This is a genomic window from Lysinibacillus sp. KU-BSD001 (genome assembly GCF_042920265.1).
Classification (GTDB): domain Bacteria; phylum Bacillota; class Bacilli; order Bacillales_A; family Planococcaceae; genus Lysinibacillus_B.
In genome coordinates this window covers 115,343-157,875 of sequence record NZ_JBDQZI010000010.1, presented here as the reverse complement: position 1 = coordinate 157,875, position 42,533 = coordinate 115,343, and the positions used below count along the sequence as shown (strand labels likewise).

Annotated in this window: 31 protein-coding genes, 2 pseudogenes and 1 riboswitch (1 of these 34 cut by a window edge); of the genes and pseudogenes, 21 read left to right on the top strand and 12 right to left on the bottom strand. The window is 37.2% G+C overall.

Annotated elements, in window-relative coordinates; all coding sequences use genetic code 11:
* Positions 1–479 precede the first annotated feature (479 nt).
* Together AAGS61_RS14855 and opuFB are read left to right on the top strand one after the other, a co-directional pair.
* Positions 480–1,193 (top strand): annotated as a pseudogene (locus AAGS61_RS14855) (ABC transporter ATP-binding protein); the annotation flags it as partial.
* Between the two features lie 62 nt (positions 1,194–1,255).
* Positions 1,256–2,770: an osmoprotectant update ABC transporter permease/substrate-binding subunit OpuFB gene (gene opuFB, locus AAGS61_RS14850; RefSeq protein WP_391373497.1), complete on the top strand. Its 1,515-nt coding sequence runs from the start codon at positions 1,256–1,258 to the stop codon at positions 2,768–2,770.
* A 224-nt stretch (positions 2,771–2,994) separates the two neighbouring features.
* Here the strand turns inward: opuFB and AAGS61_RS14845 are convergent, their stop codons facing one another.
* Positions 2,995–3,174 carry a hypothetical protein gene (locus tag AAGS61_RS14845; RefSeq protein WP_391373494.1) on the bottom strand — a complete coding sequence of 60 codons (180 nt, stop codon included), beginning with the start codon at positions 3,172–3,174 and terminating at the stop codon, positions 2,995–2,997.
* Between the two features lie 223 nt (positions 3,175–3,397).
* Positions 3,398–3,640: pseudogene (locus AAGS61_RS14840) on the bottom strand (transposase); the annotation flags it as partial.
* Positions 3,641–3,890: 250 nt separating this feature from the next.
* Here AAGS61_RS14840 and AAGS61_RS14835 point away from each other — a divergent pair.
* The 12 genes from AAGS61_RS14835 to AAGS61_RS14780 all read left to right on the top strand — a co-directional run bounded on the left by AAGS61_RS14835 (position 3,891) and on the right by AAGS61_RS14780 (position 15,110).
* Entirely contained in the window at positions 3,891–4,622 is a 732-nt protein-coding gene (locus AAGS61_RS14835; RefSeq protein ID WP_391373491.1) for an IclR family transcriptional regulator, read from the top strand.
* Between the two features lie 14 nt (positions 4,623–4,636).
* The gene (allB, locus tag AAGS61_RS14830) at positions 4,637–6,013 is read left to right on the top strand and encodes an allantoinase AllB (protein WP_391373488.1); all 1,377 of its coding nucleotides are present in this window, start codon (positions 4,637–4,639) and stop codon (positions 6,011–6,013) included.
* A 20-nt stretch (positions 6,014–6,033) separates the two neighbouring features.
* Positions 6,034–7,242 (top strand): Zn-dependent hydrolase, encoded by a 1,209-nt coding sequence (locus AAGS61_RS14825; protein WP_391373485.1) that lies wholly within the window; start codon positions 6,034–6,036, stop codon positions 7,240–7,242.
* Positions 7,243–8,070, top strand: coding sequence for a substrate-binding periplasmic protein (locus AAGS61_RS14820; protein WP_391373482.1), 828 nt, complete (start codon positions 7,243–7,245; stop codon positions 8,068–8,070).
* 15 nt (positions 8,071–8,085) lie between these two features.
* Entirely contained in the window at positions 8,086–8,742 is a 657-nt protein-coding gene (locus tag AAGS61_RS14815; protein WP_391373479.1) for an amino acid ABC transporter permease, read from the top strand.
* Positions 8,743–8,757: 15 nt separating this feature from the next.
* Positions 8,758–9,528 (top strand): amino acid ABC transporter ATP-binding protein, encoded by a 771-nt coding sequence (locus AAGS61_RS14810; RefSeq protein ID WP_391373476.1) that lies wholly within the window; start codon positions 8,758–8,760, stop codon positions 9,526–9,528.
* Positions 9,529–9,571: 43 nt separating this feature from the next.
* Positions 9,572–10,729 (top strand): M20/M25/M40 family metallo-hydrolase, encoded by a 1,158-nt coding sequence (locus AAGS61_RS14805; RefSeq protein ID WP_391373473.1) that lies wholly within the window; start codon positions 9,572–9,574, stop codon positions 10,727–10,729.
* A gap of 2 nt (positions 10,730–10,731) precedes the next feature.
* Positions 10,732–11,367, top strand: coding sequence for an AroM family protein (locus AAGS61_RS14800; protein ID WP_391373470.1), 636 nt, complete (start codon positions 10,732–10,734; stop codon positions 11,365–11,367).
* A 756-nt stretch (positions 11,368–12,123) separates the two neighbouring features.
* On the top strand, positions 12,124–12,471 hold the full coding sequence (locus AAGS61_RS14795; protein WP_391373467.1) for a DMT family transporter: 348 nt from the start codon (positions 12,124–12,126) through the stop codon (positions 12,469–12,471).
* Entirely contained in the window at positions 12,472–12,786 is a 315-nt protein-coding gene (locus AAGS61_RS14790; RefSeq protein WP_391373464.1) for a DMT family transporter, read from the top strand.
* Between the two features lie 150 nt (positions 12,787–12,936).
* Positions 12,937–13,503, top strand: a complete 567-nt coding sequence (locus tag AAGS61_RS14785) for a TetR family transcriptional regulator (RefSeq protein ID WP_391373461.1) — start codon at positions 12,937–12,939, stop codon at positions 13,501–13,503.
* A gap of 692 nt (positions 13,504–14,195) precedes the next feature.
* The gene (locus AAGS61_RS14780; RefSeq protein WP_391373458.1) at positions 14,196–15,110 is read left to right on the top strand and encodes a glycine betaine ABC transporter substrate-binding protein; all 915 of its coding nucleotides are present in this window, start codon (positions 14,196–14,198) and stop codon (positions 15,108–15,110) included.
* Between the two features lie 120 nt (positions 15,111–15,230).
* Here the strand turns inward: AAGS61_RS14780 and AAGS61_RS14775 are convergent, their stop codons facing one another.
* Both AAGS61_RS14775 and AAGS61_RS14770 read right to left on the bottom strand, forming a co-directional pair.
* Positions 15,231–16,880: a sensor domain-containing protein gene (locus AAGS61_RS14775; RefSeq protein ID WP_391373454.1), complete on the bottom strand. Its 1,650-nt coding sequence runs from the start codon at positions 16,878–16,880 to the stop codon at positions 15,231–15,233.
* 457 nt (positions 16,881–17,337) lie between these two features.
* Entirely contained in the window at positions 17,338–18,651 is a 1,314-nt protein-coding gene (locus AAGS61_RS14770; protein ID WP_391373451.1) for an anaerobic C4-dicarboxylate transporter family protein, read from the bottom strand.
* Positions 18,652–19,449: 798 nt separating this feature from the next.
* Here AAGS61_RS14770 and AAGS61_RS14765 point away from each other — a divergent pair.
* From AAGS61_RS14765 to AAGS61_RS14745, 5 genes are read left to right on the top strand one after another with little or no spacing between them, the layout of a single operon-like run.
* A complete protein-coding gene (locus AAGS61_RS14765) occupies positions 19,450–20,511 on the top strand; it encodes an iron-siderophore ABC transporter substrate-binding protein (RefSeq protein WP_391373448.1) in 1,062 nt (353 codons plus the stop codon).
* A 1-nt stretch (position 20,512) separates the two neighbouring features.
* Positions 20,513–21,547, top strand: a complete 1,035-nt coding sequence (locus AAGS61_RS14760; RefSeq protein ID WP_391373445.1) for a FecCD family ABC transporter permease — start codon at positions 20,513–20,515, stop codon at positions 21,545–21,547.
* Positions 21,544–22,575: a FecCD family ABC transporter permease gene (locus AAGS61_RS14755; RefSeq protein ID WP_391373442.1), complete on the top strand. Its 1,032-nt coding sequence runs from the start codon at positions 21,544–21,546 to the stop codon at positions 22,573–22,575. The genes AAGS61_RS14760 and AAGS61_RS14755 overlap by 4 nt, the downstream gene beginning before the upstream one ends.
* Entirely contained in the window at positions 22,575–23,387 is an 813-nt protein-coding gene (locus AAGS61_RS14750; protein WP_391373439.1) for an ABC transporter ATP-binding protein, read from the top strand. Before AAGS61_RS14755 ends, AAGS61_RS14750 begins: the two co-directional genes overlap by 1 nt.
* Before the next feature lie 54 nt (positions 23,388–23,441).
* Positions 23,442–24,494: an NAD(P)/FAD-dependent oxidoreductase gene (locus AAGS61_RS14745; protein ID WP_391373436.1), complete on the top strand. Its 1,053-nt coding sequence runs from the start codon at positions 23,442–23,444 to the stop codon at positions 24,492–24,494.
* 61 nt (positions 24,495–24,555) lie between these two features.
* On the opposite strand, the gene hmpA is transcribed toward AAGS61_RS14745, so the two are convergent.
* Positions 24,556–25,764: an NO-inducible flavohemoprotein gene (gene hmpA, locus AAGS61_RS14740; protein ID WP_391373433.1), complete on the bottom strand. Its 1,209-nt coding sequence runs from the start codon at positions 25,762–25,764 to the stop codon at positions 24,556–24,558.
* 400 nt (positions 25,765–26,164) lie between these two features.
* Here hmpA and AAGS61_RS14735 point away from each other — a divergent pair, with 400 nt between their 5' ends.
* On the top strand, positions 26,165–27,208 hold the full coding sequence (locus tag AAGS61_RS14735; protein ID WP_391373430.1) for a Fic family protein: 1,044 nt from the start codon (positions 26,165–26,167) through the stop codon (positions 27,206–27,208).
* A 77-nt stretch (positions 27,209–27,285) separates the two neighbouring features.
* On the opposite strand, the gene AAGS61_RS14730 is transcribed toward AAGS61_RS14735, so the two are convergent.
* From AAGS61_RS14730 to hutU (AAGS61_RS14720), 3 genes are all read right to left on the bottom strand, one after another.
* A complete protein-coding gene (locus AAGS61_RS14730; RefSeq protein ID WP_391373427.1) occupies positions 27,286–32,430 on the bottom strand; it encodes an NPCBM/NEW2 domain-containing protein in 5,145 nt (1,714 codons plus the stop codon).
* A 157-nt stretch (positions 32,431–32,587) separates the two neighbouring features.
* Positions 32,588–32,673: riboswitch (cyclic di-GMP riboswitch) on the bottom strand.
* A gap of 219 nt (positions 32,674–32,892) precedes the next feature.
* Positions 32,893–34,164, bottom strand: a complete 1,272-nt coding sequence (gene hutI / locus AAGS61_RS14725) for an imidazolonepropionase (RefSeq protein ID WP_391373424.1) — start codon at positions 34,162–34,164, stop codon at positions 32,893–32,895.
* Positions 34,165–34,171: 7 nt separating this feature from the next.
* On the bottom strand, positions 34,172–35,833 hold the full coding sequence (hutU, locus tag AAGS61_RS14720) for a urocanate hydratase (RefSeq protein ID WP_391373421.1): 1,662 nt from the start codon (positions 35,831–35,833) through the stop codon (positions 34,172–34,174).
* Between the two features lie 169 nt (positions 35,834–36,002).
* Between hutU (AAGS61_RS14720) and AAGS61_RS14715 the strand changes: the two genes are divergently transcribed.
* The gene (locus AAGS61_RS14715) at positions 36,003–37,445 is read left to right on the top strand and encodes a helix-turn-helix domain-containing protein (protein ID WP_391373418.1); all 1,443 of its coding nucleotides are present in this window, start codon (positions 36,003–36,005) and stop codon (positions 37,443–37,445) included.
* Between the two features lie 53 nt (positions 37,446–37,498).
* On the opposite strand, the gene AAGS61_RS14710 is transcribed toward AAGS61_RS14715, so the two are convergent.
* The 4 genes in view from AAGS61_RS14710 to AAGS61_RS14695 are tightly spaced (at most 19 nt apart) and all read right to left on the bottom strand, a layout consistent with a single transcriptional unit that may run on beyond the window.
* Positions 37,499–39,076 (bottom strand): AraC family transcriptional regulator, encoded by a 1,578-nt coding sequence (locus AAGS61_RS14710; RefSeq protein WP_391373415.1) that lies wholly within the window; start codon positions 39,074–39,076, stop codon positions 37,499–37,501.
* 18 nt (positions 39,077–39,094) lie between these two features.
* Complete coding sequence (hutU, locus tag AAGS61_RS14705; RefSeq protein WP_391373412.1) at positions 39,095–40,732, bottom strand: urocanate hydratase; 1,638 nt, start codon at positions 40,730–40,732, stop codon at positions 39,095–39,097.
* 11 nt (positions 40,733–40,743) lie between these two features.
* Positions 40,744–42,234 (bottom strand): hypothetical protein, encoded by a 1,491-nt coding sequence (locus AAGS61_RS14700; RefSeq protein ID WP_391373410.1) that lies wholly within the window; start codon positions 42,232–42,234, stop codon positions 40,744–40,746.
* A 19-nt stretch (positions 42,235–42,253) separates the two neighbouring features.
* Positions 42,254–42,533: the end of an acyl-CoA dehydrogenase family protein gene (locus tag AAGS61_RS14695; RefSeq protein WP_391373407.1), read on the bottom strand. It continues 860 nt past the right edge of the window; the window shows 280 of its 1,140 coding nt (coding positions 861–1,140); its start codon lies beyond the right edge, outside the window; its stop codon occupies positions 42,254–42,256.

Genomic DNA, 42,533 nt, shown 5'->3' with positions numbered 1-42,533 from the left:
TTTAATACGGATTCTTAAATGATCCCAGGGGCTGTTCGGCTTTCCTTCACTTCTACTATAAAAAAATAGTAGCACAAACCATGGCCGTGGTTTGTACTACTAATGTTAGTATGTTTTTTATGAAACAATAGTTGCTTGTAGTGGAGGTACGAGAGTGTAGCTGACGGCATGCGCCTTTCGCTACAGAGCAAAGCTTCCTACGGGAAAAGCGAGACAATCAAGACCCCGCAGGAGCGAAGCATGAGCGACGAGGAGGCTTGATCTCGCCCGTGGAAAGCGAGTGCCGCAGCGGAAAGCAACGGTTACTCAAATGGTAATATATGTTTGGGTATTTACTCATTATGAGTTAGTACTATTTTTTTGGATAACAGATAGGAGTAAATGATGGGGAGGGGATATAGTGCATATTTTATGTACAGGGTGCTATCAAGCGTTCACAATAAAAAATCTTGCAGACGCCAGTAAAAGGGGTTTTCATAATGATCGTATTTAAGAATGTCACTAAAAATTACGAGAATAACCAGATTGCAGTGAATAGCATTAATCTTGAAATTCATAAAGGGGAAATCTTAGTCATCATTGGTCCAAGTGGTTGTGGAAAAACGACCTTACTAAAAATGATCAATCGTTTAATTCCTTTGACTGAAGGAACGATACGAATTAACGGACAGAGAATAAGTGATTATAACATCCATGAATTACGCTGGAATATTGGCTATGTGCTGCAACAAATAGCACTATTTCCGCATATGACGATTGAAGAGAATATATCGATTGTGCCGGAGTTGAAAAAGTGGCGGCATGAAGATATCCAGCGTCGAGTTCGAGAGTTACTCGAGATGGTGGGGCTTGATGCCGATCAATATAGCCAACGGAAACCGAATGAACTTTCTGGTGGAGAGCAACAAAGAGTTGGGGTCATTCGTGCATTAGCAGCTGACCCGGAAATTGTTTTAATGGATGAGCCATTTAGTGCGCTAGATCCGATTAGTCGGACGAAATTACAAGATGACCTTCTTGAACTTCAACGTTCAATACAAAAAACCATTGTTTTTGTTTCCCATGATATGCAAGAGGCATTAAAATTAGCTGATCGGATTTGTGTGATGAAAGATGGGAGAATTGTGCAAATTGGTACGCCTCAAGAAATCATCCAACATCCAGTGAATGATTTTGTTCGAGAGTTTATAGGAGTGAACGAGCATACTTTCCATAACCAAAGTTCTACAGAATCCTTAGAAAGAGGAGGATTCGAATGACTAATTTTATGGATGTTTTTAATGAACGTAAAGGACAACTAGTAGGCTCTTTACTAGAACACGTGCAGATTTCATTTATTGCATTATTTTTTGCCGTTGCCATTGCAATTCCTCTAGGAATCTATTTAACGAAAAAGAAGAAAATTGCAGAAAGCATTATTGGCATTAGTGCTGTTTTACAAACCATTCCTTCGTTAGCGTTACTCGGTTTGTTAATACCGTTGTTTGGCATTGGGAAGGTGCCTGCTATCATTGCTTTAGTTGTCTATGCGCTTTTACCGATTTTACGAAATACATTCACTGGCATAAATGAAGTGGATGCTTCGCTTAAAGAAGCGGCTACAGCGATGGGGATGAACACATGGAAAAGGCTAGTGAAGGTTGAACTTCCACTTGCTATGCCCGTCATTATGGCGGGGATTAGGACAGCTATGGTCTTAATAGTAGGTACAGCAACACTAGCTGCGTTAATCGGTGCTGGTGGATTAGGGGATATCATTTTACTTGGAATTGATCGTAATAATCCTTCACTCATTATATTAGGGGCTGTGCCTGCTGCGTGTTTAGCATTAATGTTTGATGTTTTACTTAAAAAGCTCGAATCACTTTCCTTTAAAAAATCAGTCATCACATTAAGTGCAATTAGTGTTGCGGCAATACTGATGATTGTTGCACCACTAGTAAACGTCAATGAAAAAGACGAGATTGTGATTGCTGGTAAACTTGGATCAGAGCCCGAAATTCTGATTAATATGTATAAATTACTGATTGAAAATGAGACGGACTTAACCGTTCAATTAAAGCCTGGCCTTGGTAAAACTTCATTTGTATTTAACGCACTCAAATCAGGGAGTATCGATATTTACCCAGAATTTACGGGTACAGCCATTTCCGAGTTTTTAAAAGAGGAAGCTGTTAATAATAATGAAGCAGATGTGTATGAGCAGGCTAGAGCAGGGATGTTAGAGAAATTTGATATGGTGATGCTTAGCCCGATGAAGTATAACAACACCTATGCACTAGCTGTTTCAAAAGAAATGGCAGAAACCTATCAATTGAATACTATTTCGGATATTAAAGCTATTCAAAAATCCATCAAAGCAGGGTTTACACTCGAGTTTAATGATCGAGAAGATGGTTATTTAGGTATACAAAAGCGCTATGGCATTACAATCGGTCATATAAAAACAATGGAACCGAAGTTAAGATATCAAGCCATTGATACAGGCGATATTCAGTTATTAGATGCCTATTCAACAGACAGTGAAATTCGGCAATATAATTTAACTGTGTTAGCTGACGATCAACAGCTATTCCCACCATATCAAGGCGCACCATTAGTAAAAGCAGAAACACTAGAAAAGTATCCAGGACTAGAACTAGCGTTAAATAAACTAGCGGGTAAAATAACGGATGATGAAATGCGTGAAATGAATTATCAAGTTAACGTAGAAGGTAAAAATATAGAAAAGGTGGCACGTGAGTTTTTAGAGAAAGCGGGTCTATTGTAGCGGGATATTGCTTTAAAAGCAGCTGGAGAAATCGAATTGTATTTCTCCAGCTGTTTTATTAAAAGATAAGAAAGTATAAAATTTTTCTAGTTTAAAGAGTGTCTAGCGCAAGCGGACCAGCCCCTCGTGACGTTTCGAAAGTCTCTTCGTGTGGCAAGCACACTGTGAGCCTTTCTCCAACGTATGTCGGGGCTAGAGAGGGCGCTTGCGCTTTTCTTATGTTGTTAAGCTGCTTTTTTGTTGTTCTTTTTCTTTGATTTTTTGCTAGTGACTTTCTTGTCAGCCTTCTTCTCAGCTTTTTTCTTCTCTAACTTTTTCTCAATTTTCTTTTTGTCAGCTTTTTTCTTCGCTTTCTTTTCTAATACTGCTTCTTCAATTTTGTTTTTCTTGATTTTTTTTGCCATGTTTAATGCACCCCTTATATATAGTGACTTTCTTTGAAAATAGAATGTCTACATACTAGGGTATACCATACATAAATGGAATGCAAATATAGTTTATGTTATATTTTTACATTAATTATGTGTAGACACTATTAATGTTCAATCTTTAGTACCTTAATGTGCGTACAAATGCTAAAAGTAAATAAAGAACAAAGGTATAGATCATTACGCCATACATGGAGTAACCTGACTCCACACTTTCAAGACGATCCGCCCCATAGGTTTTGTCATTATTTTTCCTCGGCCCTAGCTGCACGTTTAAGAATTGACCACTCAGTAAATCGTATGCCCATTGGATCTTCACCTCTGCTGTATTACTACTTCCGCCTGAGCCTTGATCATCAATGACGAAGGAGTCAGGCAGTTGAAACACCGTTGCGTCTAAAATCCGAATACGTTTGAATGTAGAAATCATATGTGAAAAGAGTTCTAATTCTTCAGAAGGCAAGAAATTCATGGGAAACGTCATCCTTTCAAAGATTTTATTGAAAGAATAACGTTTTTTTGTTTTGAGGGAGATTTATTTCATTAGCTTCATGGGGATGTGACGCGACCTCTAAAATATTTAGAAAATTAAAAAGTTTTGTTGACTTAGTAATATTCAGAAATATATAATTTAAAAAACGAGAATTGATAATCAATTATCGATATTTGAGAATTAGGAGGGAGGAAAAGGTATGAGTGTTGAAAAAACACTTGATATTTTAGATTTATTTGATTTTAAAACTCGAGAATTAACTGTACAAGAGATTGGAATTAGATTAGAACAACCACAAAGTTCCGTTTATCGGCATTTAAAAGTCTTAAAAGATAGAGGCTTTATTACTGAAACAAACAAAGGGGCTTATCGATTAGGTTATCGATTTTTGGAAATGGCGAAAATTGTTAAGTCAGATATTAATCTATCATCAGTCGCTTTTCCTATCATGCAAGAACTTTGCAAGAAGTTAAATGAAACAGTGATTTTAACCATTGTTTCTGGTTTGAATGTTATTTGTTTAGAGGTTATTACGCCTGATCAACCAATAAAAGTATCATCAACACAAGGGAAGATATTACCCTTACATGCAGGGGCCTCTTCAAGAATTTTATTGGCACATTTAGATGACAAAATCATTCATGAACTCGATAAGAAAAATATGTTGGAAAAGTACTCCGACTATACTGTTACGGATGTGGAAGGGTTACTTGCTTTAAAGAAAGAGGTATTAGAAAAGGGATATGCTGTTTCAGATTCTGAAGTGGATATTGACGTATATGCCTTTGGTGTAGCAATAAAAGATATTGATAAAAAACTTGTAGCAGGCTTAAGTATTGCAGGGCCCAAAAACCGCCTAATAGCGATGGATGAAGGATATATTATTAATTCAATATTTGAAGCAAGAGATAAAATACAAGCATTTTTATAAAGGGGATCATAATAATGAACTTTGATGTTGTTATTAAAGGGAGAATTGTTTTACCGAATGAGGTAATTGATGGGGAAATCGGTATTTTAGGTGGGAAAATTAAAATTATTGAAAGAACGCAAGGAACTTTAAATGGGGTCCAAATGATCGATGCAAGCGAGCAAATTATTTTCCCTGGTGTTATTGATGGTCATGTCCACGCATTTAGTAATCCAGAAGAAGGTTTAATAGCAACGACATCAGCTGCAGCGGCTGGTGGTGTAACGACTATTATTGATATGCCTTATGATCTACCGAACCCTGTGAACAACATAGAAACTTTCTTAAAGAAAGTAGATTTAGTAGATAAAGAAGCAGTTGTTGATACTTGTCTTTGGGGAACAATTGCTAAAGAAAATGGAGCGGAAGCGATTGATGATTTAGCAGAAGCTGGCGCTTGTGCATTTAAAATGTCTACTTTTGAAACAGATAGCTATCGTTTCCCGAGAATTTCTGATGTAGATATTATGAAAGCGATGAGTAAGTTGAAAGAACACGATCTTGTTGCAGCCTTTCATGCAGAAAACGACGAAATGATTGTAGATTTAATTGATGAATTTCAAAAAAACGGCAAGGTTTATCCAAAAGCGCATATGGAATCAAGACCACCCGTTACTGAAACAACTGCTGTATTAAAGTTAATGGAGTTAAGTCACTGGGCAGATGCCAAGTTACATATAGTACACGTCAGTCATCCACGTACAATTTCGTTAATCCAACAGTTTAAAAAACAAGGGGTAAAAGTAACTGCGGAAACTTGTTATCCATATTTATTATTATCTGTTGAGGATTTAGAAAAGTTCGGTCCAAAAGCCAAAAATAACCCACCTTTACGTTATGAAGAAGATGTTCAAGGATTGTGGGAGCAATTATTAAATGAAGAAATTGATTTTATTACAACAGACCATGCGCCATGGAAAAATGAACAAAAAGAACGGGGTGCAGATAATATTTTCTTAGCAGCTTCAGGTATGCCTGGGTTAGATATTATTGTGCCGTTAATGTACGATGCTGCCGTGCAAAAACATGGGATGTCATTAGAACAGTTTGCAAAAATAATGTCACAAAACGTTGCAGACATTTATGGTATTCCAAATAAAGGGCGAATTGAAGTTGGATACGATGCCGATTTTACAATTATCGATCCTCTTAAGCCATATGTAATCGAAGAAAAAAATCTTCATTCCAATTCAAAATTAACACCATTTGATGGAGTTCAAGTGAATTGTTCGATTGCAAAAACAATTATTCGAGGTGTGACGGTATTTGATGGTAAAGAGATTTCGGTAGGACCTGGATTTGGTAAATTTGTTCCTGGTAAAGCATATAAAGGTAGCCGTTTAGAAATTTAAGCAACAGGGGATGGGGATTTATGAGTAACGTAGCTACACATAGTATTTGTATAGAACGAATACAAGCCGATTTAGAAGAAATGGCCCAGTTATTTAATTCAGATACAATCGGCTATAATCGTTTGGCTTTCTCAAAAGAGGAAGACGGAGCACTCGAATGGCTTCGTAAAAAACTTGAAGAATTAAACGTTACAGTTGCACAAGATGCTGTAGGAAATGTTTTTGGAAGAATAGGATCTCTAAACGAACCAGCCATTGCAATGGGGTCACATTTAGACACAGTTATTCATGGTGGTTTGTTTGATGGCGCATTAGGTGTAGTGACAGGTCTTGAAATATTAAGAGTAATTCAAGAGAAAAATATTCAACTAGAGTTTCCTGTAGAACTTATTGCCTTTCGAGCAGAAGAGGCCAACCCTCTTGGTGGTACGTTTGGAAGCCGTTCATTAGTAGGTCAGCTAAACGTTAATGCTGAAATAGAAGAGAAACTTAACCTTGTCGGGTTAACAAAAGAAGATTGTGTTTCCACTTTACACAATAGACATTTATACAAACAGTTTATCGAGTTGCATATTGAACAAGGGGCTGTGTTAGAAGAAAATCAAGAAAAAATAGGAATTGCTACTGGCATTGCCGGGATATTAAGAGTCGAAGCAATTTTTAAAGGACAGGCTCGGCATGCAGGTACAACCCCTATGAACCAACGGAAAGATGCTCTTGTACATGCAGCAAAATTTATTTTACATGCTGAAAATACAGTGGCAAATTATGATCCACAAATGGTTGTTACAATTGGCGAATTAGAATTACAGCCTAATTTAGCAAGTATAGTTCCTGATTTTGTAAAGTTAACGATTGAAATTCGTGCTATGGATTGGGAAAAGATGAGCGAGTTTCAACAGGCATTACAACAATATGCTAGTTTTAATAATTTTGATGTTTCGTTTAAGAAAACAGTTGAAAAAAAGCCAAATAATTTGGATACACAAATTCAAGAACAAATAGAAAAAGTATGTATTGAGAATCAAATTCCTTATCGTTATATGATGAGTGGGGCCAACCACGATTGTAAATCTATGGCATCTATTGTTCCATCAGCACTTCTATTTATCCCAAGTAAAGATGGTATTAGCCATCATCCAGATGAATTTTCTAGTTGGGAAGATATTGAAATAGGCGCTCAAGTGTATTTAGAAACAGTTCTACAACTATCAAAGGGGTGTATTTAAATGAAAAAATTATTATTAGGGGTATTAGTATCTAGCATTTTATTATTATTAGCGGCTTGTGGTGGAGAATCGGATGGAAGTGCAAAGGCGGTAGAGGATTCAAAAGAAACAAATTCAACGAGTGCGTTAGAAGCTGTTAAAGAAAAAGGCAAGCTAGTCATTGGTACGGCTGGGAATTATCGTCCTTTTTCTTATATGGACTCTTCGAATAATTTAATTGGTTATGATATTGAATGGGGGAATATCATAGCAGAGGAACTAGGGGTTGAAGCTGAGTATGTTACGGGTCAATTTGCGGGTCTGATCCCTGGTTTAGTAGCAAACAAATTCGATGTCTTATTGTCTGGAGTTAATGTGACAGAAGAACGACTGAAATCTGTTATTTTCACTGAAAATTATGCAGTAGATGGACTAGTCGCTGTAGTTCAAAAAGATAATAAAGATATTTTCGGTATTGAGGATCTTGAAGGACATGTTGTGGGTGTAAATGCAGGTTCTGCTTTTGAAGAAGTTGTAAAAAAGATTGGAACATATAAAGATTTAAAAACATATCCAGGTGCTGCAGAAAGCTTTTTGGATTTAACAGCAGGACGTGTAGATTTAGTAGCTATAGGTTTACCAGCTGCTGCTGAGTATATTAATAATTCTGTTAGTGGCGATGATCTTAAAATTGTCGGTGATACTTACGATAAAAAAGACATTGCAGTTGCAGCGAAACCAGGAAGTGAGGATTTAGTAGAAGCTATTACTAAAATTATTCAAAAGAAAAAAGAAGATGGCACTTATGACGAATTAGCTATGAAATACTTTGGAATGACATTCGATTAAGAAAGGAGCATGAGTATGAATTTAGAAGTAATATCTAATGCTCTCCCTTTCTTAATTGAAGGGGCATGGGTTACATTAAAAGTTTCAATTCTAGCTATTGTAATTGGTACAATATTAGGATTCATTCTTTGTTTATTTAAAATGTCACACAATCCAATTTTAAAAACCTTTTCTTCCATTTATATTTGGTTATTTAGAGGATTACCATTATTAATTATTCTGTTCTTAGCGTATTATGCAACACCGTTTAACATTACTCTAACAGCTTTTGTAGCAGCATTATTTGCAATGTCATTAAATGCAGCAGCTTATAAAGCGGAAATTATCCGATCTGGTATGATGGCGATTCCAAAAGGACAAATAGAAGCAGCGGAAGCTATTGGTATGACGCCTGTGCAAATTATGTTCCGTATTAAAATACCTCAAATGGTTCGTTTAATTATACCGCCATACATTAATAATGCAGTGGTTCTTTTAAAAGAATCTGCACAAATTTCTGTAATAACTGTACCTGACTTAATGTTAAATGCCCAAATGCAATATAGTAGTACGTACCTTCCATACGAAACATTAGGTGTGGCGGCTATCTTATATTTAGTTCTGACTAGTGGGCTAATGTTATTACAATCATACACGGAAAAGAAACTGAATGTTTCGAATAATAATTTATAAGGGTGGTGGATTTATATGGGAGTAATCAAAATCGAAAACTTAAATAAATATTATGGTGATAAAAAGGCTTTATCCGATATTAATTTAACTGTTAATAAAGGTGAAGTAGTTACACTAATTGGTCCCAGTGGATCTGGTAAAAGTACCCTTTTGAGATGTATTAATTTGCTTGAAGTTCCATCAGACGGGAACATTTCAATTAATAATAAACAAGTCAGTTTTAAACTAAATAGAGTAAATCAACTAACCTATGGATCGAAAAAGAAGATTAGTAAAGTACGAGAAGAAGTTGGGATGGTTTTTCAACATTTTAATTTATGGAAGCACCGTTCAGTATTGGAGAACATAACTGAAGGCCCTATTCAAGTTAAAAAGTGGCATAAATCAAAGGCAATTGCTAAAGCTGAAGAACTATTAAATAAAGTAGGATTAATCGATAAAATCAATGCACACCCAAGCAATTTATCTGGGGGACAACAACAACGAATTGCTATTGCTAGGGCATTGGCAATGGAGCCGCAAGTCATGTTGTTTGACGAAGCTACGTCAGCTTTAGATCCTGAAATGGTTAATGAAGTACTACAAATTATGAACGACTTAGCACATTCAGGGATGACAATGATCATTGTTACACATGAAATGGAATTTGCTCGAAAAGTATCAGACAGGGTAATTTTTATGGAAAATGGATCTATTGTTGAGCAAGGAGCACCTGATTATATCTTTGGTAAGACAACAAATCCTCGTGTTACTAAGTTTTTAAATAGTATGTCGGCTCATGTGTAGGTAGAATTCGTATTCACATTCGCAGTATTTAATAGGAGAGTTAATGGATATTTATTCGAGGTTAATGGAATCTAACGGTAATCAACCTATTCATCATAGTATTGCACAATCTATTCATGAATTAGCTCAAATCGGATTAACTGATGAAGGTGGAAGTAATCGTATTGCTGGCTCAGAAAGTGAAATTTTTTCTAGAGAATGGTTAAAAAATAAGATGCTTGCAGTAGGAATGGAAGTAATTGAACATAGCCAATCCATCTATGGTTATTACCCAGGAGAAGATGATAATCTGCCAGCGATAATGCTAGGATCCCATCTTGATACTGTTAAAAATGGTGGTCATTTTGATGGAACAATTGGTGTTTTATTGCCATTAATTTACGTTGAACAATTGAATTCACAAAAGAAAAAAATAAAACATCCGATAATAATCTGTTCTTTCTACGATGAAGAGGGTGTGATAACGGGTGTTGGTTTAGAAGGAAGTAGGAAATTTCAGAAGGATTATAACAAAAAATGTAAGCCCTTTCAAAAATCAATAGAGACTTTTATCGAAATTCATATTGAACAAGGTCCTGTTCTTGAATTATACCAAAAGCCACTTGGACTTGTTTCTTCGATTGTAGGTTCGTTTGCCTTGGAAGTTACATTTGACGGTATCAGTGGACATGCTGGTACTGTACCGATGGCGTTACGTAAAGATCCTTTAATTTGTTTTTGCGAGTGGGCAAGTAAAATAAAGCAATTTATTCTTCCTTTTGGTGAAGAAGCAAAGGTAACAATTGGTCGAATTGAAATGCTTCCCAATGTAACGAATGTCATTCCCAATCAAGTAAAAGCCCAACTTGATATTCGTCATGTGAAACTAGAACAACTGAAAGAAATGGTTGCAACTTTAATTGCGGAAGCGAAAGTCACAGCTGCAAGACATGGTATTAAGATAGCTTCTAATGCTCAAATTGTTCAGACTCCTCAATTTTTAGACCGAGAAATTTTACGTAAAGTCAACTCTGATAATCAGTTACCGATACTAGTAAGTGGTGCGTTGCATGACAGTGCGATTATCAGTGAAATAATTCCGACATTACTGATTTTTGTTCGAAGTCGAGGTGGAATCAGTCATACACCAGAGGAATGGACTACCCTTAATGATCTGGTAGAAGCATATGAATTCATGAAAAATTTTTTAAAGGATTGGTGAAAATGAGTATTGGCTTTGTTACATTAGGTACGACCCCTAGAGTAGATTTAGAACAGGTCATTGTGAACAATGGTTATGAAAAATTTGAAATAATCGGTGCCTTAGACAATTTGACGCAACCTGAAATTGAAGAGATTAGTAGTATTTCAGGTAATACGCCATTATTTGTTCGTACGAATTTTGGATCGTATGAAATTGAAAGAGATATATTAATTCCTTATATTGAAAAAGCTACAAATGAACTACATCAAAAAGGTTATAACACGGCAATCTTACTTTGTTCAGCAGCATTTCCTGTTTTTTCAGCGAATATCCCTGTCGTTTTACCAACAGATATTATTGAAAAAATGGTTAAAAGTACTAAACAACAACCCGTACTTGTTTGTGTTCCTATTGAAAATCAAATTTCCTTTGCTCAACGAAAATGGAGTGAAGCAGGGATAGAAGCGATAGTTCATACATTTAACCCTTTAGAAACAACAGCTAAGGAAATTCAGTATCATATAGAAAAAACTGGAGCGAAACAAGTTGTGTTAGATTGTATAAGTTATAGTTCAGAATTGCATTTAGAATTACAACAATTATCAGATACACCAATATGGAACCCACTTAAACAAACCTTAAAGCATTTTAAATAATATAGAAGGTATATAGAGCATGTTTTAAAAACATGCTCTCAGACTGTAGACAAAGTCGATTTTTTCGATTTTGTCTACTATTTTTATATTTAGGGTGCTTTCTTATCGTCATTTGGATTTATAAAGAATCCTGTAATAGCAATGTTTCTGAAAGCCTGTGAATTTTAAAAATCTGCATTAATCAATAAAAGAGCGTCCGACCGTGCTAATTTTCTGCTCAGAAATTAGTTTGTCGACGCTCTGAGAGCATGTTTTAAAAACATGCTCTATATTTTTGCTTAAATATTAAACAAATTAATGGATGCTGATAGCTCTTATACTAACCTGCTCCGTTAGTTGAATAAAAAAGCACCCAAAGCGTCGATGAAGTAACAATTCTTTCTTTAACGTTGTAACTCCGCATTTTTCTGACGCTACCCTTACTAGATTTAAGTAATTAATTACCTTTTATTGAGATCCTAAAAATCTTCATTTTCCTACTGAGAAAATGGGGATTTTTTTGTGACAAAAAGAATACGTAGTAAAATGTATTTTGCGATTCGCGTTATGCTGGTGCGGTCAAAGTGAACGGCAGCGACGAAGACGGATCCATCATCATAAACTCCTATACAATCAACTAAATCTAAACTATAAATTTGATTTTCATAACTATATATGATAAATTATGAATGAACGTCATTCATTTTATGAATTGTTATCCTAACTTAATCGAATAACAATTTTTCAACAATAAATAGTAATACGAGGAGGTAAAAGATGAATAAGTCGTGGATGTATGTTGGATTGACAAGCTTATGCGAATTATTATGGATTTTCGGTTTTAATGTTGCGAGTACATGGTGGCATTGGGCAATTATAATACCAATCATTGCTGTAGATTTTTGGTTTCTTTCTAAAGCTTGTGAAGGTTTACCAACTGGTACGGTATATGCCGTATTTGCAGCTGCAGGCACAGTAGGTACCGCATTGATGGATATTTTTATATTCAATGAGGGTTTTACTGCTAGTAAAATTGTATTTATATGTGTAATTGTCATTGGGGTCATGATGTTAAATATTGCGGATACGGTATCTGAGCGAAAACTTCAAAAGGAGGCGGCGTAATTGGGTTGGTTATTTGTATTTTTAGCAGCCATTTTAGAGACAGTCGGCGTAATTGGTTTAAAAAAATTTAGTACAACGAAAAATTTTATGAACGCCTTTATTTTAATCGCTGGATTCAGTGGAGCATTTTACTTTTTATATGCTTCGTTTGATTATTTACAAGTGAGTATTGCCTATGCAGTGTGGATTGGTATAGGGACGACAGCAGCTGTTCTAATTAATATGCTGTTTTTTGGAGAATCAAAAAGCATGGGACGAATTGTCGCTGTGATTGTGATTGTGATTGGTGTTTCAGGGTTAAAATATGTTTCGTAATAGATGAGAGAGCACAGAATATTTTCTTGCTCTTTTTCGTTTATCTATCGGGATGAAAAAGAACATGTTCATTGTTCTTTCCTTTAATATTCGTTAAGATGAAAGTAACTATGAATGAGAATCATTCAATGAATATGGGGTGGTATTGCATTGGATAAAAAACAAAAAATTATTGAAGCCACGATTGAACAGTTTATGACAAAAGGTGTAGAAAGCACTAAAATATCTGATATTGTCAAAGCGGCAGGCATAGCGCAAGGTACGTTTTATTTATACTTTCCATCTAAATTTTCGGTAATGCCAGAAATTGCAAAATTTGCTGTTGAAGAAATTATGAAAGGCATCCATTCAAGCGTCAATTTATCACATGATTTTGATGATAAAATTGAACAACTTGTAAAAGCTGTCTTTTTGATCACAGAGCAAAAAAAGGAATTATTTGCTGTTCTCTATGCAGGTTTAGCACAGAGTGAGCATTTAAAACAATGGGAGTCCATCTATGCTCCATTTTATGACTGGGTATATAATTTATTAGACGAGTCCGTCAGAAAAGGAGAAATTCGACAAAACATTGATTGTGCACGTACTTCCCGAATTTTAATAGGGCTAATCGAATCTACTGCAGAACAATTATATTTGTATGATACTCCGACGCAAGAAGAGATCGATGCTCAATACGCAGAATTAATCCTATTTACGAAAAGTGCATTCAAATAACTTCTGTCAGCAAACCTTTTTGTAGGTGTTCCAACAAATACTGGAAGAAGTTAAATCCGAATCTGGACTTATGTTACTGTTTTAGAAGTATATTTGTAGCTAGGGAAGGGTTAAATATTCTTTATATAACAAAAAATTCCCCAAAACGATAAATATTTACTGAAAATCAGCCCGTGCCAATTGACACAGGCTGATTTTTTATATGGATTCCTCATTCCCTATATAAACCATCTTAAAACTGTAGACATTGAACGGTCAAAACAAATCGGTGCGAGCAAACCCTTGCCATATCCAGGCAAAAGCGCGCGTTGAACGGTCAAAAAGCTAGGGTATCCGAAAAAAGTCGCTGCATCCGAGCAAAATACTACCGTATCTAGTCCCAATCCTACATCGAACCGTTCAAAAACATGTATTTTTAGCCGAAATGCAAGTAAATGAGACGGTAAGCTTGCAACATGGAGACTAATCTTTAAAGTCAATTTGTTTATCTGTTCCTTTTATTTTGAATTGCTTTGTCCCAGCCTAGACGTAATTGTTTAAATAAGCACAGTACTAATCATAAAATGGAGTTCATTGACAAAAGTAACAACCTGTTGTTAATATTGAGTTGTTGATTTTTGAGGCTGAGTAAAATTTTATGATGAAAGTCTTTCATCGAAAAGCCAATTTTTGTAATTAAGGGGGATATAAAAATGATAAAATTCAAGTCGGCAGGAGTCACTGTCGGGTTAGCGGTTTCATTACTATTAACCGGGTGTGGTGATGAAGAGGGCAATCTAAATAGCGAGAATGCAACAGGCGATTCTGTAAGCATAGGGGAACAAATAGATTATAGGATTACAGGTATTGAACCGGGAGCAGGGTTAACCGAACTTTCAAGAAATACGTTAGAGGAATATGAAAACTTAAACGGTTGGGAACTTGTTGAAAGTTCAACAGCGGGCATGTTAGGTTCATTGGAACAAGCGATTAAAAATGAAGAACCTATTATTATTACCGGATGGACACCGCACTGGAAGTTCTCCGCATATGATTTAAAGTTTTTGGAAGATCCTAAAGGGACATTAGGTGGAAAGGAAAATATTAATACGCTTGTGCGTAAAGGTTTTGAAACGGACTACCCTAATGCGTATACTGTTTTGGATCGATTTTATTGGGAGCCAGAAGATATGGAAGCGGTCATGTACGATGCACAAAATGTTTCCTTTGAGGAAGCGGCAATGAACTGGATAGAAGAAAACAAGGATCGAGTAAATGAATGGACAGAAGGGATCAACAAAGTAGATGGAAAAGAAATTGAAATCGTGTCAACTCCGTGGGATACAGAAAGAGCTTCAAGTAGTGTAGTGGAGGCAGTATTAGAACAATTAGGCTACGATGTCACCGTGACACCAGTTGATCCGGCCATTATGTTCCAAGCAATCGCTACTGGTGAAGCGGATGCTACTGTCGCTCCGTGGTTACCGTCAACACACCAGTCTTTTTATGAAAAACATAAGGAAGACGTAGTGGATTTAGGTGAGAACTTAAAAGGTACACAGACGGGCTTTGTTGTGCCGACATATATGGATATCGACTCGATTGAGGATTTGCAGCCAAAAGAGTAACGATTCGTTCACTGTTAGTAGAAAGGAGAATTTCCTCATGAAGGGGGAAGTTCTCCTTTTCCGTATTGAAAGTGCTTCAAGTAGATTTTTTAAATTAACGCAGTCTCTATTTTTAGGGATTTATTGCCCCTGTTGATAATAGCTTAACGGCTGTGGCTTCCCTAAAAAATAGCCTTGAAAACTATCGCATCCTTTATTTTTTAAATAATCGTATTGTTCTTTTGTTTCTACCCCTTCTGCCAAGACGGTAAAACCAAGCTCATGAGCCATTTGAATCGTACTATTAATAATAGCTTTGTTTGAAGGATGTATTAATAAATCTTTTACAAAACTTTGATCAATTTTAATACAATTAATTTGGAAATCTTTTAAGTATTGTAAACTAGAAAAGCCCGTACCGTAATCATCTAGTGCAACCTCCATGCCTAATGACCGAAGCTTAGAAATAATGTGAATCACATTTTCTATATTTGTTGCAGCGACACTCTCTGTGATTTCTAATTTAATGTCATGTGGATTGACCTTATACACTTCGCATAACGAAATAAGGTGATTCGTTAAGTTTGTATCAAAAAATTGCTTTAGCGAAAGGTTGAAAGCGACTTGTATTTTCTTCCCAGCAGCTAGTTGAAGTGAGTGAAATTCTTGCAACACAAGCTCAAATAGTAAGTAGCCTAAAGGGATGATTAAACCGGTGCGCTCCGCGATCGGGATAAATTCGCCAGGAGAAATAATCCCTTGTATTGGGTCATGCCATCGAACAAGTGCTTCAAAGCTAGTCAATTCCCCTTGATTGTTATATTGGGGTTGATAAGCCATCGTAAAGCGTTTCTGTTGTATCGCTTCATATAGTAAATTTTTTAACTTTAAACGTCGATTTGTATCTTCAATGATGTTGTCATTAAAGAACATAAATGTATTTTTCCCATTTAACTTTGCGAGTTGCAACGCACGATTTGCATGTTGAAATAGCTCTTCATAGCACGTTGCATAGGTAGGGTAATGAACAGCACCCATGGAAATCGTAATATAATAATCAATCTCTCCATATTTAATGGGTTTTTCGAATAGTTTAAATATCTTTTGAATGACTCCCCGCGCAGATGGAGCATCTCCTAAAACAACTAATGCAAATTCATCACCATACGTTTTGGCTAGTATATTTTGTTCGCCTTTTACGATTTCAGCCAATTTTTCGCCGATTGAACGTAAAATCTGATCAGCTTCACAATTGCCTAAACTCTCATTAAAGCTTTTAAAATCATCGACATTGATACAAAGTAAGGTCATTTCTTCATGCATGATCATTAGTTTTTCGACCGACGTTTTTAAATAATTTGTATTAGGTAAACCCGTGATTGAGTCGATAATAAGTTGCTGTTGAATTTTATGCTCTAGTAATTTTCGTTCTGTAATGTCATGACGAATGGAAACGTATTGATAAGGCTGTCCCTGATCATTGAGAAAAGGAATAATGTATGTATCCACCCAGTAAAGGGTCCCGTCTTTAGCTTTGTTTTGAATTTCGCCTCGCCATGTTTGCCCTTTGGAAATGGTTTGCCACAAATTTTTGAAAAATTGTGGTTCATGGTAACCGGAGTTTATAATTTTATGTGTTTTCCCAATCAATTCTTCTAAAGGATACTTTGAAATTTCACAAAATTTCTCGTTAGCAAAGATAATCTTACCTTTCGTATCTGTTATAGCTAATATGGTAGTAGCATTTAATGCAGCTTCAATATCATATAACTCTTTTAGCTTACTTGACAAAGGGAATCCTCCCAACTGTTTTTTATTGTACGTTTTTGAAATAGTAATGATATATGTTAGCGAATCGTATATTTATAACTGAAAAAGAAATGGTAAATTTATATTATTTTACTTAAACAATAAACACTCTTTACATCTTAACAAAAAATTTACATTTCGTGTTAAATTGTAATAAAACGCACATTTATTGTCCTATGCACAAAGAAATAAAACAATTTTTTCATCCTTTCTTAAATTGTCAACAGAGAGTGGCTGTATTAAAGTGGCTGAATCTGCATAAAGCGATTTATTTCTATAAAAATAGTATATTTTCTAAGTGTGTAGCTTATTTTACATGGCTACTTATGTTTGTGTAAGAGATACGGGAAGAAATAGAATAAAAATAAAACTAGCCTTTGCTTTTTGCAAGGGCTAGCTGTGTTTCATTGTAGTGCAGGCTCGTCTGCGAATATATCTTCTACAGCAAAACCATACTCAATAATATCCCAATTACAATAGCAGAAATTGTTGAAATTAAACCAGGCAGCATAAAGCTATGATTGAGAATGTATTTTCCGATGCGAGTTGTGCCGGTGCGGTCAAAGTTAATGGCGGCAACGACTGTTGGATAGTTTGGAATGAAGAAATAACCATTCACCGCAGGGAACATGGCAAGTAATAAGGCTGGACTAATCCCGAGCGTTATCCCAAGAGGCATGAGTGTTCGAACGGTCGCAGCTTGGCTATATAGCAAAATCGAAAGGACAAATAAGGCAATCGCAAATAACCATGGGGCTGCTGTGACGAGTCCTGAAATGGAGCCGTTGATCAGTTCAGCATTTCCATTGAAAAATGTATCTCCCATCCAAGCAATCCCAAAAATCGCTACAACCGCAGCAGCTCCCGCTTTAAATACACTCCCACCAACAATTTCGTCCACATTTGCCTTACAGGAGATAATGATTAAAGCGGCAATGGTCAACATAATGATTTGAATCGCCACGGGCATCGACATACGTGTGAATTCGCCGTCTATATTCCAACCTGGACGTAATTTTTCAAATGAACCAAGTATTACGACTAGTACGGCAGCAAGTAAGAACAATACAACGGAAAGTTTTGATGCATTCGTAGGGTGAAATACTTTTTTATCCTGTTTAATAGGCGCTAAGCCTTCCTCTAAGCGTTGTAAATAAAGTGGATCTTCCGGTAGCTCTTTTCCTTTTCGACTCACCGCAAAGGCCGCAATCATACAGCCAATAAAAGTAGAAGGAACGGCAATCATTAAAATATCGAGTAATGTAATTTGAAAATCAGCCAGTAAAGCTAATAAGGCGACAGTCGCTGCTGAAATCGGACTGGCGGTAATCGCTTGCTGTGATGCAATGACGGCGATGGACATCGGTCTTTCAGGGCGAATACCTGATTCCCTTGCCACTTCAGCAATTACTGGTAAAACAGAATAAGATACATGTCCAGTACCTGCACAAAAAGTAAAAACGTACGTTACGATAGGGGCGATGAATGTAATTCGTTTCGGATTTTTTCTTAATGCTTTCTCTGCAAGATGCACGAGATATTCCAGCCCTCCAGCTGCTTGAAGCGCTCCAGCAGCCGTAATGACAGCTAAAATCATCAGCATCACATCAATCGGCGCCGATGTCGGTTCAAGTCCGAACACGAATACAAAGATGGCTAATCCAACCCCACCCATTACGCCGAGTCCGAGTCCGCCTAACCTCGCACCGATGAAGATACAGAGTAATAAAATCAAAAATTGTAGCCAAAACACATGTATTTCCTCCAATTAATAATGATTATTTTCTTATGATAAACACGGGATATCTTTGTAGTTTGTTTATAAAATAGCTAGGGAAATTGTTCGCTTATAAGTAAGAGCAGTGTGCTAAAGGATTTAAAAAGAAAGGAAAACGTACTGTTAGGCAGTTCGCTTTCAATTGTTTGACGTTTTAAGATTAATCCGTTACCCATTCATTTGTATAAGGACCTTGGGACATCTCTTTTGCTAGCTTGAGTAAAATGGTATTAACTTATTCGTTCGGGAAAGTAGAAGGCAGGCTATTGGAATAGGCGTGATGCATTTTGAGGTGGATGATTTTAGGTGCCAAAGTAAATTAGCGTGCTACGTTATAAAAAGAGTTGTTACGAGGACATCATAACTGAAGCTCAAAAACAATTTCCAACTTGCTAAGGGGACACTTTTAATATAATCAATTAATTGCCTTTTCACTGTTAATCTTGGCATGGTAATTGAAATAACTTTCAACTCAATATCATAATGAATATGACAGCTACCCCAATTAAAAACTACTATCTTTTCCTCATTAAAATGATTCACTCCAACAATCACTCAGCAAAAATACATATGCAACTTGAAGTGTTATATACATTCAAAGGTTGAAAGCTGTTTTTTTATTTACCGGGAAATGAGTTCTAAATTAAATCACGAGCGCACACATACCATATATTGTATTTGAGAATTATGTATTGACAATCTATTTTATAGGATATATAGTAATTCTGGTAATGATAATCATTATCGATTAAATGATTGAGGAGTGAATTCCAAATGAATTCAAAACGATATTTTTCGTTTTTTGCAATGTTATTAATTTCAATTCTTTCTCTTGCACTTGTTGGTTGTGCAGATAAGGAATCTGGCTCAGAAGAAGCTGATACATCGAAATCTCAAAACACGGATTCAGAAGAAACAGCAACGGAGTATCCAATCGTCATTCAACACGCATTTGGTGAAACGGTAATTGAAGAAAAGCCTGAGCGTGTAGCAACAGTTGCTTGGGCAAACCATGATGTGGCACTTGCATTAGACGTTGTACCAGTAGGTTTTTCAGCGGCAAACTATGGTGTTCAAGACGATAGCGGCATGTTACCTTGGACTGCTGAAAAATTAAAAGAACTTGGTGAAGCAAATCCAAACATTTATCAAGATACGGACGGCTTAGATTTCGAAGCGATTGCAGATTCAAATCCAGATGTTATTCTTGCAGCATACTCAGGTATTACACAGGAAGAATACGATACGTTAAGTGAAATTGCTCCTGTTGTCGCATATCCAGAAATTCCATGGGTTATTACATGGCGTGACCAAATTTTATACAACGCGAAAGGTATGGGTATGGAAGAAGAAGGTAAAAAGCTAATTGCTAATACTGAAAAATTAATTCAAGACAAGGCAAATGAACACCCTGAAATTAAAGGGAAAAAAGCTGCATTTGCGATGTTCAATGTTACGGACTTATCGAAATTTTACATTTACACACCAGGGGATCCTCGTGGAGAATTTCTTGAAGAAGTAGGGATGGTTTATCCAGAAGGCATTAAAGCCCAAATTACAGATGAATCTAGCTTCTATATCGAATTAAGTGCTGAAAATGCGGATGCATTAAATGATACAGAGCTCTTCGTTGCCTATGGTGATGACAATACATTAAAAGCACTTCAAGCTGATCCTATTTTAGGGAAAGTACCAGCAATTCAAAATGGTTCTGTAGTGATTATTGAAGATAACACGCCACTAGCAGCAGCGGGCAATCCCAACCCATTATCAATTCAATATACAATTGATGAGTACTTATCATTAATCTCAGATGTTGCGAAAAAGATGAAATAACATGAACATATCATCCGTTTCAGAAAAAAAGCAGGTACTTGTTCCACGTAATTTTACGAAAGTTCTCATACTCCTAGTGATTTTACTCGGTATATGTATTTTAGCCTCGCTTGCATTTGGCTCTCGGATGGTCGGTTGGACGGATGTTCTGGATGGTTTATTCCATCCAGACGCCCAGTCTCATGAGGCCAATGTTGTTCGGCAAAGAATTGTGAGGACGATATTTAGTTTGATGTGTGGTGCTGCATTAGGCGTTTCAGGTGCACTCATGCAATCGGTTACGCGCAATCCTATTGCAGATCCAAGTATATTAGGTGTGAATACAGGGGCATCTCTTTTTGTCGTTTGCGGAATCGCCTTTTTCAATATTAGTTCGGCAAATCAATATATTTGGCTGGCAATAGCGGGGGCGATGATTACCGCTATTTTTGTATTTGGCATTGGTTCGATGGGAAGTGGCGGTGCGACACCTCTTAAACTCGTTTTAGCAGGTGCGGCGACAAGTGCCATCTTATCTTCACTCGTCGTTGCGGTGATGATTCCTCGTACGAATGTAATGGACCAATTCAGGTTTTGGCAAGTTGGAAGTGTTGGGGCAGGAAACTGGGATTCTATTTCTTTGTTTATTCCCTTTTTAATAGTAGGAATTATCATAGCCATCATCACAGCACCAGCATTAAATGCATTAGCATTAGGGGATGATGTCGCAACAGGGTTAGGCGTACGCACAGGTACGATTCGACTTGCTGGCGCATTTGGAGGCGTATTATTATGCGGTGCTGCAACGGCATTGGCAGGTCCAATTGGCTTTATTGGTTTACTCGCTACCCATCTCATTCGACTCGTTATTGGACCTGATTTACGTTATGTTATCCTACTATCAGCAATGTCCGGGGCGATTATTTTAACGATCTCGGATGTTTGTGGCAGGCTACTCGGTAGTCCCGGGGAGCTAGAGGTTGGCATCGTAACGGCGTTTGTTGGGGCACCGATATTAATTTTAATTACAATGAAAGCGAAAATGCGTGCATTATGATGAATGAAACAATGAATTCTATAATGAACTCGAGATTACGAAGACGGCGCCGTTTTCTATTCGTGACATCGATATTAGTGGTGATTGCGTTAGCACTTTGTAGCACCATGCTTATGCTCGGTAATACGATTTATCCTGTAAAAGATGTGATCAGCGTGTTGTTAGGTGAACAAATTAAGGGGGCATCATTTGCTGTTGGTACAATCCGTTTGCCGCGTATGATTGCAGGGGTATTTGCCGGATTTGCGTTTGGTGTTGGGGGCTATATATTTCAAACGATGCTACGTAATCCTTTAGCGAATCCCAATGTCATCGGTATAACAGCTGGCTCAAGTGCAGCGGCCGTTTTTTGCATCATTGTGTTGCAGGCAAGCAATACGACGGTTTCGATTGCTTCGGTTGTGGGTGGTCTTGCAACGGTGTTCATCATTTATGCACTGTCGAAAGGTTCATCGTTTTCAATTGGACGGCTCATTTTAATCGGTATCGGTATACAGGCAATGTTAAATGCGTTCATTTCATATTTAATGTTAATTGGTAAAACGCATGATATTCCAACTGCGATGCGGTGGCTTAGTGGCAGCTTAAATGGTGCAAAGATGGATACTCTTTATCCACTAATACTTACAGTTTGTATTTTTACACCGATTCTTATTGTCTTAGGAAAACGATTAGAAATGCTCGAGTTAGGCGAGCAAGCAGCGACATCACTTGGTGTAGATACAAATAAGACAAGGATCATACTGATCATCAGCTCAGTATTGATTATTGCACTAGCTACAGCGACAACAGGTCCGATTGCATTTGTTGCATTCCTTTCAGGGCCAATTGCAAAGAAATTAGTTGGTGTTGGATTTTCAAATATCATTCCAGCCGGTCTAATCGGGGTTATTTTAGTGCTGGCAGCGGATCTAATCGGTCAATTTGCCTTTGTTACTAGATATCCTGTAGGAGTGATTACCGGCATTCTCGGTGCACCTTACTTGATTTACTTATTAATTCGAATCAATCGAAAGGGAGATCTATAATGAAACCAACACACACATTTCAAGCTGAACATGTCACTGCTGGATATGATAATAAAACGATTTTATATGATATAGATGTAACCATTCCCAGCAATGAAATTAGCATTATTATTGGGGCGAATGGGTGTGGGAAATCGACACTGTTAAAAACGATGGCGCGGTTAATAAAACCTACGTCTGGACAAGTTTTACTGGATGGTAAACCAATTCATAAAATTCCACCGAAGCAATTAGCACGTGTGCTAGGGCTTTTACCTCAATCCCCGATAGTACCCGAGGGCATTACCGTTGCGGACTTAGTTGGACGAGGAAGGTTTCCACATCATACTTTTTTAAAGAGCTGGACGAAGAAAGATTATGAAGCAGTGGCAGAGGCAATGGAAATTATGAATATTACCGAATTCGCTGATTGCCATATTGATGAGCTTTCTGGTGGACAACGACAGCGTGTTTGGATTGCGATGGCACTGGCACAACAGACGGATATCTTATTTTTAGATGAGCCGACAACGTATTTAGATATTACATACCAAGTCGAAATACTCGATATGTTGACGGACTTAAATAAAAAACATGGTACAACGATTGTGATGGTTCTTCATGATATTAACCTATCCGGACGTTATGCAGACCATATTTTTGCGCTGCACAAAGGCAAACTCATAGCGGAAGGCCCACCAGCTGAAGTCATTACAAGTTCATTAATCAAAGATATTTTTGGTCTCGATTGTATGGTCATGCAAGATCCGGTATCACATTCGCCATCTGTAGTACCAATAGGACGACATCATAATAAACTTGGCATGTTGTAAAAATCATACCCTTATAGCTGAAGACTTTGGATAAATGAGATAGGAGTGTTTTGAATGGATGACATCTATGATATTACGATTATCGGTGGCGGACCAAGTGGACTCTATAGCGCATTTTACGCAGGGTTACGAGACTTAAAAACGAAAATTATTGAATATAAATCTACCTTAGGTGGGAAATTGCATGTCTATCCTGAAAAAATCATTTGGGATATTGGTGGTTTAACTGCTACACCTGCTCAAAAAGTGATTGAAAATCTAATAGAACAAGGCTTAACATTTAATCCAACTGTTTGCTTAAATACGAAGGTAGATTTAGTAACGAAGAAAGATGATTTATTTGTAATTGAGACAAGTACAGGTGAAAAGCATTTTTCAAAAAAGGTAGTTGTGGCAGTAGGCGGAGGCATTATTAGTCCTATTAAATTGCATGTCGAAGGTGCTGAAAAATATGAGGTATCCAATCTGCACTATACGATTCGAGGTATCCAAAGTTTTAAAAATAAATCGCTCTTAATTTCAGGCGGGGGAAATTCTGCCATTGATTGGGCTAAAGATCTAATCGGCATTGCTAAACACATTACTGTCATTTACCGCGGAGAAAACTTATCTGCTCATGAGGCACAGATTCGCTATTTACAAGAAAATGGCGTGCCGATTATGACAAATACACAAATCCAATCCCTTGTAGCAAACGAGGAAAAGACAAAAATTAAAGAAGTCATCTTGGAAAACGTGGCGACAAATGAAACATCAACAATCGTTGTAGATGATGTATTAGTTAATCATGGTTATGATCGTGATCACTCTTTTACATTTGATGCTCCTGTGAATCCAGAACGTGATGTCGAATACCAATATTATATAACGACAAATGGAAAAGGCTTAACAACTGTTGATGGAATATATGCTGTTGGTGATATTTCAAAACATGAGAATAAAGTTTACTTAATTACAGGTGCATTTCAAGATGCTATCAATGCCATCAATGATATTAAGCTAAGTCTAGAGCCCACTGCTGATAAAGTCGCAAAAGTTTCTTCACACAATGAAATTTTTGAAGCGCGAAATCGTGAAATTATAAATAAGACGTTAGTAAATAGATAGAATTCCATTCAGAACTAATAAATAAAACTAGCCCTTGTATTCAGCAAGGGCTAGTCCCATTTTACTTTGTAGTTAATTGTAATGCAGGGCCGAAAAATTCATAGTGAATTTGACTGTCTGAGATATTGCATTCATGTAAAGCGTTTACGGCTGCTTCCATAAATGGTATTGGCCCGCAAATGTACACTTGTGTATCTTGTGTGACGACCTGTCGTAGCACGTTCGTACTGATGTACTCATTTTTGTCAGAGTATAACACTTGATGATGTGGGTTACTGTCTTTTTTGAATGCACTGAATAGCTTACGTAAACCCGTTGGACCATTTAATGTGTTCATTTTATTTTGGATAGCCTCGTGGAAAGCAAGGACATTTTCGTTACGTGCACATTGAATGAATGTGACGTTTTCTTTATTTTCAATCGTTTGGAACATCGCATTTAACGGTGTGACCCCAATCCCACCACTAATGAATAATACAGGTGCTTTTGTCGGCTCATATGTGAATACACCAGCTGGAGCACTCACGTCAATGATTGTGCCAATCGCTGCCTCGTGTAAAAAGTTTGATACTTTTCCTTTTGGATTATGCTCGCTTTCACGTTTCACAGAAATGCGGAATTCCTGTGCATTGCTTGGTTGTGATAATGTATATTGACGATTTAACAAGTACTCTTCGCCTGGTGCTTTTACGCGAATTGATACGTATTGACCTGGTTGATATGCGGGTACTTTTGAGCCGTCTACTGGTGTTAAGTAGAAAGATGTCACATCATCACTTTCTTTGACAGTACGAGCAATTTGGAACTGTTTAAATGCACGCCAGCCCCCGTTTTGTTCCGCTGCTTTATATAAATCCTCTTCCACTGAAATAAAGATATCAGCAATCACGCCATATGCTTTAGCCCATGCATCGATGATTTCGTCTGTTGCAGCATCTCCCAGTACTTCTTTAATCGCCGCCAGTAAATATTGACCGACAATTGGATAATGCTCTGGTAAAACGCCAAGACTGACGTGTTTATGTGCAATTTGTACAACTACCGGTACGATTGGTTCTAAGTTGTCGATATGTTTCGCTGCTGCATAAACAGTATTGGCTAAAGCACCTTGCTGACGACCTTTTGTTTGATTTGTATGGTTAAAAATATTTAATAATGATGGATTATCTTTAAATAAGTTGTGATAAAAAGTTTTTGTAATGGCTACGCCGTGTACTTCTAAAACAGGAACAGTTGATTTAATAACGTTGATAGTATGTTGGTCTAACATGTTGAACACGTCCTTTCGTGATAAATATATGCCTATTCATCTTTTAAAGCAATATGTAAAATACATCTTTAACAAAATAGACACAAACATGTATGTAAAATACTTCTTTTATGTGAAATGCGTTTATAACTCTTGTAGAAGATAAAGATACAAGATTGGGTTAACGCTTTTGTAGAAGAAATGAATTTACGTAAGTTGAGGAGGCATAGGGTGAAGGTACACCGAAAAGTATTTGAACATCGAGTAGCTAAATAAACATAATCATTTTATTGTGAAATGAATATGTTTATTTTATTATGAATATATTCATAAACACTATCATATGAATTAAACATACTCACTTTTATTATAAATGAGTATGTTTGATTCTAAATGAATATATTCATAAACGAGGTAAATGATGAGAACGTATAATTATGAACAATTAAAGCAACTTATGATACCGATGGAAACGGTGAATCTGATTGCGAAAATTAATGAATACAAAGGCAAGCAGGAGTTGTATAAGCAGCAAGCTCCGCAAATATTAAACACTTTAAAAGATGTGGCAATTATTCAATCGACAAAGGCATCTAATGCAATTGAGGGAATTATTATCACAGATAGTCGTTTAAAAAGCATTATGGAAAACGATACAAACCTTCAGGATCGCTCAGAAGGGGAAATTGTGGGATATCGTGATGTATTGCAATTGATACACTCTTCTTTTGATGCCATACCGGTTAGAGAAAGTGTTATTTTACAATTGCATAAAGAGATGTATCGGTATATTGGGATTGAAGGTGGGCGATGGAAAAACGTTGATAATATCATTAGTGAAACATTTTCTGATGGCACAAAACGTATTCGCTTTGAGCCAGTTTCAGCTTTTGAAACACCAGCTGCTATACAAAGATTATGTGAAGAATTACGAGAAAGAATGTCAAAAGCAGATGTAGAGCCTCTGATTTTAATAAGTGTATTTATTTTAGATTTTTTATCGGTACACCTATTTAATGATGGAAACGGACGTATGGCTCGTTTGTTGACGCTATTACTGTTATATCAATTTGGATTTGAAGTAGGGCGCTATATCAGTCTTGAGAAAATTATAGAGGATTCGAAAGAGGATTATTATGAAACGCTAAGAAAATCATCCGTTCATTGGCATGACAATACCAATGATATTTTCCCATGGGTGAATTATTTGTTAGGTACATTTGTAGCCGCCTATAAAGACTTAGAGAGCCGAGTAGGCATACTAGAGTCACAAAAAGGAAGCAAGAGCCAACGTGTACATGCCTTCATTGAAAAGAAACTAGGGTATTTTACAAAAGGGGATATCCGCAATGCATGTCCAGATGTGAGTGAGGCAACCATTAATCGCGTGTTAAATGAATTGAAGGAACAAAAAGCCATTGTGCCTGAAGGGTTAGGACGTAATGCGAAGTGGAAGAAAATTTAGGGAATTAATAATAATTGTACCTGTTTATCAGCGAATCCCCCTAAAAAGCCGACAAGTGCTTTTTAGAGGGATATTAATTACGGATTCTCCACAAAATAAGTCAACTGGATTAGCATATCTTCTTTCAACTGATAAGCAATGACTAACATATAGAATCCTTTATCTTCTGCTGACAGGTCGATTGTAAACTGATCTGCATTTGGTGCAAGTAGAGTAGTATCTACATATATTTCTTTGTTCGTTTTCGTATGTCTAAGACCGATTTGATAAGGATTTACATAGTGACCGTCTAATCCTTTTACTAAGTTTTCCACTGTCGTTACGGGTCCCGTTAAGCTTTTTACTTCTACGATTTGCGGGTGGGCCATAACAGTTTCTAATTTACTTAGATCTTTTAATGGTGAGAAATCAGTAATCGCATTTCCCGAAATGTCTAGTGAAACTAAATGTTTAGCATATTGTAAGCCTTCTAAACTTGAGATTCGAGCAGATGGATTACTTAGGCTCGTGAGATTGTACATATCACGTAATGTAATTTCACCTGTAAGACCTAGTGTTTGCTGGATCGCCTTTTTCAGATGGTGATCTTGTATTGTTATTACTTGATCAAAGTCAATTGCTACTAATGCGGCTATTGCTTGTTTTAGCACTTCTACAGCTTGGTCAATCGCTATTTGCGTCGGTTGTGGATGAGCAAGTAGCGCTTCCGCTTGTACAATGCTAGCTCGTAACGCCTCCATACTTTCAGTTGTGTAGTTTTCAGTGTTAATGGTTTTTGCTTCTTCAATAGCTAGTGTCAAATCTTGTGTAAACACACGGTCTGGATTTGCGAAATGCAATTTAGCATCTCCCCATGATGCATGGTCAGAACCGTTGCCATTTCCTCCGTCAGTCACTACTAACTTTAGCTCTTTCGCACCGCTAATATTGACTTCAATGAACTTTTGCGGATCTCTCGAGGCCATTAAGCCACTGTCAAATTGTTTTTCCCCATCAACAAACACTTGGAATATCACCGAACCAATAGAGCCAAACATTTGACGGTCTACGCCAACAACCGCTGTGAAGTAATCTGCATCTTTATTTGTTAAATCATAGACGATGGTGGAGTTAGAATGGGTACCAATGCCTTTTTCGTAAACTTTTTCGTTACCATCTTCTCCTGTTAGTCTGATTTTCTTTTGACTAATAGCTAAATCTTTTACAGGTGCTGCATAACTGTATTGCATAGACTGCCAATCAAAATCGGACAGGTAATGATAGTCGTTCATATCGACAACAGAGATTGTTCGTGTTTTTGTCACTTCATTGCCATCACAATCTGTGACTGTATAAGTAATCTCATACTTCCCAGTGCGATTAAAGTTAACTTGATCGGCGCCAGTCACTTGTACAGCATTTGTTAAATTACCATCTTCAGCGTCTGTTGCAGAATAATTTCCGTTGATGTCAATCGGTGTTCCAACTTTCGTAGCAACATCTTTAGGAATCGAAAGCTGTGGCAGTCCATTTGAAATATAAAACTTGGCATCAGCAAAATTTGCATGGTCCGATGCATTACCATTACTTGAATCATTGGCAATAAGGGTTAATTCTTTTACACCTTTCAGTGGAACTCTTACTAATTTTGCCTCTGTGTTGTATTTCATCACGCCGCTATTATAAACTTCTTGACCATCTGCAACGATTTTGAACGTAACACTGGAGTTAGCATTTTCAGGGATGTTTTGGTCTACACCAACGAGTGCTTCAAAGTAGTCGTAGTTTTTGCCTGTAAGATCATACACAATGGTAGAGTTGGCATGTGTCCCGATGCCTTTAGTAAATGCTTTTTGCTCACCATTCACGCGTAGCTTAATCGGTCCACCTGAAGAAGCCTTGTCTTTGTTTACCGTGCTCCAAGCAGTTTGTGCAGACGTCCAATTGATATCGGATGCAAATTGCTCATCACTGTATACATAAATCGTTTTGGATTTCGTCGCAACGTTGTTATCGCTATCTGTTACAGCATACTCGATTGTGTAAGTACCTGTTTTTTTTGTAGTAAAGCCGTGATCTGTCACTTGAATCTGTTGTTTTAGATCGCCATCTTCTATATCTGATGCTGTCACATCTTTTAAAAGATCAACATCACTGTTTAACTTCACCATTGTGAAGTCTTCAGAAATCGTTAATGTCGGCATACTAGAGTCTTTCGTAAATTTCGCATCCGCCCATACAGTATGGTCAAATGAATTACCATTTTCATTTGCATCTGTTGTCACGAGCTTTACTTCTTTCGCGCCTTTAACAGGAACTTTGACAAATGCATGTTCAGTGTTTGATTTGAATACGTCACTAGCAAATTTCTTTTCACCGTCTACCCATACTTCAAAAGTGGCGGATGAGGCTTTTCCTTTTACGTTTTGGTCTATGCCGATATAGCTTTCAAAGAAATCAAAGCCTTTTCCTTCGATATCATATACAACTTCTGAATTCGCATGTGTTCCAAGTCCTTTTGCATAAGTAGCATCTAACCCTTGTCTTACAAGTGTAATCGGTGTGCCAGGCGTTGCTGTATCTTTTTTCAAATCGCCATATTGAATATTTGCCGATTTGGCATTCATATCGGAGACATAGGCATAATCGCTTGTTACGGACACTTTTGTTGTTTTAGTTGCTGTAATATTAGCATTCGTTACTTCGTAAACAATTTCATAGTTCCCTTTTTTAGCAACATGGACATTATTCGATTTGATCACGATATCTTCTGTTATATTATGTCCAGCATATGAGGCTGCTTTGACATAATCCATCGGGTCATACTGTTGATGTAATTTCAGCGTTACTTGCTCCTCGACAGATAAGGCAGGTTGTTGTGATTTCACTTCAACGGGTTTTAAACTATTTAATTTTTTGTCATAAGCTATAATTTCATACGTATGTGGAACTGTTACATCTACATTTTTATCGACAAATGACAGACTCGTTGTGTAGCCAACTACTTTGCCATCTCGAAGTATTTCATAACCCATAGCAGCATCTTTATTTGCCGCATCAATATCATATGTGATGGTCATCTCATTTTTTTCTTTATTTGCTTTTAGAGCGTGTATCGTAACACTCGCATTGTTTGAGAATCCAGCCCCTTCATAGCCTCGTCCTACACTATGCATGTATTGTAATTTCACACTTGGTTTAGGTAAATGAGCTACCTTTTCCTTCATCTTAACTGTAGCGGTTACATAGCCCCAATCTTCGAAAAATGCGGTTAAGTCTGTTTCTGTCGCTAAAGATAAACCTACAACTAATCTTTGCAAGTTGCTTCCTAAGCCATTCATCACGCCATTTGGATTTGTTCGAGCAATGCGAGAAGCCTTACCATAGCTGTCTTCTCCGTAATAATATTGCACTTGCTCAAGGATGCCTAAGTAAGTCCAGAAGCCATGGTTTACTGTTTCACCTGAAAATCTTTTGTATAATGTGTTCCAATCTACGCGGTCGTTATGACTGTTTTCGAATTTCTTTCTCATGATTACTGAATAAAGATTGTTCGTGATTTCACCGTGTTCCATCGTGGAGTTATTAATGTTATGGCCCCATTCATGGAAATAAACCCAACCATCATTACCAGAAACACCAAATGGTTTTACGATTTGTTTGAAGAAGCCATCATCTCTTCTAGGGGAGTTCCCACCGTTATATCCTGTGTATCCCCAGTCAGACCATCCATAAGGTCCTTTCGTAAACACCCTTGAAGTAAACTTTGCATTAAAGCGGCGATCGTTTTCTGTATAACCGCTAATTGTTTGGAACTCTTTCCACATGCTTTCCCAGTCATTCATTGTGTCTGCTACTGTTTTGCCTGTCGGTTTTAATTCCTGTATGCCTTTTAGTGCACCAGCAGCAGTTGTAGAAATTGTATTGTTTTCAGAAACAAGCTCTGCCACATTATAGATAACGTCTTTCGGGATGCCACTGGCAAAGTCATTGTCATTTGTACTAATGTTCGCCACATATGCTTCTAACTCTTTTTCAAACGCTGCAGGGTCCGTTTTGCCGTGATAGTAAACAGGGAAGGCTGTACCACCAACTAATCGTACTTTCGGTGCATAAGCTTGCTCATTTGGTAACGCGGGGTTTTCTACATAGACAACGGCAGGTTTCATATTGTCATAGGAAGGAGCTGTTATCGTATTTAACCCTGGTTTTAATGAATATCTTCTAATCCAGCCGTTTTTATCATCCGCTATTTGTCCTAAAATTAAGTTCGGCATGACGCCATTTTCATTGGCATCCACAAAAACTTGAATCGTCTCACCCGGCACGACATATCGGCCAAATGTATCTAAAGAGAAAGAGGTTCTGGCAATTTGATGCTCTCTTGCTTCTGTACTCGAGTTCCCTCGTTGTGATGCAGTGACGATTGCCTCGTTCGAAACATTGACATTATTGAGTATATCTTTTGCGATATGTAAGTTTACTTGTAACTGCTCCTTTAATGGGTGTGTAGCAGCCTCTGCCTCTAATTGATTGATAACACTTAATGAAGCAAATTCAGGCTTTAATTCATTCATTAAGCCGTTCGTAAATAGGCTGTTTATTTTTTCTGTTAAAGGATCTTCTTTATAAAATTGAAATTCTGCTGCACTTGCCCAGTCTTGATTTGCTTTTTTAAAGACAAATTTTACGCGCTTAAACGTAGTAGGGGCAAACTGAATTTCTACAATATCGCCAGTAGAACCTGTATATTCACCTGAAGATACGAGCGTAAAATTATCACCTGTGTCTGTCGGGGAGCTATAGATGTCAAACTGTTGGGCAAAACCTTTCCCTCGTACACTTTCTTGGCGAGCCGCGTAAACAATACGATTCAATGTCATCGTTTCATTAAAATTAATGACAACTTCATTTGTGAATGTGGCGCTATTTGGCTTACCTGTTTCCCAGTGTGTATTCATATCGCCATCGATTGCTTTATCAATCGTAGAGCTATAATATTTTCCACCATTGTTTGTAATCGATTTAATATTCGTGTTGGCTATTTTAAATACGTCATTGTAGGCACTTAAAATGTCTTTTCCGTATAAATCAAATTTCTTAATGGAAGCAGTCGCCATATTAGCTTGGGCTGTTGTCGTGACGGTGCTCCCATTCGGACTTTCACTCGCTAACACATTTATTGGGCCGCCGACTAAATTGAAGACCAAGGCCGCTACGGATGCCATCTTAATAACTTTCATACATAATTCCTCCTGATGATTTAATTCCTAAGAAGCACATAAAAAAGCTACTCAAAAAAGAGTAGCTTAATTTCACATAAGGGCATCTTTAAAAAACTCCACACAAAAATGCTTCGTTTTTAATCGTGCCTTACTAAACAAAAAGTAGAATGTACTCTTCGGCAACTGGCTGACATAGTTGTATAAACCTTAGTCCCTATAGCTTTGCGTCCCTAAATTTCTTTAGGTTTGCCTATTCAATTTTTCTACTTAAAGAATAGCATAGTGAGAATTATTTCCAAAGAACAATTAGCCCTAAATTTATTACTGCTCATTAGGTTAAATGGGCGAGGAGATTAAGTGAACAAAAAGTGAACTCACTAAATGATAGGTAATAGGGTAGGTAGAGAAGGGGGACATACCAGTTCGCCTAAACGTTGACGAATTGGTGTGTCCCCATTCTATTAATTATAACCAATATTCTTATCGAATAAATGCGCCTTCTTTTACTACGACTTTGCCTGCTTTAATAACTGTATTTGTATGGTTCATGCCGTAGAAATATTGCAATTGTTTATAGTTTGGTACATTGAGTAATAAGATATCAGCTTTTTTACCAACTTCTAAAGAGCCAATTTTCTCACCACGATTAATCGCATAGGCGGCGTTAATCGTTGTAGCAACAAGTACTTCTTCCATTGTCATCCCCATATTCATACAAGCTAAATTTTGGATGAATGGTAAAGAAATTGTCGGTGATGAGCCTGGATTGAAATCGCTAGAAATTGCAACAGGTACACCGCGATCAATCATGAGTCGTCCACGTGCAAAAGGGGCACGTAAGAAAAATGCTGTTCCCGGTAATAGTACGGCAATTGTGCCGGCTTTTGCCATTGCTTCAATACCTTCATCAGATGCTACTAATAAGTGTTCTGCAGAAATGGCACCAAGCTCCGCGGCAAGTTCAGCTCCTTCATACGGTTCGATTTCGTCCGCGTGAATTTTTGGTGTTAGACCGTAGTCCTTCCCAGCTAATAAAATTTTTCGAGATTGTTCGGGTGTGAAGACGCCTTTTTCACAGAAAACATCATTAAATTCTGCTAAACCTAGCTCCGCTACTTTCGGTAGCATTTCGTTAATGACTGCATCCACAAAATCATCTTCGCGTCCTTTATATTCACTTGGTACAGCATGGGCACCCATGAATGTAGAAACAAGGTCGATTTCATGTGTTTCTTGTAATTTTTTTACTACTTCCAGCTGCTTTTTTTCTGTTTCCCAATCTAGACCGTAGCCTGATTTTGCTTCAACTGTTGTGACACCGTATGTTAAAAACTGATTTAAAATTTTATAAGATTTTTCATATAATTCATCAAAAGAAGCTTCACGTGTTTTGGTTGTTGTATAGTGAATACCACCGCCCGCATTCATAATTTCCATGTAGGTAGCACCGCGTAAACGCATATTTAATTCGTGTTCACGTGTACCTCCATGGACAAGGTGCGTATGGCAATCGACAAGTCCTGGCATGACGACTTTGCCCGTTGCGTCCACAACGTCTGCCTGTGCCACTTGCTCGGCAAATTGTTTTTTGATTTCAGCGAGAGGACCAATCGCAATAATGCGATCGCCCTCTACTAAAATACTGCCATTTTCAATAATAGATAACTCACTCATGGCTTTGCCTGTACGTGGTCCATTTACGGTACTTTGCATCGTAATAATTTCATTTGCATTTTTGATTAATAATGGCATATCAGCATCATCCTTTTAACATTGGCATATTAACGCCCTTCTCTTTTGCCGTACGAATAGCAATCTCATAACCAGCATCCGCATGACGTACAACACCCATACCTGGGTCAGCTACTAATACGCGGTTAATTTTGTCTGCTGCTAGTTGAGAGCCATCTGCTACTAAAACTTGCCCTGCATGTTGTGAGTAACCCATACCTACGCCACCGCCGTGGTGAATACTTACCCAGCTAGCACCACCAGCTGTATTCACAAGTGCGTTCAGTAATGGCCAGTCAGATACAGCGTCTGTACCGTCACGCATACCTTCTGTTTCACGGTTTGGAGAAGCAACCGAACCAGAGTCTAAGTGATCACGACCAAATACGATCGGTGCTTTTAATTCACCATTCGCTACCATTTCGTTTACACGAAGCGCAAAGCGGTGACGGTCACCATAGCCTAGCCAGCAAATACGAGATGGTAGCCCTTGCCATTTAACCATTTTTTGTGCCATATCAATCCAGTTAACTAATCCTTCATCATCCGCAAACATTTCTTTTGCAAGTGCATCTGTTTTATAAATATCTTCTGGATCACCTGATAAAGCTGCCCAGCGGAATGGTCCTTTCCCTTCACAGAATAGCGGACGGATGTAAGCTGGTACGAAGCCAGGGAAATCAAAGGCATTTTCTACACCCATTTCTTGTGCGTACGCGCGGATGTTATTACCGTAGTCGAATGTTTCCGCACCTGCTGCTTGGAATTCTAGCATTGTACGAACATGCTCTGCCATTGTTTCTTTTGCTTTTTGTTCGTATGTTTTTGGATGGTTTTTGCGCAGTTCTAGCGCTTCCTCGTAGCTCATACCATTTGGCACATAGCCGTTGATTGGATCATGTGCGGATGTTTGGTCTGTTACAAAATCAGGAATGATGCCACGATTTAATAATTCACGGTTGACATCTGCACAGTTGCCAACTAAGCCAATAGATGCAGGTTCTTTTGCCGCTGTTAATTTGTTAACTAACTCGATTGCTTCATCTACTGTTTCAACGATATAGTCACAGTATCCTTCTTTAATTTTACGCTCAATGCGAGCACGTTCTACTTCGACTACCAGAATAACTGCACCAGCCATTTTCCCTGCTAATGGTTGAGCACCACTCATACCGCCCATACCACCAGTTAAAATAAACTTACCGCGAAGGTCTGGTGTACCGAATTTTTTCTTTCCAGCTTCTACAAAGCTTAAGTATGTTCCTTGTAAAATGCCTTGAGCACCGATGTAAATCCAGCTACCAGCTGTCATTTGTCCATACATCATTAAATTGCGTTCTTCCAGTTTATAGAAATGTTCCCAGTTCGCCCATCCTGGCACTAAGTTCGAGTTTGCAATTAACACTCGTGGTGCGTTTTCATGTGTTTTGAATACAGCAACTGGTTTCCCAGATTGCACAAGCATTGTTTCATCATTTTCTAGCTCTTTTAATGTTTCAATTATTTTATGGAAGCTTTCCCAGTCACGTGCTGCTTTCCCGATTCCTCCATATACAACTAACTCATCAGGATTTTCTGCTACTTCTGGGTCAAGGTTGTTCATTAACATACGCATTGCTGCTTCTTGTGTCCAACCTTTACATGTTAATTCATTGCCACGTGGTGCACGGATATTTGTTTTGATTACCATTTGTTTATCTCTCCCTTTGTTTAGAACTTACTCTTATTTTATGTTTCTGAAAAGTCTAAATAAATAGAACAATCCCATATTTTATAGTAAAATATTTATATAAAAGAGTTATCTTTTGTTTAAAATAAGATTTTTTTAAAAAATAGAAAAAATTTAAGAGGTGAAATGGATGCTGATTATCATAGCAGAATCAGATATAGAAGAGGCACAAGGGATTGAATGGTTCTTAAAGGCGTACATCCCACATCGGTTGTATATTAAAAAGGCAATAAACACGGAGCAGGTAATACGCTTTATCGAAGAAGAGCAACCACAGTTACTAATTATTGATATTACATTCATTAATATGACATTAAAATTATTTCTTCAAAATTATCCACACATGCACATTATTTCAACGACGATGCAGCCGATGTTTCAGTATGCAGCGACAGCGATTGAAATTCAAAGTAGAAAATTATTTGTTAAACCGATTCCACTAGAGGATTTAAAGAAAACGATATTATCTTTGCCATTAGCCAAACATGAGCCAGTGCAATCTATAGCTTTGCAAAGGAAAAATGTTTATGATGAAATTTTTTACCGTGAAGACGGGACCATTGTGTACGAAACGTTTTTCACGATTGAACTGAAAAATGTGGGGATGATGGGGGAGTTGGCCAAATGGTTAAGGACATTAACGATTTTTCAAAAGATTGATGTGTATCCTTTGAATAAGCGAATGATTTGTTTTGTTGATTCTTTATCTCAAAAAGAAATGTTCAAAGTAGGGCGTTTATTGATTAATGAATGGAAAGAACAGCACGGTGAAGTGATTAATATTTGTTTTTATGATGAGGAACCTACTACGGTTAATGCGATGTATCGTAAAGTAATAGCAAATTTATCACATCGTTTTTATAAAGGATATGAGCAAGTATTTTTTACGTCGGACCCGATCAAATACGATACGTTTGATCCATTACTTACACCGGAGCAACAGCAATTGTGGATACATAGCTTAGAACATGGAGATATGGCGATGTTAAAAGCATCCTTACTACAGTTACGCCAGCAGCATTATTATCATGAAGAGGTACGTATTCATTTAACGAGTGTGCTCGCACAAATTCGTCGTTTTATGATGAAATACCATTTGCAATTAGATTCGCACTTGGAAAAACGGTATCGTAATTTATTTCATATTATTTTGGATGAGCCAATTTTGCATGTAATTTTACAGGAAATTATAGTGTTTTTACAATCGCTATTACAAAAAGTACAGTCGATTCATGTATCAAAACAAGCCGATTATACGGAGCAAGCGATTGCCTATATTGAGCAACATTATGCGGATTCATCGATTAACTTACAGCAAATGGCGCGTGACATTGGCATTAATGCCAATTATTTAAGTTCTCTTTTTACGAAAAAGCAGGGGCTACATTTGAAGAAATATTTATCAAATTATCGCATTCAGCAGGCAAGTAAGCTACTGTTGACAACGGATATGCCTGTGTCAGAAATTGCTGTATCATGTGGATTTGAAGATGTTAATTATTTTATTAAAGTGTTTAAACAATATTTTAATGATACACCATTAAAATATCGCCATCAGCATAAAGGTAAATAGTTTATAAAGAAGCACGCACATCGGTAGAAGTTTACTAATGTGCGTGCTTTTTGTTATACTTTTTCATTTTTTAGCATCATATTGCGGTACTGAGAAGGGGTTTTGCCAACTATATTTTTAAATACACGACTAAAATAACGAGAATCATAGTATCCGATTTGATTGCTAATGTCGGAAATAGATAGACTCAATTTAAGTAGTAGCTCTTTAGCGCGCTGAATGCGTAAATTGGTAATATACTCGATAAAAGACTGCTTCGTTACTTTTTTAAATGCGTTGCTAAAATAGTTCGGCGTTAGTTGGACGGTTTCAGCTACTTCTTCTAACGTAATGCCATGGCAATAGTTTTTTTCGATAAATTGAATGGCACGATTGATCGAACCGGATGTTTTAGAGCTATGCGCTTTCGAGAGCGCTTGTATTAAAAAGTGAATGATATGCCTCATCCATTGTTGAATTTCAGCAATATTTTCGAGCTTTGGTAATTCTTTTTCGATTTCATTGTATAGCTTGATTATTTCTAAAGAATCCACACCGCCTTCCATCGTGGCACGACATAGGGTCACTACAATATTAGAAATAACAATCTTAAATAAATTTGGTTGTATAGTGGATTTCGTAAATAGCTTTTTTTCGAGTATGCTGTACTCATCTTGAATGCCTTCTATATCACCAATAATTAATTTATTGCAAAGAATGGAGACATCTAAGTCAAAAATTAACTTGGAAGTACTATAAGTTTGTTGAATCTCGCTAATATGGACGATACTTTGTTTCCCTTCGTAAAATTTTTGTTCTTGGGCTAAAAAGGCTTCTTCATAGGCCATATGTAAGTTGCGTACATCACTATAATAATTACTAATACCAATCGTTAAGGAATACTGTGTTTGATCAAAAACATATTGACGTAGCTTTGTTGCAAGTTCCTTCATTTCAACAAAGTATTCGTATTCGTATGCTTGTACATTGGCGGAGTATAAAATAGCAATTTTATCTGCCCCTGTTGTGACGGTAATAGTTTCTAATTTTTGTTCTGTAAAAAATTGATCAATAGTATCCATTACATGTTTACGAATGGTGTATTCCCATTGTTCACTTTTACGTTCGACCATTTTAGCGAAATCATCAATATGTACAAGGAGTACAATATTAGGAAGTTGTATACTCCCCGTTAAACTATAACGATCCCAAATACTCTTAATGTTTTTGATATTACCGTATATGAGATCATATGCCAGGCTAAATTTCATATAGGCGATATGTTGTTCATCTAAACGAATAGATGGTTTATTTAACGCTTGGAAAGAATCATGCACAATTGTTTCAATATATTGGTGCAGTAGTGACATTTCGTGCATTTCAAAAGCCTCACGAAAGCCAAGGTGCATAAATTGCCGATATTTTGTTAAAGAAATCACATCATCAAACGCGATATATATATTATCTTGAGCGGGTAGAGAAAATAGCGGGTCATCCATATCGCGCATGTCTATGATAAAGATACTTTCTCTGGATGAAGTGGAAAAAAAATCATCAAAGGTGATATACTCTTGTCGAATGTAGCAAAGATTTGGGAAATGAATATCTTTTCGTACATCTGCATTTGCGACGACAATAATCTGCTTGACCATTAAACCACCTCACACATATTAAAATTTGTATTTTTTTAGCTTTTCAAGCATTTGCTGTGCTTTTTCATACTGAGCATCTGCATGACGAATAATATTCATGGCAGGGTCAATTTCAAGAACTTTTGTAAGTTTTTGATGGGAATTTTCTGTACCATCTACGACAATAGACATTCCTGTATGAATAGATTTGCCAATTCCGACACCAGCACCGTGTTGTATCGAAACTAAAGAGGCACCACAGCTTGTATTTAATAAGGCTGTTAAAATCGGCCAATCAGCTATCATATCACTGCCATCTAGCATGCTTTCTGTTTCACGGTGAGGAGCAGCAATTGTACTTCCTTCAGAATGGTCCCGTGTCATCACAATAGGTCCTGATAAAATTTTATTTTTGACGAGCTCATGTAAAATTTCTCCTACTAAAATACGTTCCTCGTAGTTTAACCAACAAGTTCGAGCAGGTAAACCATGAAAACTGAGCTTTTCTTGGGCATATTGAATCCAACGCGTTAACCGATCGTTGTTTGAGAATCGATTAAGCAAAATATTATCAATAATATAAATATCATTGGGGTTGCCTGATAAAGCAATCCAACGGCAAGGACCACGCCCTTCAAAATAAAATGGTCGAATATATTCTTTTGTGAAAACTGGAAAAGAAAAGGCTTCCATCAACCCATTACTAAAAGCTTCTGCTCGAATATTATTTCCATAGTCAAAAACAATTGCACCTTTTTCTTGAAATTGCAACATTGATTTGACTTGTTCAACAACGGAGCGTTTAGCGAACTTGAGGTACTCTTTTGGTTTTTTTGTTCGCAAATACGTAGCTTGCTCAAATGACAAGCCTTGTGGAATCAACCCATTTAATAAATCATGGGTTGCTGTTTGATCTGTGACAATATTAGGAACAAAACCTAAGTCCAAGCATTCTTTATAGACATCAATGGCATTGCCAACTAGGGCAATGGCATAAGGCATTTTTTGATGAGCAGCTTCTTTTGCTAAGGTGATTGCTTCTTTTAAATTATCCACCTTTACATCACAGTAGTTATTTAATAAGCCGCGGTTAATTTTGTTTTCATCTATTTCGACAATAATTGAAACCCCGCCATTCATCGTAACAGAAATAGGTTGCGCGCTCCCCATGCCACCGAGTCCAGAGCTTAAAACAATTTTACCAGCAAGTGAATGTTGGAAATAACGTGCCCCGATTTCATGAAATGTCTCAAAGGTTGTTTGCAAAATACCTTGTACACCAATATATGACCATGATGCTGCTGTAGCTTGTCCATACATCGTTAAGTCTTTATCACATAAATAATTAAAGTGTTGCATATTTGCAGTATCCGGAGCAAGCATAGCAGCTGTAATGAGCACGCGCGGAGCACTTTCAAATGTTTGCATAATCGCTACGGGCTGCCCGGATTGAATCAGCAATGTTTCATCAGGCTGTAAAGTTTTTAAATAATGTAGTGTTTCTTGAAATGTTTCGTTATTTTTTGTTGCTTTGCCCATTCCACCGTAAACGATAAATTCAGGGCTATTTTCTGCAACACGTGGATCTAAACAGTTTAAAAACATCCGATAAAGACCTTCGATTTCATCATTTTGGCATTGCCGCTCTTGTCCAATAGGTACGCGAATGGTTTCCATAACTTCACCTCCTAATCTGTTGTTACTTGTGCCACAGATTTTGAATAGCCTGCATAGGCATGTCGTAACAATGTGAAACGTGCTTGATTGTGGAAGAAACGATGAATTCTTTTTTCGGTTTCAATTTGCCCATCTAATACGAGGGAAGATAATGTATGAATACTTGGCATAGTAGGGGTATGCTGTGCAATCGTTATCCAGCTAGCACCGCTACTTGTGCTAAGTAATGCTTGTAAAAATAGCCAATCAGCAATTGTGTCACTATTATCTTTTAAATTTTCAGTTTCAAATTTAGGTGCAACAGCAGTCGATGTATTATATAGTCCTTTTGACATGACGAGAGGAGCGGATAAATGTTGTTCTTCTATTAATTGATTTAATACTATAGCAACAGCAATTGTTTCTTTTTCTGATAGCCAAAGATCACGTATATAAAATTGCTCGTGCTGACAGTGTTGCTGAGAAATCTGTAGCCAGTGCTTTAATGATGCTTGTTCTATTTGTTCATTGAGTACTTTATGAATGTATGCAATTTCTTGCTTATCATCGGATAAATACATGAAGTGAATATGTTCTTTTCCTTCAAGCAAAAGAGGTCGTAAAAAATGTTGCATAGTCGTTTCGATTTTTTGATTTGTATACGCTTTTATTAATTGGCTAAGACCATTGCCAAAATCCATTACGGTTGTCTCTCTTTGTATAAATTGCAGAATAGCCTGCATCATCTTTTGGATTTGTTCATCTGTCACGTTAGTATAGAAAGACTGGCGGTTAAGCGGTGTTTGGTCAATGAGTAGTGTAGGACGTGCACCACGGTTTGCTAGCTGTTCATATTGTTCTGTTACGTCACCAATCAATACAACAGCGATATATTGTTTTGATGTAAGAGCTTGTTGAATATGATGAAGTGCCATTTCTGCATCATATACAATATGGTGAATGGAACCTTTTGCGAGTAATTGTTTGGCACGTAGCTCATTTCGGGCAACAATTAAAATAGGTGTTTGCAATAAAAATGCGGCATCAACGGTTGCGCTACTTAAAACACCGAGTCCAGAGCTTAAAATCCACTCATTGCCAAATGCTCTTATAATGTTTTTTTGAAAGAGCATCTCTTTCATCATTAAATACGTTGTATAGAGCACCGAATAGTGGCTAAAGTATGTAAGATGTGCTACATAGCTTTCGTGTTCGAGCACAAGATTTTTTTGTTGTAACTGGTCAAATATATCGAGAGTTGTCCAGTTGGGTACTAGCATATTATTCACTGTAATTAACCGTGGTGCATGATGATTTGTGTGAAATTTACCAATTGGTTTTCCAGATTGAATAATCGCAGTTTCATCGCTTTTTAGTTGTGTCATGCTTTGTAAAGTATCGCTATAATTCGTTTGTCTAAGCAGCTGTTCACACAAAAAAGGGGTATTTTTATAGTGTGTGAGCAGCTCGTAAAGTGTTTGTTGAATCCATTCGTCCCGTTCAAACTTTTCGCGTTGCACCATAAAAATCCCCCAATTTAATTTATTTTAATAAATGGCCTGAAATAACCATTTTCTGTACTTGTGATGTACCTTCGAAAATTTCAAGAATACGTTGGTCACGGTATAAACGCTCAACCGGGTATTCTTTCATGTAGCCATAACCACCGTGAATTTGTACAGCCTTATTAACGACTCGATTGGATGCTTCTGATGTGAAGAGCTTTGATATAGCAGCTTCTTTTGAAATACGATAGCCTTCCTGATCCTTTAAGCTTGCTGTGTAGTATGTATAAATACGTCCTACTTGTATATCTGTTTCC

Excerpts from the sequence above, each read along its gene's own strand:
- opuFB (WP_391373497.1), top strand. The coding sequence starts at position 1,256 with ATGACTAATTTTATGGATGTTTTTAATGAACGTAAAGGACAACTAGTA.
- AAGS61_RS14845 (WP_391373494.1), bottom strand. The coding sequence starts at position 3,174 with ATGGCAAAAAAAATCAAGAAAAACAAAATTGAAGAAGCAGTATTAGAA.
- AAGS61_RS14835 (WP_391373491.1), top strand. The coding sequence starts at position 3,891 with ATGAGTGTTGAAAAAACACTTGATATTTTAGATTTATTTGATTTTAAA.
- allB (WP_391373488.1), top strand. The coding sequence starts at position 4,637 with ATGAACTTTGATGTTGTTATTAAAGGGAGAATTGTTTTACCGAATGAG.
- AAGS61_RS14825 (WP_391373485.1), top strand. The coding sequence starts at position 6,034 with ATGAGTAACGTAGCTACACATAGTATTTGTATAGAACGAATACAAGCC.
- AAGS61_RS14820 (WP_391373482.1), top strand. The coding sequence starts at position 7,243 with ATGAAAAAATTATTATTAGGGGTATTAGTATCTAGCATTTTATTATTA.
- AAGS61_RS14815 (WP_391373479.1), top strand. The coding sequence starts at position 8,086 with ATGAATTTAGAAGTAATATCTAATGCTCTCCCTTTCTTAATTGAAGGG.
- AAGS61_RS14810 (WP_391373476.1), top strand. The coding sequence starts at position 8,758 with ATGGGAGTAATCAAAATCGAAAACTTAAATAAATATTATGGTGATAAA.
- AAGS61_RS14805 (WP_391373473.1), top strand. The coding sequence starts at position 9,572 with ATGGATATTTATTCGAGGTTAATGGAATCTAACGGTAATCAACCTATT.
- AAGS61_RS14800 (WP_391373470.1), top strand. The coding sequence starts at position 10,732 with ATGAGTATTGGCTTTGTTACATTAGGTACGACCCCTAGAGTAGATTTA.
- AAGS61_RS14795 (WP_391373467.1), top strand. The coding sequence starts at position 12,124 with ATGAATAAGTCGTGGATGTATGTTGGATTGACAAGCTTATGCGAATTA.
- AAGS61_RS14780 (WP_391373458.1), top strand. The coding sequence starts at position 14,196 with ATGATAAAATTCAAGTCGGCAGGAGTCACTGTCGGGTTAGCGGTTTCA.
- AAGS61_RS14765 (WP_391373448.1), top strand. The coding sequence starts at position 19,450 with ATGAATTCAAAACGATATTTTTCGTTTTTTGCAATGTTATTAATTTCA.
- AAGS61_RS14760 (WP_391373445.1), top strand. The coding sequence starts at position 20,513 with ATGAACATATCATCCGTTTCAGAAAAAAAGCAGGTACTTGTTCCACGT.
- AAGS61_RS14755 (WP_391373442.1), top strand. The coding sequence starts at position 21,544 with ATGATGAATGAAACAATGAATTCTATAATGAACTCGAGATTACGAAGA.
- AAGS61_RS14750 (WP_391373439.1), top strand. The coding sequence starts at position 22,575 with ATGAAACCAACACACACATTTCAAGCTGAACATGTCACTGCTGGATAT.
- AAGS61_RS14745 (WP_391373436.1), top strand. The coding sequence starts at position 23,442 with ATGGATGACATCTATGATATTACGATTATCGGTGGCGGACCAAGTGGA.
- hmpA (WP_391373433.1), bottom strand. The coding sequence starts at position 25,764 with ATGTTAGACCAACATACTATCAACGTTATTAAATCAACTGTTCCTGTT.
- AAGS61_RS14735 (WP_391373430.1), top strand. The coding sequence starts at position 26,165 with ATGAGAACGTATAATTATGAACAATTAAAGCAACTTATGATACCGATG.
- AAGS61_RS14730 (WP_391373427.1), bottom strand. The coding sequence starts at position 32,430 with ATGAAAGTTATTAAGATGGCATCCGTAGCGGCCTTGGTCTTCAATTTA.
- hutI (WP_391373424.1), bottom strand. The coding sequence starts at position 34,164 with ATGCCATTATTAATCAAAAATGCAAATGAAATTATTACGATGCAAAGT.
- hutU (WP_391373421.1), bottom strand. The coding sequence starts at position 35,833 with ATGGTAATCAAAACAAATATCCGTGCACCACGTGGCAATGAATTAACA.
- AAGS61_RS14715 (WP_391373418.1), top strand. The coding sequence starts at position 36,003 with ATGCTGATTATCATAGCAGAATCAGATATAGAAGAGGCACAAGGGATT.
- AAGS61_RS14710 (WP_391373415.1), bottom strand. The coding sequence starts at position 39,076 with ATGGTCAAGCAGATTATTGTCGTCGCAAATGCAGATGTACGAAAAGAT.
- hutU (WP_391373412.1), bottom strand. The coding sequence starts at position 40,732 with ATGGAAACCATTCGCGTACCTATTGGACAAGAGCGGCAATGCCAAAAT.
- AAGS61_RS14700 (WP_391373410.1), bottom strand. The coding sequence starts at position 42,234 with ATGGTGCAACGCGAAAAGTTTGAACGGGACGAATGGATTCAACAAACA.